This is a genomic window from Bacteroides salyersiae, from assembly GCF_031172035.1.
Classification (GTDB): domain Bacteria; phylum Bacteroidota; class Bacteroidia; order Bacteroidales; family Bacteroidaceae; genus Bacteroides; species Bacteroides salyersiae.
This window is the reverse complement of the sequence record NZ_CP133452.1, coordinates 3,460,287-3,517,957: the sequence shown is the minus strand read 5'-3', so window position 1 is coordinate 3,517,957 and position 57,671 is coordinate 3,460,287. Positions and strand designations below refer to the sequence as shown.

Annotated in this window: 44 protein-coding genes (2 of these 44 cut by a window edge); 26 read left to right on the top strand and 18 right to left on the bottom strand. The window is 42.1% G+C overall.

The features are described 5' to 3' along the window. The 11 genes from RB604_RS12995 to glmS form a co-directional block, all read right to left on the bottom strand. On the bottom strand, positions 1-889 hold the 5' portion of the coding sequence (locus RB604_RS12995; protein WP_055294995.1) for an amino acid adenylation domain-containing protein. Its footprint begins 644 nt before the window's first position; the window shows 889 of its 1,533 coding nt (coding positions 1-889); the start codon lies at positions 887-889; its stop codon lies beyond the left edge, outside the window. Between the two features lie 3 nt (positions 890-892). Continuing rightward, positions 893-2,005 carry a 3-oxoacyl-ACP synthase III family protein gene (locus RB604_RS12990; RefSeq protein WP_055294993.1) on the bottom strand — a complete coding sequence of 371 codons (1,113 nt, stop codon included), beginning with the start codon at positions 2,003-2,005 and terminating at the stop codon, positions 893-895. Between the two features lie 4 nt (positions 2,006-2,009). Continuing rightward, on the bottom strand, positions 2,010-3,290 hold the full coding sequence (locus RB604_RS12985) for a lipopolysaccharide biosynthesis protein (protein ID WP_055294991.1): 1,281 nt from the start codon (positions 3,288-3,290) through the stop codon (positions 2,010-2,012). A gap of 45 nt (positions 3,291-3,335) precedes the next feature. Then, a complete protein-coding gene (locus RB604_RS12980) occupies positions 3,336-5,780 on the bottom strand; it encodes a GumC family protein (protein WP_055294989.1) in 2,445 nt (814 codons plus the stop codon). Between the two features lie 21 nt (positions 5,781-5,801). Further along, positions 5,802-6,593, bottom strand: a complete 792-nt coding sequence (locus tag RB604_RS12975) for a polysaccharide biosynthesis/export family protein (RefSeq protein WP_055294987.1) — start codon at positions 6,591-6,593, stop codon at positions 5,802-5,804. A gap of 28 nt (positions 6,594-6,621) precedes the next feature. Further along, the gene (locus RB604_RS12970; RefSeq protein ID WP_055294985.1) at positions 6,622-7,107 is read right to left on the bottom strand and encodes a UpxZ family transcription anti-terminator antagonist; all 486 of its coding nucleotides are present in this window, start codon (positions 7,105-7,107) and stop codon (positions 6,622-6,624) included. A 94-nt stretch (positions 7,108-7,201) separates the two neighbouring features. Further along, complete coding sequence (locus RB604_RS12965; RefSeq protein ID WP_005923288.1) at positions 7,202-7,756, bottom strand: UpxY family transcription antiterminator; 555 nt, start codon at positions 7,754-7,756, stop codon at positions 7,202-7,204. Between the two features lie 636 nt (positions 7,757-8,392). Continuing rightward, entirely contained in the window at positions 8,393-11,626 is a 3,234-nt protein-coding gene (carB, locus tag RB604_RS12960; protein ID WP_055294983.1) for a carbamoyl-phosphate synthase (glutamine-hydrolyzing) large subunit, read from the bottom strand. Between the two features lie 9 nt (positions 11,627-11,635). Continuing rightward, positions 11,636-12,715, bottom strand: a complete 1,080-nt coding sequence (gene carA, locus RB604_RS12955; RefSeq protein ID WP_007480516.1) for a glutamine-hydrolyzing carbamoyl-phosphate synthase small subunit — start codon at positions 12,713-12,715, stop codon at positions 11,636-11,638. A gap of 211 nt (positions 12,716-12,926) precedes the next feature. Further along, complete coding sequence (locus tag RB604_RS12950) at positions 12,927-14,810, bottom strand: amidophosphoribosyltransferase (protein ID WP_025819611.1); 1,884 nt, start codon at positions 14,808-14,810, stop codon at positions 12,927-12,929. A gap of 147 nt (positions 14,811-14,957) precedes the next feature. Further along, positions 14,958-16,802, bottom strand: a complete 1,845-nt coding sequence (glmS, locus tag RB604_RS12945; protein ID WP_005923299.1) for a glutamine--fructose-6-phosphate transaminase (isomerizing) — start codon at positions 16,800-16,802, stop codon at positions 14,958-14,960. A gap of 366 nt (positions 16,803-17,168) precedes the next feature. On the opposite strand from glmS, the gene gltB reads away from it, so the two are divergent. The 4 genes from gltB (at position 17,169) to RB604_RS12925 (ending at position 26,273) form a co-directional block, all read left to right on the top strand. Next, entirely contained in the window at positions 17,169-21,785 is a 4,617-nt protein-coding gene (gene gltB, locus RB604_RS12940) for a glutamate synthase large subunit (protein WP_007480514.1), read from the top strand. Positions 21,786-21,961: 176 nt separating this feature from the next. Further along, a complete protein-coding gene (locus RB604_RS12935) occupies positions 21,962-23,293 on the top strand; it encodes a glutamate synthase subunit beta (protein WP_005923305.1) in 1,332 nt (443 codons plus the stop codon). Positions 23,294-23,431: 138 nt separating this feature from the next. Next, entirely contained in the window at positions 23,432-25,096 is a 1,665-nt protein-coding gene (gene asnB, locus RB604_RS12930; RefSeq protein ID WP_007480513.1) for an asparagine synthase B, read from the top strand. A gap of 415 nt (positions 25,097-25,511) precedes the next feature. Next, positions 25,512-26,273, top strand: a complete 762-nt coding sequence (locus RB604_RS12925; protein ID WP_044094020.1) for a glycerophosphodiester phosphodiesterase family protein — start codon at positions 25,512-25,514, stop codon at positions 26,271-26,273. A 117-nt stretch (positions 26,274-26,390) separates the two neighbouring features. Here RB604_RS12925 and RB604_RS12920 read toward each other — a convergent pair whose 3' ends face one another. Further along, complete coding sequence (locus tag RB604_RS12920) at positions 26,391-26,687, bottom strand: thioredoxin family protein (RefSeq protein WP_007480512.1); 297 nt, start codon at positions 26,685-26,687, stop codon at positions 26,391-26,393. A gap of 59 nt (positions 26,688-26,746) precedes the next feature. Between RB604_RS12920 and RB604_RS12915 the strand changes: the two genes are divergently transcribed. The 7 genes from RB604_RS12915 (at position 26,747) to RB604_RS12885 (ending at position 34,658) form a co-directional block, all read left to right on the top strand. Beyond that, on the top strand, positions 26,747-26,875 hold the full coding sequence (locus RB604_RS12915) for a hypothetical protein (protein WP_259327055.1): 129 nt from the start codon (positions 26,747-26,749) through the stop codon (positions 26,873-26,875). A 499-nt stretch (positions 26,876-27,374) separates the two neighbouring features. Then, positions 27,375-28,184 (top strand): diaminopimelate epimerase, encoded by an 810-nt coding sequence (gene dapF / locus RB604_RS12910; RefSeq protein ID WP_005923317.1) that lies wholly within the window; start codon positions 27,375-27,377, stop codon positions 28,182-28,184. 77 nt (positions 28,185-28,261) lie between these two features. Further along, positions 28,262-29,494, top strand: coding sequence for an LL-diaminopimelate aminotransferase (locus tag RB604_RS12905; protein ID WP_007480511.1), 1,233 nt, complete (start codon positions 28,262-28,264; stop codon positions 29,492-29,494). Between the two features lie 189 nt (positions 29,495-29,683). Then, complete coding sequence (locus RB604_RS12900; RefSeq protein WP_005923322.1) at positions 29,684-30,397, top strand: TorF family putative porin; 714 nt, start codon at positions 29,684-29,686, stop codon at positions 30,395-30,397. 37 nt (positions 30,398-30,434) lie between these two features. Then, on the top strand, positions 30,435-30,791 hold the full coding sequence (locus RB604_RS12895; protein ID WP_005923325.1) for a P-II family nitrogen regulator: 357 nt from the start codon (positions 30,435-30,437) through the stop codon (positions 30,789-30,791). 84 nt (positions 30,792-30,875) lie between these two features. Further along, positions 30,876-32,327, top strand: coding sequence for an ammonium transporter (locus tag RB604_RS12890; RefSeq protein WP_005923328.1), 1,452 nt, complete (start codon positions 30,876-30,878; stop codon positions 32,325-32,327). Positions 32,328-32,468: 141 nt separating this feature from the next. Beyond that, entirely contained in the window at positions 32,469-34,658 is a 2,190-nt protein-coding gene (locus tag RB604_RS12885; RefSeq protein ID WP_005923331.1) for a glutamine synthetase III family protein, read from the top strand. Between the two features lie 149 nt (positions 34,659-34,807). Here RB604_RS12885 and RB604_RS12880 read toward each other — a convergent pair whose 3' ends face one another. Next, the gene (locus RB604_RS12880; protein WP_007480510.1) at positions 34,808-35,374 is read right to left on the bottom strand and encodes an HdeD family acid-resistance protein; all 567 of its coding nucleotides are present in this window, start codon (positions 35,372-35,374) and stop codon (positions 34,808-34,810) included. 175 nt (positions 35,375-35,549) lie between these two features. Here RB604_RS12880 and RB604_RS12875 point away from each other — a divergent pair, with 175 nt between their 5' ends. Together RB604_RS12875 and RB604_RS12870 are read left to right on the top strand one after the other, a co-directional pair. Beyond that, positions 35,550-37,610: an RNA degradosome polyphosphate kinase gene (locus RB604_RS12875; RefSeq protein WP_007480509.1), complete on the top strand. Its 2,061-nt coding sequence runs from the start codon at positions 35,550-35,552 to the stop codon at positions 37,608-37,610. Next, the gene (locus RB604_RS12870; RefSeq protein ID WP_005923338.1) at positions 37,610-38,515 is read left to right on the top strand and encodes a Ppx/GppA phosphatase family protein; all 906 of its coding nucleotides are present in this window, start codon (positions 37,610-37,612) and stop codon (positions 38,513-38,515) included. Before RB604_RS12875 ends, RB604_RS12870 begins: the two co-directional genes overlap by 1 nt. A gap of 336 nt (positions 38,516-38,851) precedes the next feature. Here the strand turns inward: RB604_RS12870 and RB604_RS12865 are convergent, their stop codons facing one another. From RB604_RS12865 to RB604_RS12855, 3 genes are all read right to left on the bottom strand, one after another. After that, positions 38,852-39,997, bottom strand: a complete 1,146-nt coding sequence (locus tag RB604_RS12865) for an iron-containing alcohol dehydrogenase (RefSeq protein WP_007480508.1) — start codon at positions 39,995-39,997, stop codon at positions 38,852-38,854. 627 nt (positions 39,998-40,624) lie between these two features. After that, positions 40,625-41,017: a hypothetical protein gene (locus tag RB604_RS12860; protein WP_005923345.1), complete on the bottom strand. Its 393-nt coding sequence runs from the start codon at positions 41,015-41,017 to the stop codon at positions 40,625-40,627. Between the two features lie 87 nt (positions 41,018-41,104). Next, positions 41,105-41,353 carry a hypothetical protein gene (locus RB604_RS12855; protein ID WP_005923347.1) on the bottom strand — a complete coding sequence of 83 codons (249 nt, stop codon included), beginning with the start codon at positions 41,351-41,353 and terminating at the stop codon, positions 41,105-41,107. Positions 41,354-42,102: 749 nt separating this feature from the next. Between RB604_RS12855 and trpB the strand changes: the two genes are divergently transcribed. From trpB to RB604_RS12790, 13 genes are all read left to right on the top strand, one after another. After that, entirely contained in the window at positions 42,103-43,275 is a 1,173-nt protein-coding gene (gene trpB / locus RB604_RS12850; RefSeq protein WP_007480507.1) for a tryptophan synthase subunit beta, read from the top strand. A gap of 61 nt (positions 43,276-43,336) precedes the next feature. After that, positions 43,337-44,743, top strand: a complete 1,407-nt coding sequence (locus tag RB604_RS12845) for an anthranilate synthase component I family protein (protein WP_007480506.1) — start codon at positions 43,337-43,339, stop codon at positions 44,741-44,743. Positions 44,744-44,748: 5 nt separating this feature from the next. Then, positions 44,749-45,315 carry an anthranilate synthase component II gene (locus tag RB604_RS12840; RefSeq protein WP_007480505.1) on the top strand — a complete coding sequence of 189 codons (567 nt, stop codon included), beginning with the start codon at positions 44,749-44,751 and terminating at the stop codon, positions 45,313-45,315. A 4-nt stretch (positions 45,316-45,319) separates the two neighbouring features. After that, positions 45,320-46,315, top strand: coding sequence for an anthranilate phosphoribosyltransferase (gene trpD / locus RB604_RS12835; protein WP_007480504.1), 996 nt, complete (start codon positions 45,320-45,322; stop codon positions 46,313-46,315). Between the two features lie 11 nt (positions 46,316-46,326). After that, complete coding sequence (gene trpC, locus RB604_RS12830; protein ID WP_055294981.1) at positions 46,327-47,115, top strand: indole-3-glycerol phosphate synthase TrpC; 789 nt, start codon at positions 46,327-46,329, stop codon at positions 47,113-47,115. 20 nt (positions 47,116-47,135) lie between these two features. Further along, positions 47,136-47,759 carry a phosphoribosylanthranilate isomerase gene (locus RB604_RS12825; protein ID WP_025819601.1) on the top strand — a complete coding sequence of 208 codons (624 nt, stop codon included), beginning with the start codon at positions 47,136-47,138 and terminating at the stop codon, positions 47,757-47,759. A gap of 12 nt (positions 47,760-47,771) precedes the next feature. Then, entirely contained in the window at positions 47,772-48,542 is a 771-nt protein-coding gene (trpA, locus tag RB604_RS12820; protein ID WP_055294979.1) for a tryptophan synthase subunit alpha, read from the top strand. Between the two features lie 149 nt (positions 48,543-48,691). Further along, positions 48,692-49,741, top strand: coding sequence for an asparaginase (locus RB604_RS12815; RefSeq protein ID WP_025819600.1), 1,050 nt, complete (start codon positions 48,692-48,694; stop codon positions 49,739-49,741). 823 nt (positions 49,742-50,564) lie between these two features. Continuing rightward, positions 50,565-52,865, top strand: a complete 2,301-nt coding sequence (locus RB604_RS12810) for an LruC domain-containing protein (RefSeq protein WP_055294976.1) — start codon at positions 50,565-50,567, stop codon at positions 52,863-52,865. A gap of 223 nt (positions 52,866-53,088) precedes the next feature. Further along, on the top strand, positions 53,089-53,454 hold the full coding sequence (locus tag RB604_RS12805; protein WP_005923369.1) for a response regulator: 366 nt from the start codon (positions 53,089-53,091) through the stop codon (positions 53,452-53,454). A gap of 8 nt (positions 53,455-53,462) precedes the next feature. Next, entirely contained in the window at positions 53,463-54,617 is a 1,155-nt protein-coding gene (locus RB604_RS12800; RefSeq protein ID WP_122282046.1) for a sugar transferase, read from the top strand. A 13-nt stretch (positions 54,618-54,630) separates the two neighbouring features. Next, positions 54,631-55,521 carry a hypothetical protein gene (locus RB604_RS12795; protein WP_021936305.1) on the top strand — a complete coding sequence of 297 codons (891 nt, stop codon included), beginning with the start codon at positions 54,631-54,633 and terminating at the stop codon, positions 55,519-55,521. Between the two features lie 19 nt (positions 55,522-55,540). Continuing rightward, positions 55,541-56,167 carry an acyltransferase gene (locus RB604_RS12790; protein WP_055294974.1) on the top strand — a complete coding sequence of 209 codons (627 nt, stop codon included), beginning with the start codon at positions 55,541-55,543 and terminating at the stop codon, positions 56,165-56,167. A gap of 183 nt (positions 56,168-56,350) precedes the next feature. On the opposite strand, the gene RB604_RS12785 is transcribed toward RB604_RS12790, so the two are convergent. Together RB604_RS12785 and RB604_RS12780 are read right to left on the bottom strand one after the other, a co-directional pair. Next, on the bottom strand, positions 56,351-57,427 hold the full coding sequence (locus RB604_RS12785; protein ID WP_005923382.1) for a hypothetical protein: 1,077 nt from the start codon (positions 57,425-57,427) through the stop codon (positions 56,351-56,353). 11 nt (positions 57,428-57,438) lie between these two features. Next, positions 57,439-57,671, bottom strand: the 3' portion of a protein-coding gene (locus RB604_RS12780; RefSeq protein WP_055294972.1) for a hypothetical protein. Its footprint extends 166 nt past the window's final position; the window shows 233 of its 399 coding nt (coding positions 167-399); its start codon lies beyond the right edge, outside the window — the gene reads right to left on this strand; the stop codon is at positions 57,439-57,441.

The following is a 57,671-nucleotide window of genomic DNA, read 5'->3' as shown; positions in this document are numbered from 1 at the left end:
AACTTGTATCGGGCAAACTGTCCATCCAAACTTTCAGTTGTTTTGCCGGCATGGCCTCACCTGCAAAAAAAACTTTATTCAAATACTGCGGACGTGATTCATCAAAAATACGACTATTACCAATCAAAACAACGGCGGAAGTCGCCCAAAGAATGGTTGACACTTTATGTTCATTGAGGAATTTGACCAGTAGCTTAGGGAACGTGAAATACTTCTTCCCGATTACAGTCAATGTGGCACCGGTCTTGAGTGTAATATAAATGTCCTTAACCGAACCGTCAAAATAAAACGGGGTCTGATTGCCCAACACATCCGCATCCGTAAAGCCAAACGTCTCAACCAGCCATTCGGCCAAATCTATAGCACCGCGATGACTTATTACAACACCCTTAGGAACTCCTGTCGAACCACTTGTAAATATAGCATACAGAGGATCAAGGTCTATCATGCGGGAACGTACTTTCTTTAATTGTTCATCATCTATACAGGATTCGGCAACGTCTCTATACATTAATCTCTTGCCTTCAAAACCAATGGAATCCAATATATTATTTTCCGTATCGGTTACAGTTATGGCGACAATAGGATTCAATATATCAACTATCAATTTCAAACGTTCGTCCGGCATTTTACAATCAATAGGAACATAAAAGTTTCCACTTTTAACAACGCCCATAAAGCCGACCAGTCCCTCTATCCTACGATCGACAAAAACCAGAACAGGCCTACGAACCGCTCCGGAAGCAATACCACAAATGGCCGTTCCAATACTTTCCGCTTTCTGAAGCCATTGAGAGAAAGTTATTGAGCTATTATCATCAACAAGGGCTACCTTATCAGGAAAGCATCCCGCTGTTTCTTCCAAATAATCTAATACGTTAGTTACCATTTATTAAAGAGTTGTATATAATTGATTGGGATCAGTAAAAATACCTTCTTCAAATACACTGTCATCTTCTATGACAGGAAGAATATCAGCCGTATCAATATCAAAAGAAGCAACACCCCAAGAAAGGCCGATACCAAAACCACATGAGAGCACTCGGAGATTCTTACTGTCTGTGGAATGACCATATACATCACATAACGTGACAATAGCAGAAGCACCGGAAGTATTTCCATAGCGATCCAGAGATATGGGTAGTTTTTCCAAAGGAATCTTCGTCTTCTTCGCTATTTGTTTTAAAATATAAAGATTGGCCTGATGGAAAGCGTACACATCGTAATCATCTACAGTGGTGCCGGTATACTTCCAAAAATCCTTGATTATACGTGGTACATCAAAAACTGTAAATGTGAATACGGAAGTTCCTTGAATAAAGGAGTTCAAAAGAGTACGTTCATTACCATCCTGACACAGGACTACTTCATTGCTGGCATGTAAATTACGGTATCCGCCACCTGGGACAATCATATATCTGTATCCACTACCATCACTGCGCAATAACGCCTTAACAGAGCTATCGCCTTCTTCCGTTTTTTCAAATAGCATCACCGCACCGGCTTCTCCGAACAACATTGCAGAACTGCGATCGGTCGGATAGACAGACTTGCCTGCCGTATCCCCAACAAACAATAATGCCCTCTTTGTATCACTGCAATTCATTATGGAAGCCACGACCTGCATACCGTAAACCAAAGACGAACATCCCAAACTGACATCAAAAACAACAGCTTCCGTAGGAATACCCAAACGGTGTTGAAGAATAAAAGCCGTGGAAGGGCGGCGGTAATCAGGACTGTGTGAGGCGAATATCAAGACGCCAATTTCACTTCTGTCTATCCCCTTTTTATCCAGCAGGGAACAAGCTGCCGTATACCCTAAATCAGAACATGTTTGATGTTCTGAAGTACGGTGGGAGGCATGCACACCGGTCATATCCATAAACTTGTTTACCTCCTCCTCACCAAAAGTAGGTTTATAAGAGTCTGTACGTACAACATTTTTAGGAACAGCACAGGCTATGCCTGAAACTTTTATATTATTAAAACTAAAATATGACATATATCTATCTATTAGTTAAAACCTCATTAGAAAATTTGTAAGAAAGAAAAAGTAAAAAAAGGTACGCAGTACTGCGTCCTAATGAAAATATAAATATCGTATCATAAAAACTTGTAAAATAAAGACTACCCAACAAAATAGAAATCACAGATATTGATACGAAATAGATTTGCCAATACAAGTTATATTTCAGTTTTTCTGTTATAGTCAAAACACCGGATAAAGACATTGCTACAAAATCTAACGCTATCATAGGTAGCAATATTTGAGCTATTTCACCGGTTTCCAACCATTTTTCCCCAAGAACCAAAGTGAAGAAATGAGGTAAAACAGGGTATACTCCGATTGAACAAACGAATGTTACTATGAATAAAACAATAAACATTTTTTTAAATAAACCCCTAAACGAATTACCTCCCTTATATATCTCATTCGCCTTTTGTCTAAACACATCCCGGATAGAAATACTAATTACGTTTACCGGAATCATCAAAGCACTCATGGTCATAGAGAAATGCCCTAAGTCACTTCCGCTATAATACTTTCCCAATAATAAGACAGGAACCGCTCCCCCCACAGTATTCAATAGCTGGGCAGGCATAGTAAACTTTGGAAAGTCTTTAAACCGTCTGGCCTGCGTAACTATTTGTTTTAATGATATACTCTTTAATAAATGCAATTCATGAACATACATTCGGTGCAAACAGACAAATGCGGTCAATGCCCTACCTGACAGATCGCCAACAATTAATCCTGAATTAAAGAAGCGGAATACTCCAAATACCAATTTTCCACCAGAAACCATAGTGGAGCTTACTATTTTATTATATGACAATCGTTTATACAATTTATTCCGTACACACCATTCATTATAAACATTAAAAACATTTATAAACAAGGCAGACAACGGGCAGATCAATAAATAGAATCCACTTTTTTCTATTCCAAGAAAATCTTTAATAGAACCAATAAATAAACAGACGAAAATTGATATCAGCAACAGCACAATTAAACTAACCGCAAAAACTAAGGCAATTAAGTTTATTGATTTCGTTTCATTATCTGCTATTAAAATAGCTGATTCGTATTTTCCTGTTGATATGACGCACAAAATGGATGTGATTGCCGTCAGGGTGGCTAAAAAGCCAAAATCATCCGGAGAATATAATCGAGCCAATATTGGGTATATTATCAATGGCAAAAATTGTGCAATACTTGTACCTAAAATTAGGATAAAAGAATTTTTTACCAGAGAACTATCCCTATATTTTTTTAAAAAGAACATTGTATGACAAATATCTTATTTACACATATCATTGATAAAAATATATCAATGTTTAAAAAAACGGTAAATCGATTTTTTTAGACGTTTTATTAACCCGTCTTGGCGTTCATGTTCTTTACCATAGCCGTAACCATAACCGTAACCATAGCCATAACCATAGCCATAACCTTTACGCTCATAAGAAACTCCATTCAACACTACGGACATATTATGCAACTGCTCTTCACGATACATCTTTTCAAGTTCAGGTAATTGACGGCGATCCATAACACCTGATCGAACCACAAAAATGGTAAGATCGGCTACACGGTTTACAATAGAGGCGTCGGCAACCATACCGGCAGGAACATTATCGATTATAACATAGTCATAACGTTTACGAAGCTCACTGACAAAACGATCCAAGCGTTCACTCAATAAAAGTTCGGCAGGATTGGGAGGTACAGGACCGGAGAAAACAATGTCCAGCTTATCATACTCCTCACTTACACCTATAATATCATTTAAGTTATCCGTTCGCCCTGAAAGATAATGAGTCAATCCCATACGCCCCGACACATTTGAAAAGATGCCGCTTAACGTTCCTTTACGAATATCAACATCAACCAAAACAACTTTCTTATTCGTTTGAGCAATACTCATGGCAAGGTTGCTGGAAACAAAAGTCTTACCCGCACCGGGATTGGCGGAAGTAAACATAACTACCTGCAGATTATTCGATTTCACACGCATGAACTCCATGTTCGTACGCACAATGCGAAATGCCTCGGAAACAGAATCACGGCCACTCTCACGAACAACAATTCCATCTGCATCTTCCCCCTTCTTACTGCCATGACGGGGTATATCACCCAAAAAAGGAATGGTTAAAACTTGATCCAATTCCTTACGAGTACGAACCTTGGTGTCTGTTACATTCAATAACCACAAAACTCCCATGGGAATAACAGCACCCAAAGCAACGGCAGCCAAAAGAATCATCATTGATTTGGGAGCTACAGGTTTATTACTCCCCGAAGCAGGATCAATAATACGGGCATTACTTTCAGTAATCGCTTGCGTTAAAGCATTCTCTTCACGTTTATTCAACAGGTAAAGATAAAGTTCTTCTTTGATTTTTTGCTGTCGTTCTACGGTTAGAACATACTTCTGTTGCGTAGGGACAGCTTCAATACGCTTTGTTGTTTGTTCTTCTTGTTCACGAATATTTTTTAATTGAATATTAAGCCCGACAATTAAGTTATCTACAGAACGAATAATTGTTTGCTTCATCGCACTCAAAGAGTTATTCAAGTCAATCACGATAGGATTCTTATTACTGCTGCCGGTTATTAGTTTATCACGCTTCAACAGCATATCATTATATTCCTTAATCTGAGATTCAACACTATTATCCGAAATTCCCGTATTGGCCGGTATCAAATCGGAATTTTTCTGAGGATCAACTAAATATTCCTTAATATATTTCGAAATACTTAACTGGTTTTCTAAACTAAGGCCTTCTTGTTTATAGCGACTCGTATTTTGCAGATACATACCTGTCTCAGAAGTAATGTCTGTCAACTGATTCTCACGCTTAAAACTTTCAATATTGGCATCTACACTGCCCAGTTCACGTTCTATTATAATTAGCCTTTCATTAATAAACTTAGAGGTATTGACAGCAATCTGATTTTTATCATTAATGACATCCTCATTATAAACGGCAATAAGCATATTCAGGATGTCTTCAGATCGAGCTGTAGATACATCGTCCAGGACAAGGTTAATGATCGTTGCGGTTTTGCTGGCAAGAGAAATTTTTATTCTATTTTGATAACCTTCAACAACCTTTTCCATATTTGATTTAACAACATAAATAGGCTTTGCATAGAAAGCATCTGTATAGTATAAGCTGGGAGTTATGACCACTGTACCGACAGGAGTGGAAACTGTATCGTTTAAATGAACATCTATCGTTTCTGTAGAACGAAGTTCTTCATCGCCGATGGTTAAAGTTAAATCGGAAAGCTTCACTGTAACAGAATCAACAGGAGTCACTTTCATTTCTATAACCTGTCGTTCCTCTGATTCTGGAAATGAGACCGTTATTGGAGAATGGGTATAAAGTTCATCATCACGTAAACCATTCTTTACTGTATAGCTCATATCCAAATGCAGACGACGAGCAACTTTTTCCATCAAATTGCGAGACTGAAAAACAAGTACTTCATTATCCACATTACGTTTGCCACCGAAAAAAGAAATATCTGCAAAAGCGGAAGACTCACTCATATTTCCTCCCTTAGAATCGTCTCGGATAAGTACAGAAGCCTTACGACTATATACTTTAGAAGAGGATTTCAAATAAAAAAAAGCAAAGCCTATACAAATTAAAACAGACAGGACAAACCAATACCAATTGACAAAAATAAGACGAAAAATATCAATAAGATTTATTTCTAAATCTTGTTCACGAATATCATTATTATTTTGTGATTCTGTATTCATTTCGTTATTTTATTCCAAAAATTATTTAAACATAGTTACTAAAAGGGAAGTAATAGACGCTAATACGGAGACAGCAGACAACCATACTCCAACCGAATTGTTCGAATTTATACGGCTTTGACCCGTCTTTGCCTTATTAGGCTCTACGTAGACAATATCATTCTGTTGTAGATAATAACAAGGGGATTGGAAAATATCCGAAGAACGTAAATCATGATATAAAATACGACGCTTGCCATCCTTCTCACGAATCACAGCTACTCGGTCACGACGACCATAAATAGTCAAATCACCGGCCATACTCAAAGCCTCTAACAAAGTGATACGGTCACCGGAAATATCGAATGTACCCGGACGAGCCACCTCTCCCATTACAGAAACTTTAAAGTTCAGAAACTGAACGGTAACAATTGGATCCTTTATTAAATCCTCATTCATTAGCTTTTGCTTAATTAGCTCAGTAACCTGCATACGGGTTAAGCCTTCTACATGTATTTTACCCAGAATAGGAAAATCAATATCGCCATTCTGATCAACAAGATAGCCCAGTAAACGTTGTTGAGTAGTAGTTTGAGCACCTATCTGAAAAGTAACTACAGGCATATTAAATGGTAATGCTAACTCTGGATCCTTACTATTCACAAGGATAGCCAATAGGTCATCCTTATGAATAATCACTTCGTAATTCTTATCAATATTCTCTTCTTTTATTGTGGCAATATCCTGTAAGTAAAGTACCTCTTTAGGGGCCGAACAAGATACCAATAAGGTAATCAAGCACAATAAAAAATAATGTTGAACTTTTGTATTCATAAAAAACACTTATAAATTTTCACTTAATTTATTTCTCTCCCATTTCATCCCACGGATAAGGATTCTCTTCCAAAGCCTTTAGCTGTTCCACAACCTCACGCTCCTCGTCTGTCAACTTACGACTTTCCCAACTATCCATAATAGCACGAGCCTCCTGAGCCAATTCTCTATCAAAAACTTCACCATAACAGGCAACCAATAACTGACATTTCAATAAAGAGGATTTCAGATGTTCAAGCACTTTCCAACTGCGTTCGAGAATAACCTGTATTTTCTCTTCCTTATCACCATTATTATAAATAGTGGCATTATACGCTGCCAAAAGAGCTACGCAAAGAGAAGCTTCCTCTTCGGAAGTACTGCCATGTTCACAACTAAGAGCTTCCGCATAATTATAGACATCTGCATTAAGCTGCTGAAAATGATCGGCATAAATAGGTTCCCCATCCAAACCGAGACAAAGAAGTTCGGACGCAATGCAATGCAATGCATCTATTTCGGACTGTAAAGACATAAATAGATTGACGATTATTCCCTATGCGATCATGACCATCATCCGATTATAATACATAGGTACGTTGACAATTAAGAATTTACGGAAGGTTGAATTATTTTTCAACCATATTTAAATTAACTGGTTCTATTAAAGAGGGGTGAATAAAGGCAGTGGCTATCGCCATAACGCCTTGAATGGAAACAACTACACGACGGTCTCCCTTTACACGAACAAATTCTCCTTCAACACCTTCGAAAAGCCCTCCGGTAACACGAACACGCTCTCCCTTCTTAAAGGTGATGGTAGTGGGATCGAGATACACAACTTGCTGATCATGGCTACCGGCAACAGCAATAAAACTGCGCATCTGAGTTTCCGGTATGGTGATAGGCTGGTTGGTTTCCCTGTCCATAATATAACGAATAGGCAATTGAGTACCCGCAGTCGTTTTCATTTCATCAATTTGAAGTCTGGAGGCATATACGAATACTAAATTATGAACGACAGGAACCAATTTACGTATTTTCCTCTCCCCCTTAACCACATATTCATAACGCATGGGAATAAAGTTTTCTATATTCCGATCGTCAAGATATTGTTTAAATGCGAGTTCACGACTATAGGTAATGCGAAGAGCATACCAAGCTAAACCGGTAGATTTATTCACAAATGGATATACTTTGGGGACATCGGGATAAAGAAATATTTCCCGATCAAGTGGATTAATTCAATTATTATTGATCTTGTATTCATTTACTTCTATTCATTCCCCTATCCCAGGTGGTCAGATTCAAAAAGTATAGAATCACACAGATGTTCTTTTTCGAAGCGCAAAGATATAACCTTTTTCTATATATACAAAGTGCTTTATCAAAAAAAATGTTCCACAAGATTCAATACATATATAACAGTCTGAATAATAAAGCTATAAAGTCTATGATTTTCATCTATGTATCAATCACATAAAAGAGAGATTCCAAACAAGAGTCTGTGAATCGACTCCGAACACATTCCTTTTCTTTGAATTGCAGACAAAACATGGGAAGAAAAATCTCTTATCATTCGGTATAAACTTTCAATTGTCGGGTAGAAAACTATTATTCCCTCTTTTTATAATCTACGATTTAAAGCTTTGGTTTATATTTCACTGAAGACTACTTTTCCTTCTATGGAGAGATACTTATTTTAGGAAGAGTAACAATAATGAATAAAGTTATGCCGACAGGATATGCCATAAAAAAAGCTGCGTGACAGTGGTCCGTCACGCAGCTTCTATTCAAAAGTATCTCAATCTCAATAAAGATTACTTATATTCTTCCCAGCTTTTTATAGCAATATCATCAATACTCATCGTACAAAAAGCACTGATAAATGCGCTTGCCAAACGAGCATTGGTAATTAACGGAATATTCAAATCAATAGCTGCACGACGGATTTTATATCCGTTGTCAAGTTCTCCGGCCGTAAGATTCTTCGGAATATTGACCACCATATCTATCTCCTTATTATGAAGCATTTCAAGAGCCTGCGGGTACTGATCCGTCTCGCTCGGCCAGTAAACAAGTGTACTTTCGATACCGTTTTCCGCAAGCGTACGATGTGTTCCTCCGGTAGCAAAAAGTTTATAACCCTTATCTACCAGCATACGCGCAGCTCCCATCATATCTACTTTCTGCTTCGGAGTGCCGGTAGACAGAAGAATGTTCTTTTTTGGAATACGGTAACCCACGGAAAGCATCGCTTTCAGAATTGCACAGGAAGTATCACTTCCGATACAACCCACTTCACCGGTAGAAGCCATATCTACCCCCAGTACGGGATCAGCTTTCTGCAAACGGTTAAATGAAAACTGAGATGCTTTGATACCGACATAATCGAGTTCGAAAAGATTTTTCGAAGGTTTCTCTACCGGAAGACCGAGCATCACTTTTGTAGCCAGTTCGATAAAGTTGATCTTCAACACCTTGCTGACAAACGGAAAACTACGCGAAGCGCGAAGATTACATTCGATCACCTTGATGTCATTCTCACGGGCCAGATACTGGATATTGAACGGACCGGAGATATTCAGCACCTTTGCAATCTCACGACTGATACGCTTGATACGGCGAACCGTTTCTACATAAAGTTTTTGCGGCGGGAATTGAATGGTCGCATCACCGGAATGTACGCCGGCAAACTCGATATGCTCACTGATAGCATAAGCGATAATCTCGCCGTTTTGAGCCACAGCGTCCATCTCCACTTCTTTGGCGTGCTCGATAAACTGGCTTACCACTACCGGATGCTTCTTTGATACATTGGCTGCCAGTTTGAGAAAACGTTCCAATTCTTCTTGGTTGGAACAGACGTTCATAGCCGCACCACTTAACACATAGGACGGCCGGACAAGCACCGGAAAACCGACTTCATCGACAAATTCATTGATATCGTCCATCGAAGTAAGTTCTCGCCAACGGGGCTGATCTACCCCGATGCGGTCGAGCATGGCAGAGAACTTCTCACGGTCTTCGGCATTGTCGATGCTCTTGGCAGAAGTGCCGAGTATATTGACCTTCTGCGCATCCAGCCGCAAAGCAAGATTATTCGGAATCTGACCACCGGTAGAGACAATGACTCCATGCGGATTTTCCAGTTCGAGAATATCCATCACACGCTCGAAGGTCAGCTCATCGAAGTAAAGACGGTCGCACATGTCGTAATCGGTAGATACTGTCTCCGGATTATAATTGATCATGACGCTGCGCCAGCCTTCCTTGCGGATCGTATTCAACGCCTGCACGCCACACCAGTCGAATTCAACGGAAGAACCGATGCGATAAGCACCGGAACCTAACACAACGATCGATTTACGATCGCCTAAATAGGTTACATCATTGGCCACACCACTATAAGTGAGATACAGATAATTGGTCTGTGCCGGATATTCGGCGGCCAAAGTATCGATCTGCTTTACAACCGGAAGCACACCTACACTTTTACGATGCTTGCGGATAAAAAGAATGCCCTCTTCCATATCGCCTTCATAGCCGATGGCACGGGCTATCTGAAAGTCTGAGAAACCTTGCCGCTTGGCTTGCTTCAACAGTTCGAGAGGTAACTCTGCGATCTGTTTATGATTGTTTCCCCAGCTATGCAACTCTTCGGAAGTACGCATGATGTTCATCAACTTCTGAAGAAACCACTTATCTATTTTCGTCAGTTCGTGCACCTGATCGATCGTATAGCCGGCACGGAAGGCCTTAGAAATAACAAAGATACGTTTATCCGTAGGTTCCCGCAACGCTTTATCGATGTCGGCGATGACAAGTTCCTTGTTTTCTACAAAGCCGTGCATCCCCTGCCCTATCATGCGAAGCCCTTTCTGGATAGCTTCTTCAAAAGTACGGCCGATGGCCATCACCTCACCTACCGACTTCATGGAAGAACCCAACTCTTTATCGACGCCATGAAATTTACCTAAATCCCAACGGGGAATTTTGCAGACAACATAGTCCAATGCCGGTTCGAAGAAAGCACTGGTCGTTTTCGTTACAGAGTTCTTCAAATCGAACAATCCATAGCCGAGCCCTAATTTGGCGGCAACGAAAGCCAACGGATAACCTGTTGCCTTGGAAGCCAATGCGGATGAACGTGAAAGGCGGGCATTAACTTCGATCACGCGATAATCTTCCGATTCGGGATCGAATGCATACTGCACGTTACATTCACCCACGATGCCGATGTGGCGTATAATGCGAATGGCAAGCTCGCGCAATTTATGATATTCTTTATTCGTCAACGTCTGAGAGGGAGCTATAACGATAGACTCACCGGTATGGATCCCCAACGGATCGAAATTTTCCATATTACAAACCGTAATACAGTTATCGAACCGGTCACGCACCACCTCATATTCCACCTCTTTCCATCCTCGCAACGATTTTTCTACCAGCACCTGCGGAGAGAAAGCAAAAGCTTTTTCCACAAGTACATTCAGTTCCTCTTCATTGTCGCAGAAACCGGAACCGAGTCCGCCAAGAGCGTAGGCGGCACGGACAATCACCGGATAACCTAAAGCAGTAGCGGCACGACGGGCATCTTCCACATTCTCCACCGCTTCGCTCTTGATGGTTTTTACATCGATCTCATTCAGTTTTTCTACAAAGAGCTCCCGGTCTTCCGTGTCGATAATGGCCTGTACGGGTGTACCCAACACTTTCACATTGTATTTTTCAAGAATGCCTTCCTTATAAAGGGCCACACCACAGTTGAGCGCGGTCTGTCCACCGAAAGCGAGCATAATACCGTCCGGTTTCTCCTTCTGAATAACTTTCTCCACAAAATAGGGAGTGACGGGGAGAAAATAAATCTGATCGGCTACTCCTTCACTGGTCTGCACCGTAGCAATGTTCGGATTGATAAGAATCGTTTCTATCCCCTCTTCTTTCAAGGCTTTCAACGCTTGCGATCCGGAATAATCGAACTCACCGGCTTCGCCGATTTTCAAAGCGCCGGAGCCGAGAAGCAATACTTTCTTTATATTTTGTTCTTTCATTATAGTCGGTTATTTTAGCAGATTTACAAATTCATCAAACAAGAACTCCGTATCCGTCGGCCCACTGGCAGCTTCGGGATGAAACTGTGCAGAGAACCAAGGATTTGTCTTATGCCGGATACCTTCGTTCGAACCATCGTTCATATTGATAAATAGGGGTTCCCAATCGGCACCCAATGTATTGTTGTCTACTGCATAACCATGATTCTGGCTGGTAATAAAACAACGTTCCGTCCCCACCATGCGTACCGGTTGGTTATGACTGCGATGTCCGTATTTCAATTTGTATATCCTGGCGCCCCCGGCTTTCGAAAGCAACTGGTTGCCCATACAGATACCGAAAATAGGTAGTTTCGTATTCTGCATCGCTTTACGGATGTTTTGTACGGCAGCATCGCAGGTATCAGGGTCGCCCGGCCCATTGGAGATAAACAGTCCATCAAATTCCAGTTCATTGAAATCATAATCCCAAGGAACACGGATCACCTCGACATCACGCTTCAACAAGCAACGGATAATATTCGTCTTTACACCGCAATCTACAAGTACAACTTTCCTCTTTCCTTCTCCCTGGTTATACCGGATGACCTCTTTGCAACTGACTTTATCTACATAGTTGATTCCTGCGTAAACTGCTTCAAGAGCATTCTGCTGATCATCATCGAATATGATCTGTCCCATCATTACCCCATGCTCACGCAGCACCTTAGTAAGTTCGCGGGTATCTATTCCTGTGATCCCGGGCACTTGCTCACGCTTCAACCAATCGGCAAGGCTCTCCACTGCATTCCAGTGACTGTATTCCTCCGAATAATCACTTACAATAATGGCTTCCGCATGGATTTTTTCACTTTCCATAAAAGTAGCCAGTCCATTGGGCTCGACCGTAAAAGGAGGTACCCCGTAATTACCTACCAACGGATAAGTAAGAGTCATCAACTGGCCGGCATACGAAGGGTCGGTCAAACTCTCCGGATAACCTGTCATGGCGGTATTGAAAACCACTTCACCTGCCACCGGCTTTTCGTAGCCAAACGACTTGCCATGAAAACGGCTCCCGTCGTTGAGGATTAAAGTTACATTTCGCATCTTTTATATTTACGATTTGACGATTTACTATTTACGATTGAAATTACCTTTTGGATTTACGATTGGACGATTTACTATTTACGATTGAAATTACCATTTTATTTGTGACCGAAGTCCTTTTCTACTTGTTTATTTAAACAGTGACCTTAATCGTAATTCGTAAATCGTCTAATCGTAAATCTCCTCGATTGTATCTCCTCGATCATAAATCTCAAAATTGGTATACTTGTTCTATATAATTTATAAATGCTTCATTCAACAGCTTCACGCCACCCGGTGTAGGATAGTCCCCACTGAAATACCAATCTCCACTATGATTAGGGCAAGCCTCATGCAAACCGCTCAAAGGCTGATATACAATTTCCACTTTGGCTTTTGTGCCCTTCGGAGTAAGCAACTCCACCATCTTGGCAGAAATTTCTTCATCAGTGAACGGCGCATAAATTTCTTTCACATAGTTCACCATCTGCTCTTTCGGCAGTCCCGCCTGGTCTTTCGATTTACGGTAAGCAGCGGCGATCACATCTTTCATGTCCCGGTCTTTCAGTAATTCGACTGCCGCTTTAAAAGCAATAAACTCACTCATCTTTGCCATATCGATGCCGTAATAATCGGGATAACGTACTTGTGGAGAAGAACTCACAATAACAATCTTCTTCGGCCCCAGTCGATCGAGAATGCCGATGATACTTTGGCGGAGTGTTGTGCCCCGCACAATGCTGTCATCGATAATCACCAAATTATCAATACCGGCACGCAAACTACCGTAGGTAATATCATACACATGGGCCGCCAAGTCATTGCGACTGTTGCCTTCGGCAATAAAGGTGCGCAGTTTGATATCTTTGATAGCCACCTTTTCGCTACGGATACGCCGGGAAAGTATAAGTTCCAGTTCCTCCATGTTCGGATTATGCCCCAAAGAGGCTATCTGCCGTACTTTCTCTTCATTGAGATAGTTGTCCAGCCCTTCGAGCATTCCATAAAACGCCACTTCGGCCGTATTGGGGATAAAGGAAAAAACCGTATGGTCAAGGTCATTATTGATCGCCTTCAAAATACGCGGGATTAATTTCTCACCCAGCAGTTTGCGTTCCTTATAGATATCCACATCACTCCCCCGGGAGAAATAAATACGCTCAAAAGAACATGCCCTTCTCTGACGGGACTTATTGATCTGAGTAGTGCGGAGCTGGCCCGCCTTGTTGATAAGGAGTGCCTGCCCCGGCTGAAGTTCTTTAATCTCTCCGACAGGTACATTAAGGGCAGTTTGTATGACAGGCCTTTCGGAAGCCAAGACGGCAATTTCGTCATCCTGATACCAAAATGCAGGACGAATGCCCCACGGATCACGGATTGCAAATGATTCACCGCTTCCTGTCAATCCGCAAATGACATATCCCCCATCCCACTCTTTACTGGAAGAACGCAGCACGTTGGCAAGATCGATATGCTCTTCGATATAGTTGGTCACCCCCATACCTGTCAGTCCCTCCGCCTCTGCCAGATTGAAAAGACGCTCCACTTCACGATCAAGGCGATGTCCTACCTGCTCGAGCATGATATAAGTATCGGCATATTTACGGGGATGCTGACCGATAGCTGTAATACGGGCAAAAATCTCATCCACATTTGTCATATTGAAATTACCGCAAAGTGCCAGATTCTTGGCACGCCAGTTATTTCTTCTCAAGAAAGGATGAACATAAGAGATACCCGATTTTCCGGTAGTAGAATAGCGTAAATGCCCCATATAAGCCTCTCCGGCAAAAGGCAGATTACGTTTGGCAAAGCCGGCATCGTGCAACTGTTCGGAAGTCAGGTCCTTAAAATTGCCCTGTACCGTTTCAAATATTTCAGTAATAGCTCCCGACCCCAACGCGCGTTCACGGAACATATATTCCTCACCGGGATTGGCAGCGAGCTTCACACAGGCAAGTCCGGCACCTTCCTGCCCACGGTTGTGTTGCTTCTCCATCAAAAGATAAAGTTTATTCAACCCGTACATCCAAGTGCCATACTTTTTTTCGTAATACTCCAAAGGCTTAAGCAGGCGTATCATAGCGACGCCACATTCATGCTTTAATTGTTCCATAATAATAATGTGCCAATATGCCAATGTGGTAATGTGCCAATTGGCTGCGCACACAATATATTAATTATTGATATTATTTATTTTCAGTTCATTGGCAAATCCCTTCATTGCCACATTGGCTAATCGACAAATTGCCTCATTGGCACATTATTCTACCGTTACCGACTTCGCCAGATTTCTCGGCTGGTCCACATCCATGCCTTTGCACACAGCTACATGATAGGCCAGCAACTGCAAAGGCACAGTAGTAACCAACGGATCGAGACATTCCAGTGTTTCGGGAAGTTCAATGCAATAATCGGCTATCTTGCTTATCACCGTGTCTCCCTCGGTAACAACGGCTATCACTCTTCCTTTACGGGCCTTGATTTCCTGTATATTACTAAGCACTTTTTCGTACATACCGTTTTGAGTGGCAATCACCACTACCGGCATCTCCGCGTCGATCAATGCAATGGGACCATGCTTCATCTCGGCAGCAGGATACCCTTCAGCATGGATATATGAGATTTCTTTCAGCTTCAAAGCGCCTTCCAAAGCTACCGGATACGAATATCCGCGACCAAGATAGATAAAATTATGCGCATACGTGAATATTTTAGATAATTCTGCAATTTCATCATTTAGTTTCAATACTTTTTTCATTTTTTCAGGGATGAAATTCAGTTCACGCACAACACTGAGAAAATGAGCCTCATCGATGGTCTGTTTTTCACGTGCCAATGTCAAAGCCAGCATTGTGAGTACAGTGACCTGCCCGGTAAATGCTTTAGTGGATGCCACGCCAATCTCCGGTCCTACGTGGATGTACGAACCGGTATGTGTGGCACGCGGAATGGATGAACCGATCGCATTACAAATGCCGTAAATAAACGCACCGCGACTTTTTGCCAATTCTACGGCTGCCAATGTATCGGCCGTCTCGCCACTTTGCGAAATGGCGATCACAACATCATCTTCACCAATCACCGGATCACGATAACGAAATTCAGAGGCGTATTCTACCTCCACCGGTATACGGCAGAAACTTTCGATCAGATGCTTGCCGATCAATCCGGCATGCCAAGAGGTTCCACAAGCCACAATAATAAAGCGTTTTGCTTTCAAAAGCCTTTCCTTATAGTCGATAACGGCAGAAAGCACAACACTGGTACCTTCCACATTGACACGTCCGCGCATACAATCATGAATGCAATCGGGCTGTTCGAAAATCTCTTTCAACATAAAATGTGGGTAACCGCCTTTCTCAAGCTGTCCCAGGTTAAGTTCCACTTTAGTCACTTCGGGTGTCATTTCCACATTATTAAGATTAACCACCTTTAGTTCCTTGCCCCTGTGTATGACAGCAATTTCCTCATCTTCCAGATAAACCACTTTATCCGTATATTCTACAATGGGCGTGGCATCTGAAGCCAGAAAGAACTCATCTTCACCAATACCCACCACCAACGGACTACTTTTACGGGCAGCAATGATCTCGTCCGGACGGTCTTTTTCCAATACGGCAATGGCGTATGCACCGATCACCTCACGCAGTGCCAGTTGTACGGCGGTCAGCAAATCCAGATGATTGGTCACCTTCATGTATTCGATTAATTGTACGAGTACTTCCGTATCGGTACTGCTTTTAAATGTATAGCCTTTGGCCTGAAGTTTTTCTTTAAGAACGGCGTAGTTTTCAATGATACCGTTATGGATGAGAGCGAGATTTTCGGAGGAGGAATAATGAGGATGAGCATTAGCAGAACAAGGTTCTCCGTGAGTGGCCCATCGCGTATGCGCAATACCGATATTGCCAGAAATGTCTTTTTGTGTGACAAAATTTTCAAGATCGGAGACTTTTCCTTTCGTCTTATACACATTTAACTGCTGGTTGTTACTGATTAATGCTACCCCGGCACTGTCATATCCACGATATTCCAATCGCTTCAAACCTTTTACAAGGATGGGGTAGGCTTCTTTTTTACCAATGTAGCCTACAATTCCACACATATTATCCTATTTTTTTTGTTTTCGGGAGCAAATATACATATTATTAATAACACATAGATTAGTTTTTCTATAAAATATAGACATAAGAATAGGAAAAAGTGATTTTTATATCAAAAAGTTAATTTTTCTATTATTTTAATCTCAAAAAGAAAGATATTACAAATTAAAACCAAAACAACTTTCCACACTTTCATATTAACGCAAAAACAAGACTGCCCACTTTCAAATTATCACCACTAAACGAGATCAATCGAAATCGTGTAACACAAAACCAAATAAATAGTATCATTATGAAATTAAATCCATATTTTTGCAAAACATTTTGATAGACAAAACTGGTATTATCATACAATAAAGCTAAAAAGAATGAGAAAAAGAGAACTTTTTATCAGCCAAACAAAGAAATCACCTTACCAACGACAACCCGAACAGTTGGGATTGTATGATGCAGCAAATGAACACGATGCATGCGGAGTTGGCATGTTGGTAAACATTCATGGAGAAAAATCGCATGATATCGTAGAGTCGGCACTAAAAGTGCTCGAAAACATGCGTCATCGCGGTGCTGAAGGAGCTGACAACAAAACAGGAGACGGCGCAGGTATCTTGTTACAGATTCCCCATGAATTTATCTTGTTGCAAGGTATCCCTGTCCCCGAAAAAGGGCGTTACGGCACCGGACTGCTCTTTCTGCCTAAAAACACCAAGGCACAGGCAGACATCCTGAGTATCATCATCGAAGAGATAGAAAAAGAAGGACTCACGTTGATGCACCTGCGTAATGTACCTACTTGTTCCGAAATTTTAGGAGAGTCGGCATTAACAGCAGAGCCGGAAATCAAACAGGCATTTATCACCGGATTCACAGAAACGGAAACAGCCGACCGGAAATTATATATAATAAGGAAAAAGATCGAAAACCGGATAATGAAATCAACAATCTCCGGGAAAGAAGATTTTTATATCGTTTCGCTCTCAACCAAAAGCATTATATATAAAGGTATGCTCTCATCGTTGCAATTGCGCAACTACTTCCCGGACCTTACAAACAGTTACTTCACCAGTGGGCTGGCATTGGTACACTCCCGTTTCAGTACCAACACTTTTCCTACATGGGGATTAGCGCAGCCCTTCCGCCTACTGGCGCACAATGGCGAAATAAACACAATCAGGGGAAATCGCGGATGGATGGAAGCACGCGAAAGCGTACTCTCTTCTCCTGCCCTCGGCGACATCAAAGAGATACGCCCCATTATCCAACCGGGCATGAGCGACAGTGCATCACTGGATAATGTCTTGGAGTTTCTCGTCATGTCCGGACTCAGCCTGCCGCATGCAATGGCAATGCTCGTACCGGAATCATTTAATGAAAAAAATCCGATCAGTGAAGATTTGAAAGCTTTCTACGAATACCACTCTATCCTGATGGAACCTTGGGATGGTCCTGCCGCACTGTTATTTAGTGACGGGCGGTATGCCGGTGGCATGCTCGACCGCAATGGGCTGCGTCCGGCACGCTACCTCATCACCAAAAATGACATGATGGTAGTAGCCAGTGAAGTAGGTGTTATGGATTTCGAACCGGGAGATATAAAAGAAAAAGGCCGCCTGCAACCGGGAAAAATATTATTGGTTGATACGGAAAAAGGAGAAATATACTACGACCACGAACTGAAAAAACAACTGGCGGATGCCAAACCTTACCGTACTTGGTTGGCGACTAACCGTATTGAACTGGACGAACTGAAAAGCGGGCGCAAAGTATCACATAGTGTAGAAAGATATGAGCAAATGCTGCATGTATTCGGCTACTCCAAAGAAGATGTCGAGAAAATTATCACTCCGATGGCTACTACCGGAGCAGAACCTATCAGTTCTATGGGTAATGATACGCCGCTCGCTATACTTTCGGATCAGCCGCAATTACTATACAATTACTTCCGGCAGCAATTTGCGCAGGTGACCAATCCTCCCATCGACCCGATCCGGGAAGAGCTGGTAATGTCACTGACGGAATATATCGGTGCCGTAGGAATGAACATTCTCACCCCAAACGAAAGCCACTGCAAAATGGTACGCCTCAACCATCCTATCTTAAGCAATGCACAATTGGATATTCTTTGCAATATCCGCTACAAAGGGTTCAAAACGGTGAAGCTGCCTATGTTATTTGAAATTTCCCGTGGTAAGGCCGGCTTACAGGAAGCATTAATTACCATATGCAAGCAGGCGGAAGAATCAGTGGCGGAAGGTGTGAACTATATCATACTGACGGACCGGGATGTGAATGCCACGCATGCAGCCATTCCTTCGCTACTGGCAGTAAGTGCCGTACACCATCATCTTATCTCGGTAGGAAAACGTGTACAAACCGCTCTTGTAGTTGAAAGTGGCGAGATACGCGAAGTAATGCACGCTGCCCTGTTGCTTGGTTTCGGGGCAAGTGCCTTGAATCCATATATGGCCTTTGCCATACTCGACAAACTGGTTGCCCGAAAAGAGATCCAACTCGACTATGCCACTGCAGAAAAGAATTACATCAAAGCTATCTGCAAAGGATTGTTCAAAGTGATGAGCAAAATGGGGATCAGCACCATCCGTTCATATCGTGGTGCGAAAATATTCGAGGCCATAGGTCTGAGCGAGGAATTGAGCAATGCTTATTTTGGCGGTCTCCCGTCACGAATCGGCGGAATCCGGCTTGAGGAAATAGCAAGAGACGCCGTTTTTTCAGTTGAAAGTGGAAAATTGAAAGTGGAAAGTTCTATGCAGCAGGAAGACGTAGCAAACTCTCAAAACAGCTCTCAACCAAATAACTTTCAACTTTCAACTCTCAACTTTCAACTAAACAACAGGGGGTTGTATTCTTTCCGGAAAGATGGAGAAAAGCACGCTTGGAATCCGGAAACAATCAGCACACTGCAACTGGCTACGCGTTTGGGTAGTTACAAAAAATTCAAAGAGTTTACTTCTATGGTAGACAACAAAGAAGCCCCCATTTTTTTGCGAGACTTCTTTGCATTCAAACGTAACCCCATCAACATAGACCGCGTAGAACCAATAGAAAATATTATGCGCCGTTTCGTAACCGGTGCCATGAGTTATGGTTCCATTAGCCGTGAAGCACACGAAGCAATGGCAATAGCCATGAATAAAATTCACGGACGTAGCAATACAGGCGAAGGTGGAGAAGATGCAGCACGTTTCATCCCCCGTGCGGATGGAACAAGCCTGCGAAGTGCCATCAAGCAAGTAGCTTCCGGACGCTTTGGGGTAACAACGGAATATCTTGTCAATGCGGATGAAATACAGATTAAAATAGCCCAAGGAGCAAAGCCCGGCGAAGGCGGGCAGTTACCGGGATACAAGGTGGACCAGGTGATAGCTAAAACCCGCCATTCCATACCGGGCATCTCACTCATATCTCCCCCGCCCCATCATGACATCTACTCCATAGAGGATCTGGCACAGCTTATCTTCGATTTAAAAAATGTAAATCCGAAAGCCAAAATCAGCGTAAAGCTGGTAGCAGAAAGCGGAATAGGAACAATCGCCGCCGGCGTGGCGAAAGCAAAGGCCGATCTCATCGTGATATCGGGTGCGGAAGGCGGTACAGGCGCTTCTCCCGCTTCTTCCATTCGTTATGCCGGCATTTCACCGGAATTGGGACTGAGCGAAGCACAACAGACTTTGGTATTGAACGGACTGCGCGGGCAAGTCATGCTACAAGTAGACGGGCAGTTGAAAACCGGACGCGACATCGTACTAATGGCTATGCTGGGTGCCGAAGAATTCGGATTTGCAACTTCGGCATTGATCGTACTGGGTTGCGTAATGATGCGTAAATGTCACATGAATACCTGTCCGGTAGGCGTTGCCACTCAAAATGAAGAATTGCGTAAGCGTTTTCACGGCCGGAGTGAATATCTGGTCAACTTCTTCACTTTCTTGGCACAAGAAGTAAGGGAGTATCTTGCCGAAATCGGTGTGGAAAGACTGGATGATCTTATCGGGCGCACCGACCTCATCGAGCGCAAAGCCGATAATGGAAATCCCAAACATGCGCTCATCGACTTCAGTAAATTACTGGCACGAGTAGACAACAACGCTGCTATCCGCCATGTCACCAATCAGGATCACGGTATTTCTACCGTCAAAGATGTAGAAATACTTCATGCCGCACAAGATGCCATTGAGTATCAGAAGGAAATCTCACTGGAATACACGATTGCCAATACGGATCGCGCCGTAGGCGCCATGCTTTCGGGTGCAATCGCTGCCAAATATGGCGAAAACGGTCTGCCGGAACACACACTGAATATAAAATTCAAAGGTTCTGCCGGACAATCGTTCGGTGCATTTCTTACTCCGGGAGTCAACTTCAAACTGGAAGGAGAGGCCAATGACTACCTCGGCAAAGGATTGAGTGGCGGCCGCATATCCGTACTACCGCCGGTACGAAGCAATTTTGAAGCAGAAAAAAACACGATAGCCGGTAACACTTTATTATATGGTGCCACCAGTGGAGAAGTCTACATCAATGGACGCGTAGGTGAACGTTTCGCCGTCCGTAACTCGGGAGCCATCGCCGTAGTAGAAGGCGTAGGAGACCATTGCTGTGAATACATGACAGGTGGACGTGTAGTAGTACTGGGACAAACCGGACGAAACTTTGCAGCCGGCATGAGCGGCGGAGTAGCATACGTCTGGAACAAAGAAGGGAATTTCGATTATTTCTGCAACATGGAGATGGTAGAATTATCTCTCATCGAAGAAGCAAGTTATCGCAAAGAATTACATGAGCTCATCCGGCAACATTATTTATATACCGGTAGTAAACAAGCACGTATCCTACTCGATGACTGGAACCGCTATGTAGACGAATTCATACAAGTAGTGCCCATCGAATACAAAAAGGTGCTACAGGAAGAGCAAATGCGGAAATTGCAACAGAAGATTGCGGATATGCAAAGAGACTATTAGGATTTACGATTAGACAATTTACGAATTACGATTGAAGTTACTTCTTTAAATGAACAAGTAGAATGACTTCAGTCGCAAATAGATGGTAAATTCAATCGTAATTCGTAAATCGTAAAATCGTAAATCAAAATGGTAATTTCAATCGTAAATTGTAAATCGTAAAATCGTAAACCATCATGGGAGATTCAAAAGCATTTTTAACCATACACCGTCAGGAGGCCGGATACCGCCCCGTACACGAACGTATCACCGATTATGGAGAAGTAGAGCAAACCCTTAATACCCACGACCGGAAACTACAAGCATCGCGCTGCATGGATTGTGGAGTACCTTTCTGCCATTGGGCTTGTCCATTAGGCAACAAGCAACCCGAATGGCAGGATGCTCTCTACAAGGGAAAGTGGAAAGAGGCTTATGAAATCTTGGCTGCCACATGTGATTTTCCAGAATTTACAGGACGCATCTGTCCTGCCCTTTGCGAAAAAAGCTGTGTACTAAAGCTATCGTGTGACGAACCGGTAACCATTCGCGAAAATGAAGCCGCTATTGTAGAAGCCGCTTTTCGTGAAGGATATATCACTCCGGTAATACCCGTACGTAATGGAAAACGGGTAGCAATAATCGGTGCCGGCCCAGCGGGATTGGTAGCTGCCAATCAGTTGAACAGAAAAGGATATACCGTCACCCTTTTCGATAAGGCAGAAGCACCGGGCGGCCTACTCCGTTTCGGTATTCCGAACTTCAAACTGAATAAAAACATCATCGACCGCCGCATGGAAATATTAAAAGCCGAAGGGATTCTGTTCAAAATGAATACAGCGATAGACACGGCTCATCTGCCCGAAGGATTCGATGCTTACTGTATTTGTACCGGTGCAGAAACGCCTCGCGATCTTTCCATACCGGGACGTGAACTGAAAGGAATCCATTTTGCATTGGAAATGTTATCACAACAGAACCGGATTATAGAAGGACAGACTTTTGCTAAAGATAAGATGGTGAATGCAAAAGGGAAAAAAGTACTTGTCATCGGTGGAGGGGATACCGGTTCGGACTGTATAGGTACCAGTGTACGACAAGGAGCTGTCAGTGTAACACAAATAGAAATCATGCCTCAGCCCCCTGTCGGACATAATGATGCGACTCCGTGGCCACAATGGCCGGTGGTACTGAAAACTACCTCTTCACATGAAGAAGGCTGTATGCGCCGATGGTCACTTGCTTCCAACCGATTCATCGGTAAAAACGGTAAAGTCACCGGTGTAGAGGTAGAAGAGGTAGAATGGAGCACTCCTGCCGCAGGTGGACGACCAGTCATGAAGCCCACCGGCAAAAAAGAAATCATTGAAGCCGATATGGTATTACTTGCCATGGGATTCCTGAAACCGGAACAGCCGGAATATCCGGAAAATGTATTCATAGCCGGTGATGCGGCAACAGGAGCCAGTCTCGTAGTACGTGCAATGGCAGAAGGACGCAGAGTAGCGAAACTGATTTATGATTTATAAATTAGAAATCATGACCGAAGCTATCAGAAGAAGCTATCAGAAAAGGAAAAGACCGGCTTAACGGGGGGCAGCAAAAAGCCATAATTCATAATTCACAAATCCAGAAATCATAATTCATAAACCATAAATCTCAAAATCATGTGTGGAATAGCAGGAATATTCAATATAAAGAACCAGTCGAAAGAATTGCGGGACAAAGCATTGCGTATGGCACAAAAAATCCGTCATCGCGGACCGGACTGGAGTGGTATCTATGTAGGCGGCAGTGCCATCCTGGCACACGAACGCCTTTCTATCGTCGACCCGGAAAGTGGAGGGCAACCTCTCTACTCGCCCGACCATAAAGTGGTACTTGCCGTAAACGGTGAGATATACAATCATCGGGACATACGTGCACAATATGCCGGACGTTATGAATTTCAGACAGGAAGCGATTGCGAAGTGATACTTGCGCTTTATAAAGACAAAGGCATACACTTCTTGGAAGAGCTTAACGGTATTTTCGCATTCGCACTCTACGATGAAGAAAAAGACGAGTTTCTCATTGCCCGCGACCCTATCGGCGTTATACCTCTTTATATCGGGTATGATGCAGATGGAAAGGTGTATGTAGGCAGTGAATTGAAAGCTCTCGAAGGTTTCTGCGAAGATTACGAACCCTTCCTTCCGGGACACTATTACCATAGTAAAGAACAAAAAATGAAACGTTGGTATACCCGCGACTGGATGGATTATGAAGCTGTGAAAACCAACACTGCCCATGTATCCGATGTACATGATGCCCTTGAAGCAGCTGTACATCGCCAATTAATGAGTGATGTCCCTTATGGGGTATTGTTAAGCGGCGGTCTGGATTCCTCCGTCATTTCGGCCATCGCCAAGAAATATGCAGCCAAACGCATTGAAACAGATGGTGCCAGTGATGCCTGGTGGCCACAGCTACACTCTTTCGCCATTGGCTTGAAAGGTGCTCCCGATCTCAGTAAGGCTCGTGAGGTAGCCGAATATATCGGAACCGTCCATCACGAAATAAACTATACCATTCAAGAAGGGCTCGATGCACTACGTGATGTAATCTATTTTATCGAGACTTACGATGTGACTACCGTACGTGCCTCTACACCGATGTATCTGCTGGCACGTGTCATCAAGTCGATGGGAATCAAAATGGTACTTAGCGGTGAAGGAGCGGACGAGATATTCGGCGGTTATCTCTACTTCCATAAAGCACCGGACGCCCGTGCTTTCCATGAAGAGACCGTACGCAAAATCTCCAAGCTGTATCTTTACGACTGCCTGCGTGCCAACAAGAGCCTTGCCGCTTGGGGTATAGAAGGACGTGTCCCATTCCTCGACAAAGAATTTCTGGACGTTGCCATGCGTCTCAATCCGGAGGCCAAGATGGCATCGGGAAAGGTGATTGAAAAGAAAATAGTACGCGAAGCCTTTGCACATATGCTACCGGAAAGTGTGGTCTGGCGTCAAAAAGAACAATTTAGCGATGGTGTAGGATACAACTGGATAGATACGCTGAAAGCTATCACCGCAACAGCCGTAAGCGACGAACAAATGGCACAGGCTGCCGAACGCTTCCCCATCCACACGCCACAGAACAAAGAGGAATATTATTATCGTAGTATTTTCGAAGAGCACTTCCCCAGCGCATCGGCAGCGAAAAGCGTACCGAGCGTGCCCAGTGTAGCCTGCTCCACAGCAGAAGCACTGGCTTGGGATACCGCCTTCCAAGGCAAGAACGAACCCAGTGGACGGGCCGTAAAAGGGATACACGAAGAAGCATATTGAAAATGTCTCCAACAATGACCGTTATTTTCTTGCTTTTTATTTACATAAATGTAACTAATTGGTTTCATTTATGTAAATAAAAAGCAAGAAAACAGATATTATGCTCGAAATTAGTAGAAAGACGAAACAGATATGCAACTTTCCAGCTTCCTTTCTTTGTCTAAAGCATTGGGGATTAAATTGAAAACTGAATATTAGCAATCCATATTAAGAAACTAAAGACAGGCAGGTGGCTATGCACACATGTTAAAAACAGCCTTCGGAATCAATATAGCATGTTTTTATGGTGCGGCAGACATAGCTTTCTCCGTAAAAATGAATCTTGATATATTAACTAAGATTTAATAATGATGTAAAACAATCAAGACTTTCTTTCCTTACTTTTGCAACATAGTAAAAAAACTATTTGCATATGATGAAAATAAAAAAGATTCTACTTGCCTCCGCCCTCGTCCTATCAACATGCGGCGTAATGGCCCAAACTCAGGTTATCGCCCATCGCGGCTATTGGAAAACAGACGGTTCGGCACAAAACAGCATTGCCGCTCTTCTTAAAGCCGATTCTATCGGCTGCTACGGTTCCGAATTCGATGTGTGGCTCACGGCAGATGATAAGCTTGTGGTGAACCATGATCCTGTTTTCAAGCTAAAAAGCATGGAACGCTCTACGGCAGCAAACCTTACTTCACTGAAGCTGGATAACGGCGAGAGCCTCCCTACCCTTGAACAATATCTCAAAGCTGCTCTAAAAACCAAGACACGCCTGATTCTGGAACTGAAAGAACTCAGCAGCCCGGAACGGGAAACGAAAGCCGTAGAAAAGATAGTGGCGATGGTGAAAAAACTCGGGCTGAACGACAGAATGGAATACATTACTTTTTCATTGCATGCCACTAAGGAATTTATCCGCCTGACTCCTGCCGGAACTCCTGTCTTTTATCTGGATGGCAAACTACCCCCGAAAGAACTGAAAGAGATGGGGTGTGCCGGACCGGACTATCATCTGAACGTCTTCCGAAAACATCCCGAATGGATAAAAGAATGCCACGATCTCGGCATGAAAGTAAACGTCTGGACAGTCAATAAAGAAAAAGACATGAAATGGCTTATCGAAAAGAAGGTTGATTTCATCACGACTAATGAACCGGTATTGCTGAATGAAATAATGAAAGAGTGAAATAATGAATTAGTGATAAGCGGATCAATGATAAGTGATTAGTGCCATGCAGTATATAGTGCAGCCTGTTTATCTCTTGTCATTAGTCCGCTTATCACACCAATTACATCACCAATTTCAGAACTCTTCCAATACCAGCCGGAATTCATCAACAGTCAGTTCCCCGATTTGCCGCCACAATTCCTTTCCACGGTGCAGTAACACAAAAGCCGGAACAGTTTCTATATTATAAGAATCTGCAACAGCTTTGTCACTTTCAATATTCACTTTTACAAGTTCGACGACTCTCTTTTCATATGCATTAATAACCGGTTCCAACCATTCATAGTGGGGAGACCAATCTGCATAAAATAAAATCAAAACCAGATGATTGGTCTGGGCTGCTTCTTCTAATCGTTTAGTTACATCGTCCATCATTTATTTACTTTTTTAATTATACTGCATCAACAAAAGAAATAGAAAAAGGTTTCATCATGCCTTATCGAATTTCAATAATTCATCCTTCGAACGCCTTATACACCGGATATATAGGGGATGAAACGTCGCTGGCAGAAACAACATGCCACACCGGTAAGCCCAAGCAGGGTGCTTATCGTCTCTAAGCACTATCCATACAATCCATATGAACCGTGCAAAGCACTCCTGAGAATGGTGCTTAGCTGTGCTTTGCACGGTTCATAATAACTGGAACAAACTTTCCTCCTCAAACACCGACAAATAAAGAAATGCGGCAAAAAGGTCAAGATAGAGGAAAAAGATACATTCCATGTGATATTCCGCAGTTTCGAACCGCCTATACCACCAAACCGGCAACACATTGTTTCACTAAACGCCACCTCAGATTGATCTAAATCAAGATATTATTTCTTTCATATATACCGGAAAAATATGCAAAACAAAAAGGCCGGATAATAGTTTATTTAAATAGAAGGCTTTCTTGTTTCAAATTAAAAGAATAAAAGCCCCTATAAAAAAAGACTGAAAGTAGCAGAAAAATAAATAGATATTCGATCTAAATTCGAACTAATTACAGAGCAAAAAGTCATATCTTTGCATTATAATAAAACAAAAGGATAGAATAAACAATCAATAAACAACAAAATGACAAGAACAATTCAATTCACAAAAATGCATGGAGCGGGAAACGATTATATTTATATAAACGCCATCAAATATCCAATTGCAGATCCTGAAAAGCGTGCGGTTGAATGGAGCGCATACCACACGGGAATAGGAAGCGACGGACTTGTATTGATTGACACATCCGACAAAGCAGATTTTAGCATGCGCATTTTCAACGCAGACGGTTCGGAAGCCATGATGTGTGGAAACGCAAGCCGTTGTATCGGAAAGTATCTGTTCGAATATGGATTGACTACGAAAACAACCATAACACTGGATACGCTCTCGGGGATCAAACTGCTGAAACTCCAAGTAGAAGACGGCAAAGTGGCAACGGTAACAGTAGACATGAGTGAACCACAAGACACGGGAACTATTGATTTCAGAGACAAACTGCCTTATGTATCTACCACTGTGTCAATGGGAAACCCGCATCTGATTACTTTTGTCGAAAATATAGATGAGATAGACCTCCCGGAGATAGGTCCCAAACTGGAAAATGATCCGCTCTTTCCCGACCGCACCAACGTGGAATTCGCACAAGTATTAGACAAAAACAGAATAAGAATGCGCGTATGGGAACGGGGCTCAGGCATCACCCAAGCCTGCGGAACAGGAGCATGCGCCACCGCAGTGGCCGCCTTCATAGAAGGTAAAACCGGCAGAAAAACAGATATTATTATGGATGGTGGCACACTGACCATCGAATGGGATGAGCAGACAAATCACGTATGGATGACCGGCCCTGCCGTAAAGATTTTCGACGGTATCCTAAAAATAGAAGAATAGCAACAAAAAAATAAGGATAAAAAGACAGGTATCAGGATAACTAATTGAATAAAAACAAAACTTAAAACAAGAACAATATGGCACTCGTAAACGAACATTTTTTAAAACTACCGGGCAGTTATCTGTTCTCGGACATCGCGAAAAGGGTAAATACGTTCAAAATAACACATCCGAAACAGGACATCATCCGACTGGGCATCGGAGACGTAACCCGTCCGCTGGCCCCGGCGTGCGTCGAAGCGATGCATAAAGCCGTAGAAGAGATGGCACACGCCGAAACATTCCGGGGATACGGCCCGGAACAGGGATATGACTTCCTCATCGAAGCGGTGATAAAAAACGACTATGTCCCACGTGGCATCCACCTTGCCAACTCGGAGGTGTTTATCAACGACGGTGCCAAAAGCGATACGGGAAACATCGGAGACATTCTCCGTCACGACAACAGCGTAGGCGTAACAGATCCCATCTATCCGGTATACATCGACAGCAACGTGATGTGCGGACGGGCAGGCGTATTAGAGGAAGCTACCGGAAGATGGAGCAATGTGACCTACATGCCCTGCACCAGCGAGAACAACTTCATCCCCGCAATACCGGATAAGCGTATCGATATCGTTTATTTGTGCTACCCGAATAACCCGACAGGAACAACATTAACGAAAGCAGAACTGAAAAAGTGGGTGGATTATGCGTTGGCCAATGACACACTGATATTATTCGATGCCGCCTATGAAGCATATATACAGGAAACAGACGTGCCGCATTCCATTTACGAGATAAAAGGAGCGAAAAAATGTGCCATCGAATTCCGGAGCTTCTCAAAAACGGCAGGTTTTACGGGCATACGCTGTGGATACACAGTGGTACCGAAGGAACTCACCGCAGCCACCCTCGAAGGCGACCGCATTCCGCTAAACCGCTTATGGAACCGCCGCCAAAGCACCAAGTTCAACGGCACTTCCTATATCACCCAACGGGCGGCCGAAGCCATCTATACTCCGGAAGGCAAAAAGCAAATACAGGCAACCATCCAGTACTATATGGACAATGCCCGTATCATGAAAGAGGGACTGGAAAGTACTGGGCTGAAAGTCTACGGAGGAGTCAACGCTCCTTACCTCTGGGTGAAAACCCCGAATGGAACAAGCTCTTGGAAATTCTTCGACCAACTGCTTTACGAAGCAAACGTGGTAGGTACGCCGGGCATAGGCTTCGGGCCGAGCGGTGAAGGATACATCCGCCTTACGGCATTTGGCGAACGTCACGATTGCATAGAAGCCATGAGACGGATAAAGCAGTGGATTTAAAGATATAAAAGGAAACCGGAAAAAAGGAAACCGGAAAGTCAAGAATGAAAAAAACGAAAATAACACACCTCCACAACTTTTATCTTCCAATGGACGATTTACAGATAAAATGAGATAGTACTTGCGCGCTACTATATATAAAAGTTGGACCGTACATCCACAATTTTCTAACATAAAGGTAAAAAGACGATGAAAACGACAATTAACGGAAAATTAAGGGGAGTAGCAGTAGCGTTATTGAGCATGCTTATTCCGGCAACAGTGACGGCACAAGACAAATTTGAGATTTCACTGGGTGCCGAGGTAGTAAGCAAATATGTATGGCGTGGTTTCGACCAGGCATCGGGCACTTCTGTCCAGCCCTCTTTAGGACTGGCTTACAAAGGAATATCCTTATCAGCCTGGGGAAGTACCAGTGTCACAGACCTCGAACCCAAAGAACTCGATCTCACGTTGGCATATGGCATTGGTAGATTCGGCATTGCAGTGACCGACTATTGGTGGTCCGGTGAAAGTGGCAAATACGGGCATTACAAAGAGAGCCACTATTTTGAAGGCGCATTGAGTTACAACTTCGGCGATAAAGTTCCTCTGACCCTCTCGGCAGCCATGATGTTTGCCGGAGCAGACAAGAATCCGGATGGCGATCAGAATTTTTCAGCCTATTTCAATGCCGCATATGACATTGCCTGTCCGGGGAAGGTTACACTGACTCCCTCCGTAGGCATATCCACCAAGTCTTACATGTACACAGGTGAGAAGATAAGCGGCTTCACGGACATTTCGCTGAAAGCGGCCAAAGAGGTAAAAGTGACGGACAGTTTCTTGATCCCCATCTTTGTGCAGTTCATCGTATCGCCCGTTATGGACAAGACATATCTGATATTCGGTATGAGTTTCTAAGGATTTACGACAAAAACACATTAATTCAATAAGGTATATGAAAAAGATTGAAGCAATTATCCGTAAAACCAAGTTCGAGGAGGTGAAAGATGCACTTCTGGAAGCGGACATCGAATGGTTCTCTTATTACGATGTAAGAGGTATAGGTAAATCACGTCAGGGGCGCATCTACCGTGGCGTAGTGTATGACACAAGTTCCATAGAACGAATACTTGTTTCGATAGTAGTACGCGACAAAAATGCAGAAAAAACCGTGCAGGCCATTATCAAAGCAGCGCAAACCGGAGAAATCGGTGATGGCCGTATCTTCGTTATCCCCATAGCAGATGCCATTCGCATCCGTACCGGCGAACGGGGAGACATTGCACTTTATAATGCCGAACAAGAACGATAAACGGCAAAACACAGAAGTCCCGATATTCATCTCCAGGCCTTCCCATCAGTACTAACAGGTATTACAAATCAACAGATTAACATTATGGATACATATAGAAAACGCAGCATTACAACACTGCGTATAGCCGGTGCTATGCTTTTTGCACTGTGCTTCGCGACAGAAACACTCGCTCAGGAAATATCGACTGCCATCAACGATGCATCGGCAACGTCCACAATAGCTGTGACGGAAATAGCCGCCACAACAATAGAAGTTCCGGATACGGAAACGCCTCCGAACACCGTAGAAGAACTTGCCAACGGATTAAACACCGTATGGATGATGCTTGCAGCCATGCTGGTATTCTTCATGCAGCCGGGATTCGCACTGGTAGAAGCCGGTTTCACACGAGTAAAAAACACTGCCAACATCCTGATGAAAAACTTCGTCGATTTCATGTTCGGCTCCCTGCTCTATTGGTTTATCGGTTTCGGCCTGATGTTCGGCGCAGGCGGATTCATCGGGATACCACACTTCTTCGACCTTTCATTCTATGATGGCGGAGGATTGCCATCCGAAGGCTTTCTGGTGTTCCAGACGGTATTTTGTGCCACAGCAGCCACCATCGTTTCGGGAGCTATGGCGGAACGTACCAAGTTCTCCATGTACCTCATCTACACAGTCTTCATCAGTGTACTGATCTACCCCATCTCCGGGCACTGGACATGGGGTGGCGGCTGGCTGATGAACGGTGAAGCAGATTCTTTCATGATGAACCTTTTCGGAACGACTTTCCACGACTTTGCCGGTTCAACGGTGGTACACTCCGTAGGTGGCTGGATAGCCCTGACAGGCGCTGCCATTCTCGGTCCGCGTATCGGGAAATACGGAAAAGACGGAAAATCAAGAGCCATTCCCGGACATAACCTTACGATTGCCGCTTTAGGCGTATTTATCCTTTGGTTCGGCTGGTTCGGTTTCAATCCCGGCTCACAATTGGCAGCCGCCGCCACAACCGATCAGATAGCCATCTCACACGTATTTCTCACTACCAACCTCGCTGCTTGCGCCGGTGGATTCTTTGCCCTGACAGTGAGTTGGTGGCGATACGGGAAGCCGTCTCTGTCATTCACATTGAACGGTGTCCTCGCCGGACTGGTAGGCATTACAGCCGGATGTGACTGTGTATCGGCAACGGGAGCTGTGCTGATTGGCGCTATCTGCGGTATTGTTATGATATTCTCAGTCGATTTTATCGACAAGGTGTTAAGGATAGACGATCCGGTAGGTGCAAGTTCGGTACATGGTGTCTGCGGTTTTCTCGGAACGATACTCACCGGATTATTCTCCACAAGTGAAGGTGTATTCTATACAGGTACATTCGGATTCTTCGGAGCACAGCTATTCGGTGCCGTGATCGTAGGTTGTTGGGCGGCCGGCATGGGTTTCATCATCTTCAAGTCGCTCGATAAGATTCACGGGTTACGTGTTCCGGCACGTATCGAAGAAGAAGGACTCGACATTTACGAGCACGGAGAGTCGGCATACAACTGATGATTTATGGATTATGATTTATGAACTATGAATTGCTATGCAGATCAACAGCATAGGTTGTTCATAAATCGATAAACCATAATTCATGAACCATAAAAATCATAAATTCACAATTTCATAATTCATAAATCCCTAAAGCTTATGTCAAAACTTAGATTCAGAGTTGTAGAGACAGCTTTCAAGAAGAAAGCGGTGGAAGTGGTTACTCCCACAGAACGCCCTTCGGAATATTTCGCGAAGTATGTGTTCAACAAAGAGAAGATGTTCAAGTATCTGTCAAGCAGAGTGTACAACAAACTGACTGACGTAATTGATAACGGTGCTCCGCTGGATCGTAGTATTGCCGATGAAGTGGCTGCCGGAATGAAAAAGTGGGCCATTGAAATGGGAGCTACTCATTATACGCACTGGTTTGCTCCACTCACCGAAGGTACAGCCGAAAAACATGATGCTTTTGTAGAGCACGATGGCAAAGGAGGAATGATGGAAGAGTTTACAGGCAAATTGCTCGTTCAGCAAGAGCCGGATGCTTCTTCCTTCCCCAATGGCGGTATACGCAATACATTCGAAGCACGCGGATACTCCGCATGGGATCCCTCATCACCGGCATTCATCGTAGACGATACTTTGTGCATCCCCACTATTTTCATCGCTTATACAGGCGAATCGCTCGATTACAAGGCACCGCTTCTCAAAGCACTGAGGGCAGTAGATAAAGCGGCTGTCGATGTTTGCCATTATTTCAATCCGGAGGTGAAGAAAGTAATCGCCTACTTGGGTTGGGAACAAGAATACTTTCTGGTGGATGAAGGTCTTTATGCCGCCCGTCCCGATTTATTGATGACAGGCCGTACACTGATGGGGCACGACAGCGCTAAAAACCAACAGTTGGAAGACCATTATTTCGGTGCTATCCCTACCCGTGTGGCAGCTTTCATGAAAGATCTCGAAATTGAGGCCTTAAAATTAGGAATACCCGTCAAGACCCGTCATAACGAAGTTGCCCCGAACCAGTTCGAGTTGGCTCCCATCTTCGAAGAATGTAATCTGGCAAACGATCACAACCTGCTCATCATGTCACTGATGCGTAAGGTAAGCCGCCGTCACGGATTCCGCGTATTGCTACATGAAAAACCGTTCAAGGGTGTAAATGGCAGTGGAAAACACAACAACTGGTCATTGGGTACAGATACAGGTATCCTGTTGATGGGACCGGGTAAAACACCGGAAGACAACCTCCGTTTTGTGACATTTGTAGTCAACACGTTGATGGCCGTCTACCATCACAACGGATTATTAAAAGCATCCATTTCAAGCGCAACAAACGCCCATCGCCTGGGTGCCAATGAGGCACCTCCTGCAATCATCTCTTCCTTCCTCGGAAAACAGTTGTCACAAGTACTGGAACATATCGAGGAAAGTACGAAAGACGACTTGGTAAGTCTCGGTGGAAAACAGGGTATGAAACTGGATATTCCACAGATTCCGGAACTCCTAATCGATAACACCGACCGGAATCGTACCTCTCCTTTTGCCTTCACCGGAAACCGCTTTGAGTTCCGCGCAGTAGGTTCGGAAGCCAACTGTGCCAGTGCCATGATTGCCTTGAACTCTGCTGTTGCCGCTCAATTGAAAAAGTTTAAGAAAGATGTCGATACTCTGATAGAAAAAGGAGAACCGAAAATCTCTGCTATCCTCGAAATCATCCGTAAATACATTAAAGAATGCAAAGCCATTCACTTCGATGGCAACGGATACAGTGACGAATGGAAAGAAGAAGCCATGAGGCGTGGTTTGGATTGCGAGACCAGCGTACCCCGCATTTTCGACAATTATCTGAAACCGGAAACAATCTCCCTATTCGAATCGGTCGGTGTAATGACGAAAAAAGAACTGGAAGCCCGCAATGAGGTGAAATGGGAAACGTATACAAAGAAAATCCAAATCGAAGCCCGTGTATTAGGAGATCTGGCAATGAACCACATCATCCCGGTTGCCACCCGGTATCAAACGGATTTGATAGATAATGTATACAAAATGAAATCTCTCTTCCCCGAAGAAAAAGCCGCCAGATTATCTGCCAAAAATCTGGAACTTATCGAAGAGATAGCTGACCGTACCGCATTCATAAAAGAGCATGTAGATGCTATGGTAGAAGCCCGAAAAGTAGCAAACAAAATAGAGAGTGAACGCGAAAAAGCCATTGCCTATCACGACACTATCGTACCGGCTCTGGAAGAAATCCGTTACCACATCGACAAACTCGAACTCATTGTCGACAATCAGATGTGGACACTTCCCAAATACAGGGAATTATTATTTATCAGATAGACGTAAATAAGGAATAACAGAATAGGGATTAGTGATAAACAGCTACGCTATACATGAAGCATGACACTAATCACTATTTCTTATTTCTTTTGTTGGTTGTTTTAAGTTTGCAGAGGAGGATTGCCGTGAGGCAGGCCTCTTCTTATTTCTTATTCTATAATCTTTGCATCCTCTATATCATCCGATACAGGTTTCTGCGGCTTACGACGGGTAAACTTAAACCAATTGATCAATTCGGAAACTGCGTAAACAAGACTACTGATACCAATAATCATAAATGCCGTGTTACGTGCTCCTGTGGGATTGAACAACGCCACAATACCGGCAAGCAGGATAAGAGACGGCACCACATAGAATGCACCGGGCACTATTGTCCAACGGCGTGCCATCGAAAGTGAGGCAATCTGCTGTACACCTCCCAAAATCAATATGAATCCTAAAAGGAACATCAATACATCGGCAAAGAAAGCCGGCATTATTATCAACCAAAGGCCGAAAAGCAAGCTACCCGTTCCTTCTATCGGGAAACGGCGCGACACACCTTCCTCGGGTTTGGATCCGAAATAACTGATAAGAGAAATCAAACCGGGAATAAGAAACAATACCCCAAGTGTAATCACAAGATACTGCACCGCAACATCCGGCCAGAGAACAAGTACTAAACCGATAATCAATGCACAGACAATACGGACAAGAGAATAATTCATCGTTTTCATAATTTTCTATCTATTTTTAACAGGCTTCAGCCCAATCCTTTTGCGAATATACGTGTTTCTATCTACATATTAAAACAACAAACAAGTTTTGTAATAAGTTCATAGCAAAAATGTAATATTCATTACATCTCACTCCCGTACTTTTGCAAAAACAAATTTATAGATACTCACTCTCATGAAATCAGACGAAGAAAAATCTCAAAACCTCTATATAGAGCGGGACATCAGTTGGATGTACTTCAACCATCGTATCTTACTTGAAGCAACCCGACCGGAAGTTCCGATACTGGAACGACTCACCTTTTTAGGTATTTATTCCAACAACCTCGACGAATTTTTCCGAGTTCGTGTAGCTACACTAAACCGCATAGTAGAATACGCCGATAAAAACATAAAAAAAGAGCAGAACATCGCAACTCAAACACTAAAACAGATAGGCAAACTGCATAACCGCTACTGCAAACAATTCGAAGACACCTTTGCTACCATTACGGAAGACTTAAAACAAGAAAATATATATATAGTAAAGGAAACCGAGTTATCAATAGAACAAGGCGAATTCATAAATTTCTTCTACCGTAACCAACTAAATGGCTCTACTAATCCGCTTTTCCTTACCAATTCCTGTTCACTGGGTGAACAAACGGATGAAGACATTTATCTTGCTGTCCGCCTTATACGACAAACCCCGGAAAAGAAAACTAAGGAAAAGGATTACGCCATTATCCCACTCCCTGCTACCGAATTCGGACGCTTTATCCGTCTGCCGGACTCTGAAGGAAAGATTCATCTAATGTTTCTGGATGATGTTATTCGTTATTGTTTACCAATGATTTTCGTCGGTATGAAATATACAGACTACGAAGCGTACACATTCAAATTCACCAAAGATGCCGAAATGGAAATGGACAGCGATCTTCGCACCGGAGTATTACAAAAGATATCAAAAGGAGTAAAAAGCAGGAAAAAAGGAGAACCAATTCGTTTCGTTTACGATGAAAGTATGCCGAAAGATCTGTTGAAAAAACTAACCCATCTATTAAATGTGGATAAAAGTGATACGCGTGTGGCAGGCGGACGATATCATAATTTCAAAGATTTGATGAAGTTTCCCGATTGCGGACGAAAAGATTTGAAATATCCCGTATGGCCGCCCCTTTTCAAATCCGAACTAAACGGAATGGAAAGCTTGATAACACTCATTCGCCAAAAAGACAGATCTTTACATTATCCGTATCATTCTTTCGATACATTCATACGAGTACTACGCGAGGCAGCTATCAGTAAAGAAGTGAAAAGCATCAAGATGACCCTCTACCGGTTAGCAAAAGATTCAAAAGTAGTAAAAGCGTTAATTGCCGCCGCTCGTAATGGAAAGAAAGTAACAGTAATCATCGAACTGCTGGCGCGTTTCGACGAAGCTTCCAACATAAATTGGAGTAAAAAATTACAAGACGCCGGAGTACATGTCATTTTTGGTGTAGAAGGGTTAAAAATTCACTCCAAACTTCTGCATGTCTCGACCAGATATGGAGATTTTGCCTGTATCAGCACCGGCAATTTTCATGAAGGAAATGCACGCATGTATACAGATTATACAATTATGACGGCACACCGTCCCATCGTACGGGAAGTAAACTACGTGTTCGAGTTCATAGAAAAGCCATATACCCCCATCGTATTCAAGGAATTACTTGTATCGCCCAATGATATGCGTAAGAAATTCATTACCCTTATCAATAAAGAAATAAAAAATAAAGAACAAGGCAAAGAAGCTTATATCTTGTGTAAGGTGAACCATATCACCGACAAAGTACTGATAGAGAAGCTCTATGCCGCATCTGCTGCTGGAGTTAAAGTAGACTTAGTAGTACGAGGCAATTGCTCACTTGTCACCGGAATATCGGGAATAAGTGAAAATATCCAGATTAACGGAATCATAGACCGTTATCTGGAACATTCGCGTATCTTTATTTTCGCCAACAATGGTGAGGAACGTTATTACATCGGTTCGGCAGATTGGATGCCCCGTAATCTGGACAATCGCATCGAAGTCATAACACCAGTATATGATAAAGAAATACAAAAGGACCTGAAACGCATAGTCGAATATGGACTTAGAGATACTGCAAAAGGTCGAATTGTAGACGGAAGCGGAGAAAATCGTCCGTGGCAAACGAAAGAACATACATTATTCCGTTCACAAGAAGAATTATATAAAAGTTATAAGATATAATGAAAAAAGTAAACTATGCCGCCATCGATATCGGCTCTAATGCTGTACGCCTCCTGATAAAACGTGTAAATGAAGAGGGTTCACCCGAAGGATTAATGAGTAAAGTTCAGCTTATCCGTATTCCCCTAAGATTGGGTGAAGACGCTTTTACTTCCGGAGAAATTTCCACAGAAAAAACAGAAAAACTCATCCGTCTTATGAAAGCCTACCGGCAACTCATGAAAATATATGAGGTAACCGATTATCGTGCTTGTGCCACATCGGCCATGCGTGATGCTCGCAACGGAAAAAGTATTGTTCGCAAGATAGAGAAAAAAACGGGAATACGTATCGAAATCATCGATGGACAAGAAGAGGCTCATATCGTGTATGATAATCACATCGAACAACTCTTCGAACCCGGAAAAAACTATCTATATGTAGATGTAGGCGGTGGCAGTACAGAAATCAACCTCATAAGTGAAGGAGAACTGAAAAGTTCCCGCTCGTACAATATCGGCACGGTACGTATGCTCAGTGGAATGGTGAAAAATGAAGAAAAAGAGCAGATGCATACCGATTTGGAAGTATTGGCTAAAGAATATGCCCCCATTCACATTATCGGTTCGGGAGGTAATATCAACAAATTATTCCGTTTGGCAGATAAAAAAGACAAGAAACAATTATTTCTTCCACTCGCTTCCTTACAAGATATATATCGAACTTTGAAAGATTTACCTAAAGAACAACGCATCAAACTGTTTAAGTTAAAACCCGACCGGGCAGATGTAATTGTTCCGGCAGCAGAAATTTTTATGGAAGTAGCGACAAGAGTACAAGCGAACGGAATCATCGTGCCTACTATCGGACTTTCAGATGGTATCATCGATAGCTTATATACAAAGAACAGACAATGGATGCAATAACTTTTTTTTCGGGATACGGGTGACAGTACCAACGTAATTGCAATATTGACAAGTTCGGACGCATTGTCTTTTCAAAGCAGGTAGGATAAGGGAGTTTTATGAGAAATGGTATATAATTCAAAACACTATATATCATATATTTAAATTGGGAAATTTTCAAGAAAAGAATACATATTCATCAATGAAAGAAATTAATATTAACATAGTATTAAAATGCATTCTTTACCATAATAAATATGTATTCTTCTCTTAAGAATTTAACGTCTTGTTGAGCAGAAAACAATACTTGAAAAAGACGACTAACAAAATTAAGAGGAATGTCTTTAACGGGAAAGTTTACAATGCACTTTCCAATATTTCTTTGGCAACTTTACCTGTCACATCTTCATTCTCGCCGTATTTCGCTCCACGGGCATTAAAACGCCGTTCTATTTCTTCAATCGTTTCTTTGCCGATACCCTCTTCACTTAATCGGGTAGTCAGACCCAATGAACGGAAAAATTCTTCCGTACGTCGGATAGCCTCATCAATGCGTTCTTCCCGAGTGCCGGAAGTGATTCCCCATACTCTTTCGCCATATTGCAGTATCTTATCTCCTTTCGATTTACGCAGTACGCGTAAAGTAGCCGGATAAACGATAGCCAACGTATGACCATGTGTCAATCCGTGCAGAGCAGTCAGTTCATGACCAATCATGTGAGTAGCCCAGTCCTGTGATACCCCCATAGCAATAAACCCATTCAATCCCATCGTAGCCGAAAGCATGAAGTCTGCCATCAACTGATAGTCATGCTGGTTCTCGCGGATTTTCGGTGCAATCTCTACGAGTGTTTGCAGAATCCCCTCTGCCCAACGATCCATAAGGCGGCTTTGTCCCGGAGTCGTCATATACTGTTCTACTACATGTACAAAAGTATCAGCGATACCACAAGCCACTTGATGAGGGGGCAACGTAAATGTTACTTCGGGATCCAGAATCGAAAATAACGGATAATTGGCATAAAAAGGATACTTCTCCTTTGTTTCGTGCCTCGATATGACAGCACCGTTGTTCATCTCAGAACCCGTAGCAGGCAATGTCAGTACGGTAGAAAGAGGAACAGTATCCGTCACAGGACGTCCGGCTGTTACTAAATCCCAGGCATCACCTTCATACAACAATCCGGCAGAAATCAATTTCGTTCCGTCTATCACCGAACCACCACCTACTGCCAGCAGATAATCCACCTTATTTTCTTTCCCCAAAGCAATTGCTTTTCTTAATGTCTCAATAGCCGGATTGGGTTCTATCCCCCAAAACTCCACCGTGAAATAACCTTTAAGGGCCTCTTTCACTTGCTGGTATACTCCATTCTTTTTCACACTTCCTCCGCCGAAAGTAATCATGATCCGTTTATCGGACGGGATCTCCTTGCTCAACCGGGCAATCATCCCACGGCCCATAATGAGCTTAACAGGATTTTGAAAAATAAAATTATCCATCATTTTTTACTCTTTATTTTAATAACAGATACAAAGATAGCAATCTTGCCACAATATCAGAACAGTTTCCTACAAAAACAATTGGCTACCCATTTCACGAGAAAAGCAGCCAATCATTGTATCAATTTACGGGAAGCCATGCATTTATATCTTCAGCTACAAAAAGCCAGTACAACAATAATAAAATAAAAATAACGACAGCAATTGCTATAAGAACTTTCCTTTGTTTCATAATTGGTTTCTGTTTTTAAATATGAATTGCATAAAGAAACAAATCTAAGAAAGAAAATGTTTATGCAGCAAGTTTATTTTTAAGTGATCACTTGTGCTGACAATATTTATAACAATTTAAGGACAATAAGTATAACAAACGATTTAGAAAAATGATTTTTTTTGAATTAAACAAAATTATTGCCATGTGAAGAATACAAAAAAATCACCAAACAAAGAAGCTAAAAAAGTACACGAATAAACAATTAAAAGAAAGAGTTTCCTCACGATTAAAATATTAAAAACATGGTATTCCACAATTATAGTATCATTGTTGTAAAATTAAAAGTTGTGTATAAAAACTTCAATTTCATCATATACAATATTTATACACAACTTTTAAAACATTACGATCTACTATTTACTACCATAAAAAGTATATGTATTAGATCCTGTAGCAAAAGTTAAATTTATATTCTGATCAATAACAGTTCCATTTACAGCTTTTGAACTAGAAGATAATTCATAGGAATTTCCATTCTGCATAATATCAAGAATAACAGATTTTAAATGCAAATCTATTTCGTCACAATCTACAACTACAGATATCGCGTTGTCCGACTTTCTAGTCAATGTTGCATAAGCAGTAAACTGTTCTGTATATCCTATAACACTTAATTTACCACTATAATCTCCAGCTATAGTGGTCGCTATATCTGTAGGGATATCATCATCATCTCCACAGCTTACCATACAAACACTCGTTACTACCATCACTAGTAACATAGATAAATACTTCATTGTTTTCATACGTTTTAATGTTTAATTTATTTTCTGCAAAAGTATGGCAAAGAAGTTAAAGAAAGAACAAAAACATATTGCAGAAATGCCACAGAATTATCGCGAATCATGCAGTTGTTCTTTCTCCTTTACGTAATCAGACAAATCAGAAAAGAAATCTTTACCTAAAAGAATAGAAATTCGGACAAGAAGATTCGTATCAATACTTTCTTTTTGAAACAGACGATAAATATTAGAACGGTCACAAGATAGTTTGCGTGCAAACCAAGTGATACTTCGTTCCTGTTTCTCTAATTCTTCCTTTATCAAAATACCAATAGGCTTCATTGTAACGAATAATCCCATACATACTCCCCATGTGTGGCAATTAGTTCAACTTCTAAGATAGGCATAATAAAAAACGTGGGAGTCTTTGTTCACTTATCCCACAAGTAGGCTTCTCGCATTGCCCTAGAAAAGGATAAGCAACACAAACAACCCACGTTCATACGATATTATTGAGCACACCAAAAATTTGGTGTACCTATAACACACATACGAAGGAGATGTTTCGTTGCGTTTTCTCCTTTTCTTAATAAATTTTGCGAGAATTTACTTGTAGAAGAATACGTTCAAAACGTCTTTCAAATATGTCTTATCTTTCTTGTTCCTAATATATAGGAAGGAAAGACTATGCAAAGATAGTACTTTCTATTATAATATACATATGAAAAAAACTTTAAAGAGGAAAATTTAAACAGGAACCAATATTTTTAACCAAAAAGATATTATTTGAGAACGAACTATATTGAGCATAATAAAAAAAAGACAGATTTTATTTGTAGTTTCAAACAATGTGCTTATATTTGCCCCCGTTAAACAATAAAAGACAATGAGAACAATGTTAGTAAATACATATTGGTGGTGGCGCCTATTACAACTCCGACAGTCGTAAGGGAGCAGTGCTCGTATGTATATACCTCAATAAAGATATAACAGATTTGAAAGGGCCCTGTCGCAACTTGCGGCAGGGCCCTTTTTATTTTCCGGCCATTATCGGAAACCGGGATTGCCGGTACTACCAAACAGAGTTCAATTATAAAAAAGAAAAATATATGAAAAGTTATCAAGTTGACAAAGACGGTTATTATGGAGAGTTCGGCGGAGCATACATCCCCGAAATACTTCACAAATGTGTAGAAGAACTGACAAACACTTATCTGACCGTATTGAATGACGAAAGTTTCAAGCAGGAGTTCGACCAATTATTGCGTGATTATGTGGGCCGTCCTTCCCCACTCTATCTGGCACGCCGCCTCTCGGAAAAATATGGATGTAAAATATACCTGAAACGAGAGGACCTCAATCATACGGGAGCCCATAAAATAAACAACACCATCGGGCAGATACTTTTGGCGCGCCGCATGGGAAAAACACGTATCATTGCCGAGACGGGAGCCGGACAACATGGCGTGGCAACAGCTACCGTCTGTGCATTGATGAATATGGAATGCATCGTCTATATGGGGAAAACAGATGTGGAACGCCAACACGTCAATGTGGAAAAGATGAAAATGCTCGGAGCGACAGTCATTCCGGTAACATCGGGAAACATGACGCTGAAAGATGCCACCAACGAAGCCATACGCGACTGGTGTTGTCATCCGGCAGATACATACTACATTATCGGTTCTACAGTCGGCCCTCACCCGTATCCGGACATGGTAGCACGTCTGCAATCAGTCATCAGCGAAGAGATAAAAAAGCAGTTGAAAGAGAAAGAAGGACGTGACTGTCCCGATTATCTGATTGCCTGTGTAGGCGGTGGCAGCAATGCAGCAGGTACTATCTATCATTATCTGGATGACGAACGTGTGCGCATCGTATTGGCCGAAGCCGGAGGAAAAGGTATAGAAACCGGCCAGACTGCGGCTACTATCCAACTGGGTAAAATGGGTATCATCCACGGAGCACGAACTTTCGTTATCCAAAATGAGGACGGACAAATCGAAGAACCGTATTCCATTTCTGCCGGACTGGATTACCCCGGCATCGGCCCGATACATGCCAATCTTGCCTCACAACACCGGGCTACGGTAGTGGCAATTAATGACGATGAAGCCATAGAAGCCGCATACGAACTGACAAAACTCGAAGGCATCATCCCGGCACTGGAATCTGCACATGCCCTCGGAGCATTGAAAAAAATTAAATTCAAACCGGAAGATGTGGTGGTATTAACCGTTTCGGGACGAGGAGACAAGGATATTGAAACCTATTTAGTTTGAATAATCCATGTATAGTAGTCAAGTAGTCAAGTAGTCAAGTAGTTAAGTAATAAATGAAATCGTGAAAACATTTTCCTATAAAACCAATAGCAAACAGGTGCTCGGTGATTTACATACACCGGTCAGCATCTATCTCAAAGTGCGGGATATGTATCCGCAATCAGCACTAATGGAAAGTTCGGATTTCCATGCCGGAGAAAACTCCATGTCTTACATTGCCCTTTGCCCCTTGGCGAGTATCGGTATCAACAACGATGTTGTTACTACCATCTGTCCCGACAATAGCCGGGAAGAAAAGCCACTGACAGAGACATTCACTGTGGAAAAGGCTATCGACGGATTTATCTCCCTTTTCCAGGTGACAGGAGAACATCGGGAAGCATATGGTCTTTATGGATATACCACATTTAATGCCGTAAAATACTTCGAACATATTCCAATCAAAGAGAGTCACGATGAAATGAATGATGCACCGGATATACTGTATATCCTTTATAAATATGTCATCATCTTCAACCATTTCAAAAATGAACTGACTCTGGTAGAAATACTCAGCGAAGGAGAAGAAAGCGGATTGCCCCAACTGGAAGCCGCCATCGAAAATCGGAATTATGCATCGTATAATTTTTCCATAACCGGTCCCGTGAGAAGTCCCATTACAGATGAACAACACAAAGCAAACGTCCGTAAAGGGATTGCACACTGCCTTCGGGGAGATGTGTTCCAGATCGTACTGTCCCGAAGATTCATCCAGCCTTATGCCGGAGACGACTTCAAAGTATACCGTGCACTACGCAGCATCAACCCTTCTCCATATTTGTTTTACTTTGACTTCGGCGGTTACCGGATTTTCGGCTCTTCACCCGAAACACATTGTAAAATCGAAGGGAAACAGGCTTGCATTGACCCGATCGCCGGAACAACCCGCCGTACCGGCGATTCCATAAAAGACAAAGAACTGGCTCAAGCACTGCTTGCCGACCCGAAAGAGAATGCGGAACATGTAATGTTAGTGGATCTGGCACGAAATGACCTTAGCCGGAATTGTCACGACGTACAGGTGGTATTCTACAAAGAACCGCAATATTATAGCCACGTCATTCATCTCGTCAGTCGTGTCAGTGGAATATTGGACGAACCAAGCAGTTCGATGAAAACTTTCATCGACACTTTCCCGGCAGGTACACTCAGTGGTGCACCCAAAGTGCGCGCCATGCAACTTATCAGCGAAATAGAACCTCACAACCGTGGTGCTTACGGCGGTTGTATCGGATTCATCGGATTGAACGGCGACTTAAATCAAGCAATTACCATTCGCACTTTTGTCAGTCGTAACAATGAACTATGGCTGCAAGCCGGAGGAGGTATTGTAGCCCGTAGTCAGGATGAATATGAATTACAGGAAGTAAACAATAAGTTAGGAGCATTGAAAAAAGCAATCGATCTGGCAGAAACACTCAAAAACTGAAAACAATGAAAATTTTACTTTTAGACAATTATGACTCTTTTACCTACAACCTGTTGCATGTGGTAAAAGAACTCGGATACACCGATATAGAAGTATTTCGTAACGACCGGATAAACCTTGACGAAGTGAACCGCTTCGACAAAATCATTCTCTCCCCCGGCCCTGGCATACCCGCAGAAGCCGGCCTGCTTTTACCTATTATAAAACAATATGCACCGACCAAAAGTATATTAGGTGTCTGCCTCGGACATCAGGCTATCGGTGAAGCATTCGGTGCCACACTCGAAAACCTGGTGGAAGTATATCATGGCGTACAAACCCTCATCGATATAACCGGGAAAGATATATTATTTCAAGATTTAGAACACGAGATTCCCGTAGGACGTTATCACTCTTGGGTGGTCAGCCGCAATCACTTTCCCGACAGTCTGGAGATCACGGCAGAAAGCAAAGAGGGACAAATCATGGCATTACGCCATTGCACGTACGATGTACATGGCATACAGTTCCATCCCGAATCAGTACTCACACCACAAGGAAAGATTATCATCCACAATTTCTTAAAAGCATAAATGTATGAAACAGATTCTATATAAACTTTTCGAACATCAATATCTGGGACGGGAAGAGGCCCGTATCATCCTGCAAAACATAGCACAGGGAAAATACAACGATGTACAGGTAGCTTCGCTGATCACCGTTTTCCTGATGCGTAATATTTCCGTTGAAGAATTATGCGGGTTTCGTGATGCATTATTGGAAATGCGACTGCCGGTCGACCTCAGCGACTTTTCTCCGATCGATATTGTTGGTACGGGAGGAGATGGCAAAAACACATTCAATATTTCGACAGCAGCCTGTTTTACTGTGGCCGGAGCCGGATTTCCGGTTGTAAAACATGGAAATTATGGTGCAACATCCGTCAGTGGCGCCAGCAATGTGATGGAACAACATGGAGTGAAATTCACAAACGATGTTGACAAACTGCGCCGTTCCATAGAGAAATGCAACATCGCTTATTTGCATGCCCCCCTCTTCAATCCGGCATTGAAGGCAGTAGCTCCGGTACGAAAAGCATTGGCCGTACGTACTTTTTTCAACATGCTCGGCCCACTGGTAAACCCGGTATTACCGCAATACCAATTGTTAGGTGTCTACAATTTACCACTACTCCGTTTGTATAGCTACACTTATCAGGCAAGTAATATAAAATTCGCCGTAGTTCACAGCCTCGACGGATACGATGAAATTTCACTGACTAATGAATTTAAGGTAGCAACCAGTGAAAGCGAGAAAATCTACAGTCCGGAAAGTCTCAATTTCCATCGTTACACAGAAAAAGATCTGGATGGAGGAAATACCCCGAAAGACGCTGCCAAGATATTCGATAACGTCATGGCAAACCGGGCTACCGAAGCACAAAAAGAGGTAGTGATAGCAAATGCCGCCTTTGCCATCCACGTGATTTGTCCGGAAAAACCGATAGAAGAATGTATCGGTCTGGCACGTCAGTCATTAGAGAGTGGCAAAGCACAAGCCACACTCCGGAAGTTTATAGAACTTAATCAATAAAAAAGCAAACAATGGAAGATATATTATCAGAGATTATCGCAAACAAGCGTAAAGAAGTAGATTTGCAGAAACAGGCAATCTCAATCGAACAGCTTTCCGAGGGTATTGGCGACCTCCTTCCCACCCGTTCCATGAAACAGGCCATCGCCTCTTCTCCAACAGGCATCATTGCTGAATTTAAGCGCCGGTCGCCCTCCAAAGGATGGATAAAAGAAAACGCCCGTCCGGAAGAAATCGTTCCTGCGTATGCCGCTTCCGGTGCTTCGGCTGTTTCCATTCTTACAGATGAAATATTTTTTGGCGGTACCCTGCGGGACATCCGCACAGTACGCCCTTTGATAAATCTGCCCATTCTGAGGAAAGATTTCATCATTGACGAATACCAACTTTACCAGGCCCGTATCGTAGGAGCCGATGCAGTACTTCTGATTGCAGCTGCATTAGAACAAACCCAATGCCGCGCTTTAGCGGATAAGGCCCATGAACTCAGCTTAGAAGTACTGCTTGAAATTCATAATACTGACGAACTACCTTATATATATAAAGATATCGATATGGTAGGTATCAACAATCGCAACTTAGGCAGTTTCCATACAGATGTAGCCAATTCTTTCCGTTTGGCGGAACAGTTACCACAAGATACGATACTGGTATCTGAGAGTGGTATTTCCCAGCCGGTAACCGTCTCTAAACTCCATGACGCGGGTTTCAGAGGTTTCCTTATCGGAGAAACTTTTATGCGGACCGAGAAACCGGCCGAAACCTTGAAAGAATTCATTTCACAGGTAAACAAGCAGTAACAACCAATCTTTTATAAATTATGATAAACGGCAAATTAATAAAAATATGCGGCATGCAGGATGGAGAAAATATCCGTAAAACGGAAACGCTCAACATCGATATGATCGGTTTTATTTTCTATCCTAAATCTCCTCGTTATATCTATGAAATGCCCGACTACATGCCCGTACATGCCCGGCGTGTAGGTGTCTTTGTGAACGAACCCAGACAGACGATAGAAATGTTCGCCGATCGTTTCGGATTGAACTTCATCCAACTTCACGGACATGAGTCGCCGGAATACTGCCGTTCACTTCAATCAAACGGCTTCAAGTTGATCAAAACCTTTTCCATCTCCTGCATAAAGGACTTACATTCTGTTTACGATTATGAAAAATACTGCAACTATTTTCTTTTCGATACAAAATGCCAACAATACGGCGGTTCGGGCAATCAATTCGACTGGAGCATTCTACATGCCTATAATGGCAATGTCCCTTTTCTGCTTAGTGGCGGTATCAATCCATATAGTGCGAAGGCCCTTCGTGAATTCCATCATCCCCGCTTAGCAGGTTATGATCTTAACAGCCGTTTCGAAACAAAACCGGGAAGGAAAGATACGGAACGTATCCGCCTATTTCTAAACGAATTACGTCAACAATAAAAAACAAAGTATATGAACCGAATTAATCAACTTTTCAATAGTGATAAAAAAAATCTGTTATCTATCTATTTTTGTGCAGGCACTCCCACTCTGAACGGTACAACCAACGTTATCCGTACGCTTGAGAAGCACGGTGTAAGCATGATTGAAATCGGCATTCCTTTCAGCGATCCGATGGCCGATGGCATTGTGATACAAAATGCAGCCACACAGGCCCTTCGCAATGGAATGTCATTAAAATTGCTCTTTGAACAACTCCGTGACATTCGTAAAGATGTAAATATCCCACTCGTTTTCATGGGATACCTAAATCCTATCATGCAGTTCGGCTTCGAAGAGTTCTGCCGTAAATGTGTAGAATGCGGTATCGACGGAGTCATTATCCCCGATCTCCCCTTCCGTGATTATCAGGAATACTATCGCCCCATCGCCGAACGCCATGATATCAAAGTAATCATGCTTATCACTCCCGAAACCAGTGAAGAACGTGTCCGGGATATCGATGCCCATACGGATGGATTTATCTATATGGTATCCTCGGCAGCTACCACCGGTGCACAACAAGATTTTGATACGCAAAAACGAGCCTATTTTAAAAAGATAGACGGAATGAAACTACGCAACCCACGCATGGTAGGTTTCGGCATCTCCAATAAAGCGACTTTCCAGGCTGCATGCGACAATGCCCGTGGGGGTATTATCGGAAGCCGTTTCGTCACCTTATTAGATGAAGAAAAAGATCCCGAAAAAGCCATCCTCCGTCTATTAGAAGCCATCCGATGATTGATGAATCAAGAATTATGATTGATGAATTACCAATGAAGAATCATGCATAGACGACCATAGACTCCGTGCGCTAATTCATCAATCATAATTCATAAATCATAATTCTTTTGTATCTTTGCCGTCGATTTAACAAGAAAGCCACAAATATGATAGCCAATTACCCTTCCGTTTTGTTAATATATACCGGAGGAACTATCGGAATGATAGAAAACCCGGAGACCGGTGCTTTGGAAAATTTTGACTTCGACCATCTGTTAAAACACGTCCCCGAGCTAAAACGCTTTAATTACCGAATCTCCTCTTATCAATTCGATCCTCCTATCGACTCTTCGGATATGGAACCCCTCTACTGGGCCAAACTTGTGAAAATCATCAACTACAATTACGATTACTTCGATGGTTTTGTCATTTTGCATGGAACGGATACAATGGCTTACACAGCTTCGGCATTGAGCTTCATGCTCGAAAATCTAAGTAAACCGGTTATTCTTACAGGTTCTCAACTCCCTATAGGAACATTACGAACCGATGGAAAGGAGAATCTGATAACGGCAATTGAAATAGCAGCTGCCAAAAACGCAAACGGCACAGCAATGGTTCCGGAAGTATGCATCTTCTTTGAAAACCATTTGATGCGTGGAAACCGTACAACCAAAATTAATGCTGAAAATTTCAATGCTTTCCGCTCTTTCAATTATCCGGCGTTAGCACGTGTCGGAATCCATATCAAATATGAACCTAACCTTATTCACAAACCGGACCCGACAAAAGCCTTAAAGCCACATTACCTGTTTGATACCAATGTGGTAATATTGACCCTTTTTCCCGGCATACAAGAAAGCATTATCACCTCCTTACTCCATGTAGAAGGACTGAAAGCCGTAGTATTAAAGACATTCGGTTCGGGCAATGCCCCGCAAAAGCCTTGGTTCATAGAGCAACTGAAAGCAGCTACCGAACGAGGAATCATTATTGTTAATATTACCCAATGCTCTTCGGGAGCCGTAGAAATGGAACGTTATGAAACAGGTATTCAGCTACTACAAGCCGGTGTCATCAGTGGCTACGACAGCACACCGGAATGTGCTGTAACAAAACTAATGTTTCTACTCGGACACGGTTTAAGCAATAAAGAAATCAGATATAAAATGAACTCCTGCCTGATTGGAGAAATAACAAAACCTAATCAACAATGAAATAGCGTTATAACAAGGCAACATTAATGGCTATTGTATCAGAATAGCTACCTAAAAAGAGTATTCATAACAAAAATATTCAAGAAAGCCGTATCCCTATTTCAAATAGTAAATACATACGGTTATTTACATTTGTGTTAACATTATTAATTCTCTATCTTTAAACCGATTCCCTGTATATTCAAATACACATCTCAACAAAACAATATCATAAGCCCCTTCATCAACCTAAAAATTATATTCAACATCACACAAAGCACATACTTTTACAAAATAAGCAAACGCAATTTATATTTCATTTATCATCCTATCAGATTTACAGAAAAGCACTAAAGGCTAACCAATTTATAATCAACACAAACACTATGCGATCTACAAATAACACCGCAATCCTGATATAAACCGTCAAATTATATACAATCCCAATTATTCTACACACAAGAATCTTATATAACTTTCTTCACAAAAAATCAAAGCACAATCCAAATATCGTATAGCAAACGAGCGTCTATCCTATTCATTCTCATTTTACAAATACAGACAACACAAAATAGACAGAATATACAATTATAGAAATAATGAAAGAAATAACAGACAGTACAACTAAATCATATTTTATTAATAAACAAATAGTTACATCTAACACACAAACCACAATGAAAAGTTGTAATATCCATCCAACAACCATTTAAAAGATGTTAATAAAAACACTTTTCCTCTCACAACACGTTAGTATATTATAAATTAATAGATACCTTTGTGACCAATAACAAACTAAGACTTGTTATCTATTTAATAGTAATAACAGAGCAAGCAATTAATTATGAAATTCAATCTTTGCAAGTCAAGTACTGTTTCACTCCTTGTGGGAGCAGTCGCATTTACCAGTTGTGTAGATAATGACAAAAATCTCTTTGATGTGGAAAAAACCAAAGAACTTTATCAGAGTTCTTTTCCTGTACAAAACATCGATCCAAGTATGGATTGGAAAACGACTCAAGGCGTTAATGTATCCGTCAGTGTGAATGAGGATATGGGAACTAATTACAAAGTGCAATTGTTCGACGCCAACCCATTAAATAAAAACAGCAATGCCAGACTCTTAGCAGAAGGATACGCCAATCAAGATATGAAACTTGAAACAACGATGGATTGTCCGACTGCCTTAACTACCGTCTTCGTTGCCCGAGCAGACAACAAAGGACGTTACATCGTAAAACCGGCAAACATCAGTAATGGAAGAGTTGCAGTTGCTTTTGGTAACGGCAATACCATCGTTTCCCGGGCTACCCGTTCTGTGGACTTCACAGTCCCCACAATGGAAGCGCCTTATAGCGAACAGGAAATAGCAAGCAAATTGCAAGAAGCTACCGAAATTCAGCAAGATTGGAATCTGGGAGCTATGCAAAATTGGGATAAAAACAAATACGAAGGCTATGATATATTCAATACACCGAATAATCAACCACGTTTTTTCAAAATAACCTCTCCTTGCACCGATATATTATATTCTTCGGGAAGCGCCACCATTAAAGTAATAGTGGCAACCAAGTTAACTTTGACTAAAACACCCGATTTATCAGGTCACGTAGAACTAATCGTCGTTGCAGGAGGTGAAATTGTCATATCCGATGGATTAAAATTAAGCCGTACATCCCAAATAACCGTATTAGGTGATGGGAAAATAACAGGAGAAAAGCTTGAACTCACCAATGTAGGTTCTGCAAATCCCAATTACAATGCAGGAACCATCGAATTGGACAAGTTCACAATGAGCGAACCTAACGGACTGATTTATAATTGCGGTACATTCAAAGTCGACAATCTGGATATAAGAAATAACACCACTAAATTAGTCAACCAAGGAAAAGCCTATATCGAAGAAACACATACCCGTTGTACAATTGAAAACGGCTGTTACCTTGAAGTCGAAGATTTTGACGGTGTTCTCAGATTAGGTGAATTATCTTCTGCTACCATTGAAACTTACAATAAAAACAGAGGTGACAACCCGGATTTGACATTAGGCAAAAATTCCATATTGAATATTGAAAAAGCATATTTGACAGAAGAACACTTCCACGGCCCTTCAAACGGATATGCATTGGTAAAAATCGAAGAGGTCGAACAGTTAAACAACTTCCAGTCAGCAGGTAACATCTATTATGAAATAAAGGAATTTGATGATGACATCAGTACAGAAAAATGGATGGACCGTTTCTACGATGCACTGAAAAACTCAGAAGGAACAATCTCTAAGTTCGGAGAGTCTCCTATCACAATCCCTGCCGGAGATTGCACAGGAGAAGGTAATACTCCGAACGAAAGCGGTGAAGAAATCGAAGTGAATCCGATGAACTATACCTACGCATTCGAAGACAATTATCCTTCAGCAGGCGACTACGACTTTAACGATATCGTGTTGAATGTTTCAACTGAGTATACAAAAGAAAAATCTACAAACGCAATAAAGTCTATACAGTATAACATCACATTAAGTGCTGTTGGAGCAACCAAACAATTAGGAGCTGCCTTACGCTTGGTAGACGTTAATAAAAGTGCTATTGCAAGCGTTTCATTTGACGGCAGAACAGAGATGCGTTCGACATTGGCTAATTCCATGTTCGAAAACAGTGCAATAGAAAGTAACGGCAACGAAGTTGTCATACCTCTCTTTGGAGATGCACACCAAGTATATGGATTCGGTGGAAATTCACGACCGATGCTTAATACCGACCAGCAACGGACCAATGAAGTTTATACCCTGAAAGTAATCATTACACTTACCGATCAAAGTAAAACAGCACCGGTTTTGACCAAAGACAATCTTGATTTCTTTATAGCATACTCTATGGGTAACCAAAGTCCGAGAACTGAAATCCACCTATACGAGTTCAGAAAATACGGTGCTACCGCTAATGGCAATGTACATAAAGAAAATCTGGATGCTGCCGGTAATCTGACTTGGGGAATTTCCGTACCGGAATTTAAGTACCCGACAGAGATGACCAAGATCACCGACGCTTATCCACAATTTGAAGCATGGGCACAAAATCATACAAGTAACTTAGATTGGTACAAGTATCCTACTGATAAAACTGATAAGAAATATATCTTTGAATAATCCGAGAGTCTTTCTTAAAAAATAAAATAAAAGCCGGAATTAAAACTTACCGGCTTTTATTTTGTCCCAAATAACAGACTTTATATAAAAATGGGCAAATTACTCTATTTTATAGAGCGCAGTTATTAAAATAATATATATATTTGCACGGATTGAGAAAGGGAATCGTGTATTAATCGTAATATTAACGAAGCAAACAAAGTAAAAAGGTTCGATTACTGATATGAAAAAAAAGATATTACTCATCGATGATAAAGCATCCATAGCCAAAGTAGTTTCGATCTACTTAGGTAAAGAATATGATTTCACATATTGCGAAAACCCAATAAAAGCCATTGAATGGTTACACGAAGGAAACATGCCGGATCTTATTATTTCAGATATACGTATGCCGGAAATGATGGGAGATGAATTTCTACTTTACATGAAACATAACGAATTATTCAAATCGATACCTATCATTATGCTTTCAAGTGAAGAAAGCACAACCGAACGGATCAGATTATTGGAAGAAGGTGCAGCCGATTATATTCTAAAACCCTTTAATCCTCTTGAGCTTAAAGTCCGCATAAAAAAAATCATTGACTAAGATTCCCTATGTTACATCTTGTCTATATCGGAAGATACGAAAGAACTATCGAACATTTTTCAAAACAGGTAAAAGAATCATTCTACCATGTATTGACATATGCCAAAGCTACAAAAATTATAGACAAGATACGGGAGAAATACGATATTATCATATTATTCGAACAAACTGACATACAGAAAGACATCCTGGACATCGAATATCTACGGAAGAAATATCTCGGAATATACATGGTACTTGTGATGGATTCACTCACCAAGGAGGAGAGCCTGCAATATTTGAAAGCCGGAATCAATAATACAATACCATTCGAAGCTCCTCAAGAAGCCATCGAAAGCTTGATCAATTTTCAGAAACGTAGAAAGCAGCAAAAAATAAAAGATATTCAAAAAAAAGGAGAGAACATACAAACGTTTAAACTCCCCGTCTGGAAAAGATGCTTCGATATCGTTTCTTCCGGTTTTGCACTGATTATCTTGTCCCCTTTGTTGATCATTACCGCCATAGCGATCCGCATGGAAAGCAAAGGGGCAGTCATCTACAAATCCAAACGTGTAGGAAGCAATTATCAGATATTCGACTTTCTGAAATTCCGCTCTATGTACACAAACGCCGATAAGCACCTTAAAGATTATAATTCATTAAATCAATACCAGACAGATAGCATAGAAGAGGATATCATCTGGGAAGAGACACCCGATTTCGAAGAAAATGAAAATGAAATCGTTTTAATCTCCGATGATTTCGTGATTTCTGAAGAAGCGTATATTAATAAAAAAACACAGGAGCAGAAAAATGCGTTCGTCAAATTGGAAAACGACCCCCGTATTACACGGATAGGACGTATCATCCGCAAATATAGTATCGATGAACTACCTCAGCTTATCAATATTCTGAAAGGAGACATGTCCGTCGTAGGCAATCGTCCCCTTCCTCTTTACGAGGCAGAATTACTGACCAGCGACGAATACATCGACCGTTTCATGGCTCCTGCCGGATTAACAGGACTTTGGCAAGTTGAGAAACGGGGGAATTCCGGAAAGATGTCAGCAGACGAACGTAAACAATTAGATATTAAATATGCAAAAACATTCTCTTTCTGGCTGGATATGAAAATTATCCTGAAAACCGTGACAGCATTTATCCAAAAAGAGAATGTATAATATGTATGTCTGAATGATAGCCCCCCTTTTTCATATCGCAAATGATTTCTTTTTCTTCTGTATTATATTATCCGGTATATATCTGTTTATTTTTGCCCTGATAGCGTTATTCAGACATTCCGGTAAATATCCTGCAACAGAAAAAAAATATCGTTTTGCCTTATTAGTTCCCCTGCAAACTCATATTGAAGATTTAAAATATCCGAAAGAGTTATATACTGTCATTACATACAACGATCCCGTTTTAGCCGTCAGAGAACTTGATGAAAACCAATATGACATTGCAGTGATACTGGGAGAAACCACTCATGTTTCCCCGCTTTTGCTACAAGATATCAATGATGCATATGATGCAGGCGTAATGGCTATGCAGTTGCATCACATTATCGAACACCGGCCCACCGGAAAGATTCGCCGGAAAGCCATTCGTGAAGAGATCAGAAACTCAATCTACAGACAAGGGCATGTGCAGGCAGGCCTTTCTTCCGCACTCGAAAAAACAGATATTGCCATAGACGCCAAATGGCTAAAGCAAAATCTGAAAAGTCCGAAAAGCAATCTTGAAAGCAGACTCCTAATGCAGAATATTTTCATAGAATATCTGCACTATGCACATGTATACAGTGATTCTCCCCGTCCACTTCCCTATTCCATGTCCAAATGGAAGGCACTATCCAAACTTCCGGTAACACTGCTTGCAGGAAACTGGGATTATGCCGACAAACTGTTCCGACAATTGGTTCCCTCCTGGAGAGTCTTGTTCTTGATTTGCAGCATTTGGTGCATCATCGCCACATGCTACGCCTGGACTCTCTCTTTAAGATGGTGGTTCTTATTATTCGGCCTACTGTTTACCCTATGCCTGGCCATCCCCGACTACTTGATAGAAAAGAAAAAGAAATAACCCTAAAGTCTTCAATGATATGAATATCGGAAAACTTAAAAATAACATCAAGCAACATGCAGGCTTAAAGAAAGCCGTACACCGATTTATTATGCACCCGGTAAAAACAAGACCTAATTGGTGGATCCGATTATTCTACTTCACTTATCTGAAACGAGGAAAAGGCTCGGTGATTTACCGTAGTGTACGTAAAGATCTCCCCCCCTTCCGCCGTTTTTCATTAGGAAAAGACTCGGTTGTAGAGGATTTCTCATGCCTCAATAATGCCGTGGGAGATTTAACTATCGGGGATTATACCCGTATCGGATTGGGTAATACTATCATAGGACCGGTACAAATAGGCAACCACGTCAATCTGGCACAAAACGTAACCGTCACCGGATTAAATCATAATTATGCAGACGTCGACAAACCGATTGACGAGCAAGGGGTGACTACCCTACCGGTCATCATCGAAGACGATGTATGGGTAGGCGCGAATGCTGTAATACTGCCGGGCGTCACGCTTGGCAAGCACTGCGTTGTAGCTGCCGGCAGTGTAGTCAGCCGTCCGATACCGGCTTACACAGTATGTGCCGGAAGCCCCGCACGTGTCATCAAACGTTATGATCCGGTAACCAAAGAATGGAAAAAAGAACAAAAGTAACTATATATAGTTAGAGGAGCTATGTAATATACCTTATTCAAGGGATTGTGCCACTGCCTGGAACGCCCTATCTTTGCAGTATCAGAATTTAATTAATTAGTCATAATTTTATTACGTAGCCACATTTAAGTAAAATGAAACAGTGTCCTGTCGAAGTGATTTCGCCAGGATTTTGTTTTATTTCTACTTTCGGTAAGCTCTCCACGAAAGCCAGAAAGCAAATAAAATAGCCAATAACGTGGCAGCAAATGCCCAATAGTTAGGAATACGTGATTCTGCTGCAAGTTCATAATCGCCTGCCAAAAGGCGAAAAGCATCTACCTTCCAGATTACAGCCGAGTCTCCCTGTTGAAACATCGCATTAGAAGCAATCACTTTTCCCGGCATAATCAATTCATTCCGCATCGTATATCCGAACAATTCCACTATCCGCCCACGGTCTTCAGCCATCTTGTCGATATCCTTCTCATTGGCTTTATATACATTCGAGAAATATTTCGTTTGCCATAAATCATTTAAAAAGTCACATACTTCTTCCGGAGTACTCTCCTTCTCTTTCTTAGAAACATACTTGCTATAAATATCTTCCTTAGATTCTTGCAAACGCCGTATATAAGACGTATCACCTTGCAGGGATGTAAAATGCGCCACGACTTCAAAACTGATTTCATACTGACTACGATTATACCATTCCCAAAACTTATTTTCAATATCATCCAGCCGATTATTCAATTCAATACCGTTCCATCCGGCAAAAGCATTCTCATCACCGCGAAACCAGATCTGCCGTTCTTCGTCACTAAAATATCGGTCCAAAGGTACAGGACCTTTATCCGGGAGTTCCGAATAAATAGCTTTGTATGAATAATAGGTATAGAACCAACGGAACTTCTTCTCTAAAATTTCCTGCGGAACAGCTAAGGGAGCAGCATATTCTTTTGTATCCGATACCTCGAAATACTCCCCGGACATTCCCGGAATATCCCGGCATACTTTTACATTCAGTTCCTGTTCGTTTCCCCAAAAATTAAATTTGATTGAAGAGCCCAATCCAACCAACTGCCAAGTATCAGAATCTATCTGAAACAAAAACGGGTTTTCTGCCCTGTCACCCGCCAGAAAAGCAGAATCGCCATAAGCATACACCTCTCTATACAGGCTGCCATCCGTTTTTATACGGGAAACCATACGGTAAGAAGTTTGACACGAAGCCATACTGAACAGGATAACGATTGCCACTATTAAATTATTTGTCTTCATACTATATCTGTTTAATCTGTTTTATTCATAATTTCCGACATACACCTTTGTTTCTGCTGCTTATGCTTTATATAGCGGACAGAGCAGTAATTCCCCTTTTCCATAAGGCTCATCTTTTTCCAGTTTTCCGGCAAAGAGAAAGAGGTACATTGCCAGGCGCTGTATTCCTTTTCCGCCCCATCAGAGAAAGAGGGAAAGAAGGTCTCACCTAAAAGCAAACACAACCATACTGCGGCAACTGTTC

Excerpts from the sequence above, each read along its gene's own strand:
- RB604_RS12990 (WP_055294993.1), bottom strand. The coding sequence starts at position 2,005 with ATGTCATATTTTAGTTTTAATAATATAAAAGTTTCAGGCATAGCCTGT.
- RB604_RS12985 (WP_055294991.1), bottom strand. The coding sequence starts at position 3,290 with ATGTTCTTTTTAAAAAAATATAGGGATAGTTCTCTGGTAAAAAATTCT.
- RB604_RS12980 (WP_055294989.1), bottom strand. The coding sequence starts at position 5,780 with ATGAATACAGAATCACAAAATAATAATGATATTCGTGAACAAGATTTA.
- RB604_RS12975 (WP_055294987.1), bottom strand. The coding sequence starts at position 6,593 with ATGAATACAAAAGTTCAACATTATTTTTTATTGTGCTTGATTACCTTA.
- RB604_RS12970 (WP_055294985.1), bottom strand. The coding sequence starts at position 7,107 with ATGTCTTTACAGTCCGAAATAGATGCATTGCATTGCATTGCGTCCGAA.
- carB (WP_055294983.1), bottom strand. The coding sequence starts at position 11,626 with ATGAAAGAACAAAATATAAAGAAAGTATTGCTTCTCGGCTCCGGCGCT.
- carA (WP_007480516.1), bottom strand. The coding sequence starts at position 12,715 with ATGCGAAATGTAACTTTAATCCTCAACGACGGGAGCCGTTTTCATGGC.
- RB604_RS12950 (WP_025819611.1), bottom strand. The coding sequence starts at position 14,810 with ATGGAACAATTAAAGCATGAATGTGGCGTCGCTATGATACGCCTGCTT.
- glmS (WP_005923299.1), bottom strand. The coding sequence starts at position 16,802 with ATGTGTGGAATTGTAGGCTACATTGGTAAAAAAGAAGCCTACCCCATC.
- gltB (WP_007480514.1), top strand. The coding sequence starts at position 17,169 with ATGAGAAAAAGAGAACTTTTTATCAGCCAAACAAAGAAATCACCTTAC.
- RB604_RS12935 (WP_005923305.1), top strand. The coding sequence starts at position 21,962 with ATGGGAGATTCAAAAGCATTTTTAACCATACACCGTCAGGAGGCCGGA.
- asnB (WP_007480513.1), top strand. The coding sequence starts at position 23,432 with ATGTGTGGAATAGCAGGAATATTCAATATAAAGAACCAGTCGAAAGAA.
- RB604_RS12925 (WP_044094020.1), top strand. The coding sequence starts at position 25,512 with ATGAAAATAAAAAAGATTCTACTTGCCTCCGCCCTCGTCCTATCAACA.
- RB604_RS12920 (WP_007480512.1), bottom strand. The coding sequence starts at position 26,687 with ATGGACGATGTAACTAAACGATTAGAAGAAGCAGCCCAGACCAATCAT.
- RB604_RS12915 (WP_259327055.1), top strand. The coding sequence starts at position 26,747 with ATGCCTTATCGAATTTCAATAATTCATCCTTCGAACGCCTTATACACC.
- dapF (WP_005923317.1), top strand. The coding sequence starts at position 27,375 with ATGACAAGAACAATTCAATTCACAAAAATGCATGGAGCGGGAAACGAT.
- RB604_RS12905 (WP_007480511.1), top strand. The coding sequence starts at position 28,262 with ATGGCACTCGTAAACGAACATTTTTTAAAACTACCGGGCAGTTATCTG.
- RB604_RS12900 (WP_005923322.1), top strand. The coding sequence starts at position 29,684 with ATGAAAACGACAATTAACGGAAAATTAAGGGGAGTAGCAGTAGCGTTA.
- RB604_RS12895 (WP_005923325.1), top strand. The coding sequence starts at position 30,435 with ATGAAAAAGATTGAAGCAATTATCCGTAAAACCAAGTTCGAGGAGGTG.
- RB604_RS12890 (WP_005923328.1), top strand. The coding sequence starts at position 30,876 with ATGGATACATATAGAAAACGCAGCATTACAACACTGCGTATAGCCGGT.
- RB604_RS12885 (WP_005923331.1), top strand. The coding sequence starts at position 32,469 with ATGTCAAAACTTAGATTCAGAGTTGTAGAGACAGCTTTCAAGAAGAAA.
- RB604_RS12880 (WP_007480510.1), bottom strand. The coding sequence starts at position 35,374 with ATGAAAACGATGAATTATTCTCTTGTCCGTATTGTCTGTGCATTGATT.
- RB604_RS12875 (WP_007480509.1), top strand. The coding sequence starts at position 35,550 with ATGAAATCAGACGAAGAAAAATCTCAAAACCTCTATATAGAGCGGGAC.
- RB604_RS12870 (WP_005923338.1), top strand. The coding sequence starts at position 37,610 with ATGAAAAAAGTAAACTATGCCGCCATCGATATCGGCTCTAATGCTGTA.
- RB604_RS12865 (WP_007480508.1), bottom strand. The coding sequence starts at position 39,997 with ATGGATAATTTTATTTTTCAAAATCCTGTTAAGCTCATTATGGGCCGT.
- RB604_RS12860 (WP_005923345.1), bottom strand. The coding sequence starts at position 41,017 with ATGAAAACAATGAAGTATTTATCTATGTTACTAGTGATGGTAGTAACG.
- RB604_RS12855 (WP_005923347.1), bottom strand. The coding sequence starts at position 41,353 with ATGGGATTATTCGTTACAATGAAGCCTATTGGTATTTTGATAAAGGAA.
- trpB (WP_007480507.1), top strand. The coding sequence starts at position 42,103 with ATGAAAAGTTATCAAGTTGACAAAGACGGTTATTATGGAGAGTTCGGC.
- RB604_RS12840 (WP_007480505.1), top strand. The coding sequence starts at position 44,749 with ATGAAAATTTTACTTTTAGACAATTATGACTCTTTTACCTACAACCTG.
- trpD (WP_007480504.1), top strand. The coding sequence starts at position 45,320 with ATGAAACAGATTCTATATAAACTTTTCGAACATCAATATCTGGGACGG.
- trpC (WP_055294981.1), top strand. The coding sequence starts at position 46,327 with ATGGAAGATATATTATCAGAGATTATCGCAAACAAGCGTAAAGAAGTA.
- RB604_RS12825 (WP_025819601.1), top strand. The coding sequence starts at position 47,136 with ATGATAAACGGCAAATTAATAAAAATATGCGGCATGCAGGATGGAGAA.
- trpA (WP_055294979.1), top strand. The coding sequence starts at position 47,772 with ATGAACCGAATTAATCAACTTTTCAATAGTGATAAAAAAAATCTGTTA.
- RB604_RS12815 (WP_025819600.1), top strand. The coding sequence starts at position 48,692 with ATGATAGCCAATTACCCTTCCGTTTTGTTAATATATACCGGAGGAACT.
- RB604_RS12810 (WP_055294976.1), top strand. The coding sequence starts at position 50,565 with ATGAAATTCAATCTTTGCAAGTCAAGTACTGTTTCACTCCTTGTGGGA.
- RB604_RS12805 (WP_005923369.1), top strand. The coding sequence starts at position 53,089 with ATGAAAAAAAAGATATTACTCATCGATGATAAAGCATCCATAGCCAAA.
- RB604_RS12800 (WP_122282046.1), top strand. The coding sequence starts at position 53,463 with ATGTTACATCTTGTCTATATCGGAAGATACGAAAGAACTATCGAACAT.
- RB604_RS12795 (WP_021936305.1), top strand. The coding sequence starts at position 54,631 with ATGATAGCCCCCCTTTTTCATATCGCAAATGATTTCTTTTTCTTCTGT.
- RB604_RS12790 (WP_055294974.1), top strand. The coding sequence starts at position 55,541 with ATGAATATCGGAAAACTTAAAAATAACATCAAGCAACATGCAGGCTTA.
- RB604_RS12785 (WP_005923382.1), bottom strand. The coding sequence starts at position 57,427 with ATGAAGACAAATAATTTAATAGTGGCAATCGTTATCCTGTTCAGTATG.